This window comes from Erwinia sp. 1181_3 (assembly GCF_052824965.1).
Window position 1 is genome coordinate 1 of the sequence record NZ_VTDE01000012.1, and the last position, 57671, is coordinate 57671.

At 55.9% G+C, this 57671-nt stretch carries 58 protein-coding genes, 1 tRNA gene and 1 pseudogene (1 of these 60 running past the window's edge); 42 read left to right on the top strand and 18 right to left on the bottom strand.

Going from position 1 to position 57671, the window contains the following annotated elements:
- Window positions 1-235 precede the first annotated feature (235 nt).
- Both FY046_RS20260 and FY046_RS20265 read right to left on the bottom strand, forming a co-directional pair.
- Window positions 236-949, bottom strand: a complete 714-nt coding sequence (locus FY046_RS20260; protein WP_227535155.1) for a polyphenol oxidase family protein — start codon at window positions 947-949, stop codon at window positions 236-238.
- Between the two features lie 115 nt (window positions 950-1064).
- The gene (locus tag FY046_RS20265; protein ID WP_446186427.1) at window positions 1065-3062 is read right to left on the bottom strand and encodes an oxidoreductase; all 1998 of its coding nucleotides are present in this window, start codon (window positions 3060-3062) and stop codon (window positions 1065-1067) included.
- Between the two features lie 240 nt (window positions 3063-3302).
- On the opposite strand from FY046_RS20265, the gene idnD reads away from it, so the two are divergent.
- The 6 genes from idnD (at window position 3303) to FY046_RS20295 (ending at window position 10111) form a co-directional block, all read left to right on the top strand.
- Window positions 3303-4334 (top strand): L-idonate 5-dehydrogenase, encoded by a 1032-nt coding sequence (gene idnD, locus FY046_RS20270; RefSeq protein ID WP_133842482.1) that lies wholly within the window; start codon window positions 3303-3305, stop codon window positions 4332-4334.
- A gap of 9 nt (window positions 4335-4343) precedes the next feature.
- Entirely contained in the window at window positions 4344-5108 is a 765-nt protein-coding gene (gene idnO / locus FY046_RS20275; RefSeq protein WP_133842481.1) for a gluconate 5-dehydrogenase, read from the top strand.
- A 60-nt stretch (window positions 5109-5168) separates the two neighbouring features.
- The gene (locus FY046_RS20280) at window positions 5169-6488 is read left to right on the top strand and encodes a gluconate:H+ symporter (RefSeq protein WP_062745501.1); all 1320 of its coding nucleotides are present in this window, start codon (window positions 5169-5171) and stop codon (window positions 6486-6488) included.
- 87 nt (window positions 6489-6575) lie between these two features.
- Window positions 6576-7571: a DNA-binding transcriptional regulator IdnR gene (idnR, locus tag FY046_RS20285; RefSeq protein WP_133842479.1), complete on the top strand. Its 996-nt coding sequence runs from the start codon at window positions 6576-6578 to the stop codon at window positions 7569-7571.
- Window positions 7572-7967: 396 nt separating this feature from the next.
- Window positions 7968-8636, top strand: coding sequence for a carbonic anhydrase (locus FY046_RS20290; protein ID WP_213202145.1), 669 nt, complete (start codon window positions 7968-7970; stop codon window positions 8634-8636).
- Window positions 8633-10111, top strand: a complete 1479-nt coding sequence (locus FY046_RS20295; protein ID WP_446186428.1) for a SulP family inorganic anion transporter — start codon at window positions 8633-8635, stop codon at window positions 10109-10111. Before FY046_RS20290 ends, FY046_RS20295 begins: the two co-directional genes overlap by 4 nt.
- Window positions 10112-10168: 57 nt before the next feature.
- Here the strand turns inward: FY046_RS20295 and FY046_RS20300 are convergent, their stop codons facing one another.
- On the bottom strand, window positions 10169-10777 hold the full coding sequence (locus tag FY046_RS20300; protein WP_159336827.1) for a phage repressor protein CI: 609 nt from the start codon (window positions 10775-10777) through the stop codon (window positions 10169-10171).
- Window positions 10778-11244: 467 nt separating this feature from the next.
- Here FY046_RS20300 and FY046_RS20305 point away from each other — a divergent pair, with 467 nt between their 5' ends.
- The 26 genes from FY046_RS20305 (at window position 11245) to pqqF (ending at window position 30095) form a co-directional block, all read left to right on the top strand.
- On the top strand, window positions 11245-11433 hold the full coding sequence (locus FY046_RS20305; RefSeq protein WP_133842475.1) for a hypothetical protein: 189 nt from the start codon (window positions 11245-11247) through the stop codon (window positions 11431-11433).
- A gap of 334 nt (window positions 11434-11767) precedes the next feature.
- Entirely contained in the window at window positions 11768-11971 is a 204-nt protein-coding gene (locus tag FY046_RS20310; RefSeq protein ID WP_133842474.1) for a tail protein X, read from the top strand.
- Window positions 11972-11974: 3 nt separating this feature from the next.
- Complete coding sequence (locus tag FY046_RS20315; protein ID WP_133842473.1) at window positions 11975-12202, top strand: hypothetical protein; 228 nt, start codon at window positions 11975-11977, stop codon at window positions 12200-12202.
- Window positions 12186-12695, top strand: coding sequence for a lysozyme (locus tag FY046_RS20320; protein ID WP_133842472.1), 510 nt, complete (start codon window positions 12186-12188; stop codon window positions 12693-12695). The genes FY046_RS20315 and FY046_RS20320 overlap by 17 nt, the downstream gene beginning before the upstream one ends.
- Window positions 12696-12968: 273 nt before the next feature.
- Window positions 12969-13283 carry an Rz1-like lysis system protein LysC gene (gene lysC, locus FY046_RS20325; protein WP_133842471.1) on the top strand — a complete coding sequence of 105 codons (315 nt, stop codon included), beginning with the start codon at window positions 12969-12971 and terminating at the stop codon, window positions 13281-13283.
- Window positions 13216-13674: a phage tail protein gene (locus FY046_RS20330; RefSeq protein WP_167863374.1), complete on the top strand. Its 459-nt coding sequence runs from the start codon at window positions 13216-13218 to the stop codon at window positions 13672-13674. The genes lysC and FY046_RS20330 overlap by 68 nt, the downstream gene beginning before the upstream one ends.
- A 19-nt stretch (window positions 13675-13693) precedes the next feature.
- On the top strand, window positions 13694-14284 hold the full coding sequence (locus FY046_RS20335) for a phage baseplate assembly protein V (protein WP_171149264.1): 591 nt from the start codon (window positions 13694-13696) through the stop codon (window positions 14282-14284).
- Entirely contained in the window at window positions 14281-14628 is a 348-nt protein-coding gene (locus FY046_RS20340; RefSeq protein ID WP_259151887.1) for a GPW/gp25 family protein, read from the top strand. Before FY046_RS20335 ends, FY046_RS20340 begins: the two co-directional genes overlap by 4 nt.
- Before the next feature lie 2 nt (window positions 14629-14630).
- A complete protein-coding gene (locus FY046_RS20345; protein ID WP_212813320.1) occupies window positions 14631-15539 on the top strand; it encodes a baseplate assembly protein in 909 nt (302 codons plus the stop codon).
- Window positions 15532-16059, top strand: a complete 528-nt coding sequence (locus FY046_RS20350; protein ID WP_171149263.1) for a phage tail protein I — start codon at window positions 15532-15534, stop codon at window positions 16057-16059. The genes FY046_RS20345 and FY046_RS20350 overlap by 8 nt, the downstream gene beginning before the upstream one ends.
- 10 nt (window positions 16060-16069) lie before the next feature.
- Window positions 16070-17119, top strand: coding sequence for a phage tail-collar fiber domain-containing protein (locus tag FY046_RS20355; protein ID WP_446186429.1), 1050 nt, complete (start codon window positions 16070-16072; stop codon window positions 17117-17119).
- A 240-nt stretch (window positions 17120-17359) separates the two neighbouring features.
- Window positions 17360-18529, top strand: a complete 1170-nt coding sequence (locus tag FY046_RS20360) for a phage tail sheath protein (protein ID WP_159336832.1) — start codon at window positions 17360-17362, stop codon at window positions 18527-18529.
- A gap of 12 nt (window positions 18530-18541) precedes the next feature.
- Complete coding sequence (locus FY046_RS20365; RefSeq protein WP_133842461.1) at window positions 18542-19051, top strand: phage major tail tube protein; 510 nt, start codon at window positions 18542-18544, stop codon at window positions 19049-19051.
- Window positions 19052-19219: 168 nt separating this feature from the next.
- Window positions 19220-19516, top strand: a complete 297-nt coding sequence (locus tag FY046_RS20370) for a phage tail assembly protein (protein WP_133842460.1) — start codon at window positions 19220-19222, stop codon at window positions 19514-19516.
- A 14-nt stretch (window positions 19517-19530) separates the two neighbouring features.
- Window positions 19531-19653: a GpE family phage tail protein gene (locus FY046_RS20375; RefSeq protein ID WP_339456875.1), complete on the top strand. Its 123-nt coding sequence runs from the start codon at window positions 19531-19533 to the stop codon at window positions 19651-19653.
- A gap of 2 nt (window positions 19654-19655) precedes the next feature.
- Complete coding sequence (locus FY046_RS20380) at window positions 19656-21140, top strand: phage tail tape measure protein (protein WP_446186430.1); 1485 nt, start codon at window positions 19656-19658, stop codon at window positions 21138-21140.
- A 6-nt stretch (window positions 21141-21146) separates the two neighbouring features.
- A complete protein-coding gene (locus FY046_RS20385) occupies window positions 21147-21617 on the top strand; it encodes a phage tail protein (RefSeq protein WP_446186431.1) in 471 nt (156 codons plus the stop codon).
- Window positions 21617-22690, top strand: a complete 1074-nt coding sequence (locus tag FY046_RS20390) for a contractile injection system protein, VgrG/Pvc8 family (RefSeq protein WP_446186450.1) — start codon at window positions 21617-21619, stop codon at window positions 22688-22690. Before FY046_RS20385 ends, FY046_RS20390 begins: the two co-directional genes overlap by 1 nt.
- A 102-nt stretch (window positions 22691-22792) precedes the next feature.
- Window positions 22793-23011, top strand: a complete 219-nt coding sequence (locus FY046_RS20395) for an ogr/Delta-like zinc finger family protein (RefSeq protein WP_133842455.1) — start codon at window positions 22793-22795, stop codon at window positions 23009-23011.
- A 99-nt stretch (window positions 23012-23110) separates the two neighbouring features.
- Window positions 23111-24145, top strand: coding sequence for a dipeptidase (locus FY046_RS20400; protein WP_133842454.1), 1035 nt, complete (start codon window positions 23111-23113; stop codon window positions 24143-24145).
- Window positions 24146-24325: 180 nt separating this feature from the next.
- On the top strand, window positions 24326-24397 hold the full coding sequence (gene pqqA, locus FY046_RS20405; protein WP_072166356.1) for a pyrroloquinoline quinone precursor peptide PqqA: 72 nt from the start codon (window positions 24326-24328) through the stop codon (window positions 24395-24397).
- Between the two features lie 233 nt (window positions 24398-24630).
- Window positions 24631-25542: a pyrroloquinoline quinone biosynthesis protein PqqB gene (pqqB, locus tag FY046_RS20410; protein WP_133842453.1), complete on the top strand. Its 912-nt coding sequence runs from the start codon at window positions 24631-24633 to the stop codon at window positions 25540-25542.
- The gene (pqqC, locus tag FY046_RS20415) at window positions 25539-26294 is read left to right on the top strand and encodes a pyrroloquinoline-quinone synthase PqqC (RefSeq protein WP_133842452.1); all 756 of its coding nucleotides are present in this window, start codon (window positions 25539-25541) and stop codon (window positions 26292-26294) included. Before pqqB ends, pqqC begins: the two co-directional genes overlap by 4 nt.
- Window positions 26295-26314: 20 nt before the next feature.
- On the top strand, window positions 26315-26572 hold the full coding sequence (gene pqqD, locus FY046_RS20420; protein WP_238337039.1) for a pyrroloquinoline quinone biosynthesis peptide chaperone PqqD: 258 nt from the start codon (window positions 26315-26317) through the stop codon (window positions 26570-26572).
- Window positions 26559-27707 (top strand): pyrroloquinoline quinone biosynthesis protein PqqE, encoded by a 1149-nt coding sequence (pqqE, locus tag FY046_RS20425; RefSeq protein ID WP_133842450.1) that lies wholly within the window; start codon window positions 26559-26561, stop codon window positions 27705-27707. Before pqqD ends, pqqE begins: the two co-directional genes overlap by 14 nt.
- A 3-nt stretch (window positions 27708-27710) precedes the next feature.
- Window positions 27711-30095, top strand: a complete 2385-nt coding sequence (pqqF, locus tag FY046_RS20430) for a pyrroloquinoline quinone biosynthesis protein PqqF (protein ID WP_171149257.1) — start codon at window positions 27711-27713, stop codon at window positions 30093-30095.
- A gap of 3 nt (window positions 30096-30098) precedes the next feature.
- On the opposite strand, the gene FY046_RS20435 is transcribed toward pqqF, so the two are convergent.
- A complete protein-coding gene (locus FY046_RS20435) occupies window positions 30099-30683 on the bottom strand; it encodes a TetR/AcrR family transcriptional regulator (RefSeq protein WP_446186432.1) in 585 nt (194 codons plus the stop codon).
- An 84-nt stretch (window positions 30684-30767) separates the two neighbouring features.
- Window positions 30768-31808 carry an aldo/keto reductase gene (locus FY046_RS20440; protein WP_133842443.1) on the bottom strand — a complete coding sequence of 347 codons (1041 nt, stop codon included), beginning with the start codon at window positions 31806-31808 and terminating at the stop codon, window positions 30768-30770.
- Window positions 31809-31987: 179 nt separating this feature from the next.
- On the opposite strand from FY046_RS20440, the gene FY046_RS20445 reads away from it, so the two are divergent.
- Window positions 31988-32989: an NADP-dependent oxidoreductase gene (locus FY046_RS20445; RefSeq protein WP_133842442.1), complete on the top strand. Its 1002-nt coding sequence runs from the start codon at window positions 31988-31990 to the stop codon at window positions 32987-32989.
- Between the two features lie 44 nt (window positions 32990-33033).
- On the opposite strand, the gene yjjJ is transcribed toward FY046_RS20445, so the two are convergent.
- Window positions 33034-34338: a type II toxin-antitoxin system HipA family toxin YjjJ gene (gene yjjJ / locus FY046_RS20450; RefSeq protein ID WP_446186433.1), complete on the bottom strand. Its 1305-nt coding sequence runs from the start codon at window positions 34336-34338 to the stop codon at window positions 33034-33036.
- Window positions 34339-34614: 276 nt separating this feature from the next.
- Here yjjJ and FY046_RS20455 point away from each other — a divergent pair, with 276 nt between their 5' ends.
- Together FY046_RS20455 and FY046_RS20460 are read left to right on the top strand one after the other, a co-directional pair.
- Window positions 34615-35613 (top strand): aldo/keto reductase, encoded by a 999-nt coding sequence (locus tag FY046_RS20455; protein WP_133842440.1) that lies wholly within the window; start codon window positions 34615-34617, stop codon window positions 35611-35613.
- Window positions 35614-35944: 331 nt separating this feature from the next.
- A pseudogene (locus FY046_RS20460) lies at window positions 35945-36094 on the top strand (transposase); the annotation flags it as partial.
- Between the two features lie 188 nt (window positions 36095-36282).
- On the opposite strand, the gene FY046_RS20465 reads toward FY046_RS20460, so the two are convergent.
- The 8 genes from FY046_RS20465 to FY046_RS20500 are packed head-to-tail and all read right to left on the bottom strand — an operon-like array spanning window position 36283 to window position 42217.
- Complete coding sequence (locus FY046_RS20465; protein ID WP_421505153.1) at window positions 36283-37467, bottom strand: acetyl-CoA C-acetyltransferase; 1185 nt, start codon at window positions 37465-37467, stop codon at window positions 36283-36285.
- Complete coding sequence (locus FY046_RS20470) at window positions 37464-37877, bottom strand: carboxymuconolactone decarboxylase family protein (protein ID WP_133842438.1); 414 nt, start codon at window positions 37875-37877, stop codon at window positions 37464-37466. The genes FY046_RS20465 and FY046_RS20470 overlap by 4 nt, the downstream gene beginning before the upstream one ends.
- Window positions 37870-39084: an MFS transporter gene (locus FY046_RS20475; RefSeq protein WP_133842437.1), complete on the bottom strand. Its 1215-nt coding sequence runs from the start codon at window positions 39082-39084 to the stop codon at window positions 37870-37872. The genes FY046_RS20470 and FY046_RS20475 overlap by 8 nt, the downstream gene beginning before the upstream one ends.
- 22 nt (window positions 39085-39106) lie before the next feature.
- On the bottom strand, window positions 39107-39757 hold the full coding sequence (locus FY046_RS20480; RefSeq protein ID WP_133842436.1) for an HAD family hydrolase: 651 nt from the start codon (window positions 39755-39757) through the stop codon (window positions 39107-39109).
- Between the two features lie 3 nt (window positions 39758-39760).
- A complete protein-coding gene (locus FY046_RS20485) occupies window positions 39761-39985 on the bottom strand; it encodes a tautomerase family protein (protein ID WP_133842435.1) in 225 nt (74 codons plus the stop codon).
- Window positions 39986-39992: 7 nt separating this feature from the next.
- Entirely contained in the window at window positions 39993-40826 is an 834-nt protein-coding gene (locus FY046_RS20490) for a hypothetical protein (protein ID WP_159336846.1), read from the bottom strand.
- Window positions 40819-41595, bottom strand: coding sequence for an AfsA-related hotdog domain-containing protein (locus FY046_RS20495; protein ID WP_133842433.1), 777 nt, complete (start codon window positions 41593-41595; stop codon window positions 40819-40821). Before FY046_RS20495 ends, FY046_RS20490 begins: the two co-directional genes overlap by 8 nt.
- Window positions 41596-41605: 10 nt before the next feature.
- Complete coding sequence (locus FY046_RS20500; RefSeq protein ID WP_133842432.1) at window positions 41606-42217, bottom strand: hypothetical protein; 612 nt, start codon at window positions 42215-42217, stop codon at window positions 41606-41608.
- Window positions 42218-42408: 191 nt separating this feature from the next.
- Between FY046_RS20500 and FY046_RS20505 the strand changes: the two genes are divergently transcribed.
- Window positions 42409-43335 carry a LysR family transcriptional regulator gene (locus FY046_RS20505; RefSeq protein ID WP_133842431.1) on the top strand — a complete coding sequence of 309 codons (927 nt, stop codon included), beginning with the start codon at window positions 42409-42411 and terminating at the stop codon, window positions 43333-43335.
- Window positions 43336-43743: 408 nt separating this feature from the next.
- Here FY046_RS20505 and FY046_RS20510 read toward each other — a convergent pair.
- A tRNA-Ile gene (locus FY046_RS20510) sits at window positions 43744-43820 on the bottom strand.
- 145 nt (window positions 43821-43965) lie between these two features.
- A complete protein-coding gene (locus FY046_RS20515) occupies window positions 43966-44535 on the bottom strand; it encodes a histidine phosphatase family protein (protein ID WP_446186434.1) in 570 nt (189 codons plus the stop codon).
- 753 nt (window positions 44536-45288) lie between these two features.
- Between FY046_RS20515 and FY046_RS20520 the strand changes: the two genes are divergently transcribed.
- The 3 genes from FY046_RS20520 to FY046_RS20530 all read left to right on the top strand — a co-directional run bounded on the left by FY046_RS20520 (window position 45289) and on the right by FY046_RS20530 (window position 48827).
- On the top strand, window positions 45289-46683 hold the full coding sequence (locus tag FY046_RS20520; protein ID WP_339507294.1) for an MFS transporter: 1395 nt from the start codon (window positions 45289-45291) through the stop codon (window positions 46681-46683).
- Window positions 46684-46811: 128 nt separating this feature from the next.
- Window positions 46812-47828, top strand: a complete 1017-nt coding sequence (locus FY046_RS20525; protein ID WP_446186435.1) for a LacI family DNA-binding transcriptional regulator — start codon at window positions 46812-46814, stop codon at window positions 47826-47828.
- A gap of 12 nt (window positions 47829-47840) precedes the next feature.
- Window positions 47841-48827: a nucleoside hydrolase gene (locus FY046_RS20530; RefSeq protein WP_133842427.1), complete on the top strand. Its 987-nt coding sequence runs from the start codon at window positions 47841-47843 to the stop codon at window positions 48825-48827.
- A 133-nt stretch (window positions 48828-48960) separates the two neighbouring features.
- Here FY046_RS20530 and FY046_RS20535 read toward each other — a convergent pair whose 3' ends face one another.
- Together FY046_RS20535 and FY046_RS20540 are read right to left on the bottom strand one after the other, a co-directional pair.
- Window positions 48961-50388 (bottom strand): PepSY-associated TM helix domain-containing protein, encoded by a 1428-nt coding sequence (locus FY046_RS20535; protein ID WP_200641736.1) that lies wholly within the window; start codon window positions 50386-50388, stop codon window positions 48961-48963.
- Between the two features lie 54 nt (window positions 50389-50442).
- Entirely contained in the window at window positions 50443-50889 is a 447-nt protein-coding gene (locus FY046_RS20540; RefSeq protein ID WP_446186436.1) for a DUF2946 family protein, read from the bottom strand.
- A gap of 410 nt (window positions 50890-51299) precedes the next feature.
- Between FY046_RS20540 and FY046_RS20545 the strand changes: the two genes are divergently transcribed.
- The 3 genes in view from FY046_RS20545 to FY046_RS20555 are tightly spaced (at most 19 nt apart) and all read left to right on the top strand, a layout consistent with a single transcriptional unit that may run on beyond the window.
- Window positions 51300-53003, top strand: a complete 1704-nt coding sequence (locus FY046_RS20545; RefSeq protein ID WP_446186437.1) for a ShlB/FhaC/HecB family hemolysin secretion/activation protein — start codon at window positions 51300-51302, stop codon at window positions 53001-53003.
- 1 nt (window position 53004) lies between these two features.
- Window positions 53005-53523 (top strand): toxin-activating lysine-acyltransferase, encoded by a 519-nt coding sequence (locus FY046_RS20550; RefSeq protein ID WP_446186438.1) that lies wholly within the window; start codon window positions 53005-53007, stop codon window positions 53521-53523.
- Between the two features lie 19 nt (window positions 53524-53542).
- A protein-coding gene (locus FY046_RS20555; protein WP_446186439.1) for a two-partner secretion domain-containing protein crosses the window boundary here: on the top strand, window positions 53543-57671 show its 5' portion. Its footprint extends 3683 nt past the window's final position; the window shows 4129 of its 7812 coding nt (coding positions 1-4129); the start codon lies at window positions 53543-53545; its stop codon lies beyond the right edge, outside the window.

Below are 57671 nucleotides of genomic sequence, written 5' to 3' on the forward strand. Positions count from 1 at the left end.
TCCGTAGGGGCGAGGCACGCCTCGCCCGCGTCCTCAATCCGCGTCGGCCTGCGGGTCGGGCATGCCCGACCCCTACGCACACCATATTCCGTAAACTGTACTCCGTAGGGGTGAGGCACGCCTCGCCTGCGCCCTCAATCCGCGTCGGCCTGCGTGTCGGGCATGCCCGACCCCTACGCACACCGCATTCCGTAAACTGTACTCCGTAGGGGTGAGGCATGCCTCGCCCGCGCCTTCATCGTCTGGCAATCCACGAAAATCGCTGCTGATAACCGTGCTGAACATGGCTGTTGCGGCGATAGCTGGCCTGCTCCTCCGCCATGCAGTAGGTGCATATCTGCGACAGCTCAATCTGTTCTTCCGGCACACCCGCACGCAACGCAATACGTTTTGCCAGCAACGGTAGGTCAAACCACACGCCTGCGGTGGTTCCCTGCGCCTGTGGACGTACCGATGCCGGATTAGGCCAGGGGTGGGCAGACCAGGACATCAGTGCGGCCAGCTGATGCGGATCATCTTGTTCTGCCCGGTCTATCACATCCTGTCCCAGCTCATAACAGCAGGGACCAATCGCCGGGCCGATGGCAATAAACAGACTGTCCGGCGTTGCTCCGCGTTCACACAGATGCGTTATTGCGTTAATCAGTACCCCGCCCAGAATCCCTTTTAAACCACCGTGTACCGCTGCAACCTGCTGCTGACGGCTATCGGCTAACAGGATCGGCAGGCAGTCAGCGGTGTAAATCGCCACGGCATCCTGACCCGTCCCAATCAGTCCATCCGCGTCCTGGCTTTTTACCGGCAGGGCATCCACATCGAGGATGACCCGGGCGCTGTGGCGCTGCTGATTGTAACGCGTGCCTGCCGCAGGGCGTTCGCCTGCAGCCATAAAGGCGTGATCAAGCCAGTCAAAGCGCGAGAGTAGCGGAGAGAAATAGGGGGATGACATCAAGAGCTCCTGGTCAGTCAGTGTGGCGTCATTGATGCTAGCGCGAAAACGGTATTTAGACCATGGATGTCATCCTGGGGGCGGACCGCTTTTCTGGTCCGCCCGGCAGCGTCGTTTAAATCGCCAGCCCCAGCGCCGTCCCCTGAGCAATCGCCCGGCGTGCATCCAACTCGCGGGCGACATCCGCACCGCCAATAATATGCGGCACTTTCCCCCGCGCTGACAGCGCATCAGCCAGTGAACGGTCCGGCTCTTGCCCGGCGCAAATCACCACGTTATCCACGGCCAGCAGGTGCGCTTCACCATTGACCCGCAGGTGCAGGCCTTCATCATCAATCCGCTGATACTCAACGCCTCCCCACATCTGCACGCCGTGCATTTGCAGGCTGGTGCGATGGATCCATCCAGTGGTTTTTGCCAGCCCGGCGCCCGGTTTGCCCGGTGTGCGCTGTAACAGCCAGACCTGGCGCTCGCTCACCGGACGCTCTGGCGGCACCAGCCCCCCCGGTTGGGTGAGGGTGCGATCAATGCCCCATTCCCGACAGAATGCAGTGAGATCCTGCCCGTGAGCGACCAGATATTCGGCGGTATCAAACCCGATGCCGCCTGCACCGATAATCGCCACGCGCTTGCCGACGGGTTTCTTATCGCGGATCACCTCCAGATAGCTCAGTACAGACGGGTGGTCGATGCCTGGAATCGGCGGAGTGCGCGGTAAAATACCCGTTGCCAGCACCACTTCATCAAACGCGGTGAGATCGTCTGCGCTGGCGCGATGATCCAGCCGCAGCGTGACGTGATGCAGCTCAAGCTGGCGTCTGAAGTAGCGCAGCGTTTCACTGAACTCCTCTTTACCGGGGATCTGGCGGGCAATATTGAACTGTCCGCCCACCTCAGGCCGTGCATCAAACAGCGTCACCCGGTGACCGCGTTGGGCGGCATTGACTGCAAAGGCCAGTCCGGCAGGGCCGGCACCGACCACCGCCAGCGTCTTCACCTGTGCGGCGGGCGTCAGCGTCATTTCGGTTTCATGGCAGGCGCGCGGATTGACCAGGCAGGAAGTGAGCTTGCCCACGAAAATTTGATCGAGGCAGGCCTGATTGCAGCCGATGCAGGTATTGATTTCATCGCAGCGATCCTGCTGCGCTTTCAGCACAAACTCGGCATCGGCGAGGAACGGGCGGGCCATTGACACCATATCGGCGCAGCCTTCATCCAGTACGCGCTGGGCCACATCCGGATGGTTAATCCGGTTGGTGGCAATCAGCGGAATGCTGACGTGTTTTTTTAGCGCCTGCGTGACCCAGGAAAAAGCAGCGCGTGGCACCGCCGTCGCGATGGTAGGGATGCGGGCTTCATGCCAGCCGATGCCGGTATTGATCAGCGTGGCTCCGGCCTGTTCGACCGCCTGCGCCAGACGAATGGTCTGCTCAAGCGTGCTGCCCTGTTCCACCAGGTCGAGCATCGACAGGCGAAAAATAATAATAAACTCGTGGCCCACCGCTTCACGCACTGCCCGCAGAATGGCAAGGGCAAAGCGCTGGCGATGCGCCTCACTGCCGCCCCACTCATCGCTGCGCTGGTTGGTGTGCGCCACCAGGAACTGATTAATCAGATAGCCTTCAGAGGCCATAATCTCAACGCCATCGTAGCCTGCCTGCTGTGCCAGACGGGCGCAGTGCGCGTAGTCGGCAATCAGTTGCAGGATCTCGTCATGCGACAGTTCGCGGGGGCAGAAGGGATTGATCGGCGCCTGAATGGCCGAGGGCGCTACCAGTGCGGGCTGGTAGCTGTAGCGGCCCGCGTGCAGGATCTGCATGGCAATTTTTCCACCCGCCTGGTGGACGGCATCCGTCACCTGACGATGATGCGCCAGCTGTGATGCATCATTCAGCACCGAGGCCCCCTGGCTCACCACACCTTCCGGTGAAGGGGCAATGCCGCCGGTGACAATCAGCGCCACCCCGGCGCGTGCCCGCTCGGCATAAAACGCCGCCAGCCGGGCCGCACCATCCGGATGCTCTTCCAGCCCGGTATGCATGGAACCCATCAGAAAACGATTTTTAAGTTGGGTAAAACCCAGGTCCAGCGGGGTGAACAGTGACAGGCTCATCGCAAGCGATCTCTGAAGTGGTCGGATGAGTCAACTGTAGCGATCAAATGACCGCGATGAAAGTGCAGTTAATCGCTTTGTGATGAATGCCACTGAATACGTCGGGGAGAAAGGGCAACGTGGTTCACGTTATGCGTAACATTGATTTAGTAACATGAATTTTAGTGATCTGATTCACAGTTTTGCATGTTAAACATCGATTTGATAGGCGCCATGAACTGACACGTACTGGAGAACACCATGAGCACCACCACGCAGTCCTGCATGATTAACGGCAAAGAGCAGGTTGAAGTCATCAGCCAGCAGGTCAATTACCAGGGCGAAGGCACGCTGGTACGCATTACGCGCGGCGGTATCTGCGGTTCGGATCTGCACTACTATCAGCACGGTAAAGTGGGCAGCTTTGCGGTAAAAATGCCGATGATCCTCGGTCATGAAGTGATCGGTCATGTGGTGAAAAGCGACAACCCAGCGCTTAAAGAGAACCAGAAGGTGGCGGTTAACCCGTCAAAACCCTGTGGCCACTGCAAATACTGCCTGGCGGATGAAGAGAACCAGTGCACCACCATGCGTTTCTTCGGCAGCGCGATGTATTACCCGCATGTGGACGGCGGTTTCACCCAGTACAAAGTGGTGGATAGCAGCCAGTGCATTCCTTTCGACAATGCCGCTGACGATAAAGTGATGGTCTTTGCTGAACCTCTGGCGGTCTGCATTCATGCGGCTAACCAGGGCGGCGATTTGCAGGGCAAAAAAGTCTTTATCTCTGGCGTGGGCCCAATCGGTTGCCTGATTGCGGCGGCAGCCATAGCGAAAGGCGCAGCAGAAGTGGTCTGTGCGGATGTCAGTGAGCGTTCGCTGGCGATGGCAACGGCGATGGGCGCCACCCACACGATCCACGCGGCCAACGGTGATTTCACCCCGTATCTGGCCGACAAAGGTTACTTCGACGTGGCGTTTGAAGCCTCCGGTCATCCGTCTTCACTGACGCGCTGCCTGGAAGTGACCCGTGCAAAAGGCACGCTGGTGCAGGTGGGCATGGGCGGCGATGTTCCGGGTTTCCCGATCATGATGCTGATTGCTAAAGAGATCAAACTGGTCGGATCGTTCCGCTTCACCTTCGAGTTCAACACCGCCGTGGAGTGGCTGGGCAACGGCACCGTCAACCCGCTGCCGCTGTTCAGCGGGGAATACGACTATCAGAACATTGACGCTGCGCTGCAATTTGCCGGTGACAAAACCCAGGCCGCCAAAGTGCAACTGACATTTTAAGGGATGACCATGACGACGCTTTTCTCGCTCGATAACAAACGTGTACTGATCACCGGCTCTGGCCGCGGCATTGGTTTCCTGATGGCGAAAGGGCTGGCACAGGCCGGTGCTGAAGTGATCATCAACGCCACCACCCAGGAAGGGGCTGAAAAAGCCGCAGCAGACCTGCAACAGCAGGGGTTTAAGGCCCATGCCGTGGCCTTTAACGTCACGCAGTCAGCGGAGGTGAATGCCGCCGTTGAGAAGATTGAACGTGAAATCGGTCCTATCGATGTGCTGGTCAATAACGCCGGTATTCAGCGTCGCCGCCCGTTCCTGGAGTTCCCGGAGCAGGACTGGAACGATGTGATCGCCGTCAATCAGACAGCGGTGTTCCTCGTCTCTCAGGCGGTGGCCCGCCAGATGGTGACGCGCCAGAAAGGCAAAATCATCAATATCGGTTCGATGCAGAGCGAGCTGGGGCGCGACACCATTACTCCTTACGCCGCCTCAAAAGGCGCAGTGACGATGCTGACGCGCGGCATGTGTGTGGAGCTGGCTCGCCATAATATTCAGGTCAACGGCATTGCGCCGGGCTATTTCAAAACCGAAATGACCCAGGCACTGGCCGATGATGAAGCCTTCACCTCCTGGTTATGCAAGCGCACCCCTGCGGCACGCTGGGGTAACCCGGAGGAGTTGATCGGGGCGGCGGTGTTCCTGGCCTCTAAAGCCTCTGATTTTGTGAACGGGCACTTACTTTTTGTAGATGGTGGGATGCGCGTCGCGGTCTAAACAGCTATACCCTTAGTCATTAACAACACCTGTACCTCTACTTTTTAAAGGAAGTGCTTTATGCCCATTACAATAATAGCTATTGGCGTAATCCTGCTGCTGGTGCTGATGATCGTCTTCAAGGTCAACGGCTTTATCGCCTTAATTTTTGTTTCTGCCGTGGTCGGGGTTGCCGAAGGGATGACGCCGCTGGCGGTTATCGCATCGATTCAGAAAGGCGTGGGCGGCACGCTCGGCAGCCTGGCGCTGATCCTGGGCTTCGGGGCGATGCTCGGGAAGCTGGTTTCTGACACCGGGGCGGCACAGCGCGTGGCAACCACGTTGATTGCCTCCTTTGGTAAACAGCGCGTGCAGTGGGCGCTGATGGTCACCGGACTGATCGTTGGTCTGGCGATGTTCTACGAGATTGGCTTCGTGCTGCTGCTGCCGCTGGTGTTTACCGTGGTGGCTGCTTCAGGGATGCCGATGCTGTATGTCGGTCTGCCGATGGTGGCCGCACTGTCGGTTACCCACTGCTTCCTGCCGCCGCATCCGGGACCGACCGCCATTGCGACGATCTTTGGTGCAAACCTCGGGACTACGCTGCTGTACGGCATGATCATCACCATTCCAACGGTGATTATCGCCGGTCCGATTTTCTCGAAATTCCTGAAAGGTTTTGAAAAATCGCCACCGGAAGGGCTGTATAACCCGAAAATCTTTGAAGATCATGAAATGCCAGGCTTCTGGACCAGTATCTTCGCGGCGGTTATCCCGGTGATCCTGATGGCGGTGGCAGCCGTGTTTGAGCTGACCACGCCAAAAGAGAATGTGCTGCGCCAGTTCTTCGAATTTGTCGGTAACCCGGCGGTCGCGCTGTTTATCTCTGTGGTGATTGCGGTGTTCACGCTGGGCCTGCGCAACGGGCGTAAAATGGAAGAAGTGATGGAGATGTGCAGCTCCTCCATTGCGGCTATCGCCATGATCGTCTTTATCATTGCCGGTGGCGGTGCCTTCAAGCAGGTGCTGGTGGACAGCGGCGTGGGTGACTACATCGCTAACATGATGAAAGGCTCATCGCTTTCTCCGTTGCTGATGTGCTGGACGGTAGCGGCCATGCTGCGTATCGCGCTCGGCTCTGCGACCGTCGCGGCGATTACCACTGCCGGGATCGTGACGCCAATCATCGCCATTACCCACGCCGATCCGGCGCTGATGGTGCTGGCGGTAGGTTCCGGCAGCGTGATCGCTTCCCACGTCAATGACCCAGGCTTCTGGCTGTTTAAAGGTTACTTCAACCTGAGCGTGATTGAGACGCTGAAAACCTGGACGGTGATGGAAACGCTGATCTCCTTCCTCGGCCTGGCTGGTGTGTTGATCCTGAACGCCATAATTCATTAATATCAGGCCGGGTATATCCGGCCACTCCGTTACCCTTATCAGGGGCCAGGCTTGCCTGGCCCTTTTCACGTTTAAATGGAACCCCCAATGCGCGCGCACCGTATCTCGCTCCAGGACATCGCCACGCTGGCTGGCGTCACGAAAATGACGGTCAGCCGTTATCTGCGTACGCCCGATCGCGTGTCGCCGGAAACCGGGGCGAAAATCGCGCAAATTATCGAAGAGATTAACTACATTCCCAACCGTGCGCCGGAGATGCTCCTCAGCTCGAAGAGCTACACGCTCGGTGTACTGATCCCCTCGTTTAAAAACCAGATTTTTGCCGATCTCCTCAGCGGGATAGAGGCTGCCACCAAAGAAGGGCGTTACCAGACGCTGATCGCCAACTACAACTACGACAAACAGACCGAAGAGGAGCAGATCATCAACCTGCTCTCGTACAACATTGACGGCATTATCCTCAGTGAAAAGGACCATACCCTGCGTGCGGTGAAGTACCTGCGGGCGGCGCAGATCCCGATTGTCGAAGTGATGGATACCCAGGGCAGTTGCCTGGATATGCAGGTGGGGTTTAATAACTTCAGTGCAGGCTACGACATGACACGCACGCTGCTCGATCAGGGGCGTAAACGGGTGATCTACTTCGGTTCCCAGGACGATCGGCGTGATGAGTTTCGCTATCGCGGCTACTGTCAGGCGATGGAGGAGCGTGGTGGCTGCGGGAATCGGGTCAACCCGAAGGCTATCTCATCGCAGAAACTGGGCGCGGCGATGCTGGCCAGCGCGCTGGAGCAGTTCCCTGACCTCGATGCGATTTTCTGTACTAACGACGACCTTTCACTCGGTGCATTACTGCACTGCCAGCGCCACGGCATCGCCGTTCCGGGCCGCATTGCGATTGCCGGATTCCACGGGCTGGATATCAGCCGCGAAATGTACCCGACAATGGCCAGTGTGATTACCCCGCGTTACGCCATTGGGTATACCGCGGCCGAGCTGCTGTTGAAAAAGATTGGCGACAGCCGCTTTTCGGCCGACTCGGTGGACCTGAGTTACCAGATATTTATGGGTGAAACGATCTGAAGTGTAAATCTGATTAAATAAAATAAACTTTGCTGACAGTAATTGATAAATCACGTCACTAATTAATAAATCGAGCAGAAGCAGGGAGATAATTATTCCTTCTTCTTCTCTTCTGAGTTAGTGTTGCTTTTATTAGTTACATAAAGAGATTTACGTTTTTAAAATAGACGCGTGTTTCCTGTTTTATTTTATTTGTCTCTTTTGTGTGTGATTGTATATGCATGATAAATAGTGGTATTTTTTAATTTTTATCAGTGAGTTTATTCATCAATAAGTTTATCTTATTTTATTCCCATGCCTGTTTAACCCAATTTAATAAAGCACATTTAAATAACATTACATTTCGGTTATTTATTATCACTTAAGATTAATCTTAATCACTTCCGGTTAACTAAGATGTTAGAACTTATTTCACATTTTCCCCGGAAGAGAGATTCTATTTTGACGACCCTCAAACCCCTGTTAGCTAAAAACCGCAGTTGGGCTTTACAGCGACGCCAACGTGATCCGCACTATTTCCGGCAAAATGTGGACGGGCAGCAGCCTCACTCTTTGTGGATCGGCTGCTCTGACAGTCGTGTACCGGCGGAGGTGCTGACCGGCGCCCACCCGGGCGAGCTTTTCGTCCATCGCAACATTGCCAATATGGTGGTCAGCAATGACGACAACTTTATGAGCGTATTGCAGTATGCGATTGAATATCTTAAAGTTTCACACATTGTTCTCTGTGGTCATTACGGCTGCGGCGGCGTGCAGGCGGCGCTGACGCTGCCGGATATTCCGCTGGGGGATGAAAACTCAGCGCTGGCGCGGCGCATCACTCAGCTGCGCCACGGCATCGCCTCCGAACTTGCGCCGCTGAGTACAGAAGAACTGCCGGGGGATCATCTGAACCGGCTGGTGGAAGCCAATGTTCTGACACAGTTCAGCCAGTTAGTAAAAACCGCCCCGGTGCTGAAAGCCTGGCGTGACGGCGTGGCGCTGGATGTGTTCGGCTGTGTGTACGATCTGCACAGCGGGCATTTGAAGGAACTAATCCAGCAGGCAGAAGAGGGCAGCGTATGAATCTGAATACCTTACGTCAGGATATTCCAGCGGGGCTAGTGGTCTTCCTCGTGGCGCTACCGCTGTGCCTCGGGATTGCTCAGGCCAGCGGATTGCCACCCTTCGTCGGGCTGCTGACGGGCGTCATCGGTGGCCTGGTGGTCACCACCTTCAGCCCGTCGAAATTTGCGGTCAGTGGCCCTGCGGCGGGCCTGGTGACCATTGTGACGGGGGCTATCGAGACCCTGGGATCGTTCTCCGCACTGCTGCTGGCATTGATGATCGCTGGCGTATTGCAGTTTTTGCTGGGCGCATTGCGTGCCGGGCGTTTTATCTCGCTGGTGCCGGGAAGCGTGATCAAAGGGATGCTGGCCGCGATTGGTATCCTGCTGATTATTCAGCAAATACCGGTGGCGCTGGGTGCTGCGGGTGAAGAGGGCTGGTCATCACTGCTGCATGAGGGGGCAATCAATGTGTCACTTCCTGCGGTAGCGGTAGCATTTGCCGGGCTACTGGTGCTCGGGCTGTGGACCACGCCTGCTATCAAGCGGAATCGTTGGCTGGGATGGATGCCCGGCCCGCTGGTGGCGGTGCTGCTCGGCTGTCTGGCGACGGTGCTTGGAGGGCGTTTTTTCCCGGATATCGCCAGCCATCTGCCGCGCATCTCGCTGCCCGCTTTTGACAGTATTGCCACGTTAACCGGGGAGCTGGAGCGGCCGGACTGGCTGGCGTGGCAGAACCCGGCGGTCTATATCGTTGCCGCCACGTTGGCGATTGTCGCCAGCCTGGAAACCCTGCTTAGTCAGGAAGCGCTGAAGAAACTGCGTACGCAAATCCCGGCCCCCTCTCCTGATAAGGAGATGCGCGCTCAGGGTATCGGTAACCTGCTGTCCGGCTTTATGGGGGGGCTGCCGATCACTGCCGTTATCGTGCGCAGTTCGGTCAACGTCAGCGCGGGCGCTCGCAGTAAACTTTCTATATTGATCCACGGTGTGCTGCTGCTGGTGTGCGGCTTGTGGTTCAGCGGATTGCTGAATGCGATCCCGCTGGCGAGCCTTGCGGCGGTGCTGCTGTATACAGGCTATAAGCTGGCTACGCCGGGGCTGTTTGTGTCACAAATCCGCCAGGGAGCGCCGCAGTGGGTGCCGTTTATGGCGACCATCGGCGGTATTCTGATTTTCGGAATGCTGGCGGGGATTGGCATTGGTCTGGCGACGCAGATCCTGTTCAGCATCTATAAAAGCCATCGTAATGCGATGTTGCTGACGCGCTATGACGATCATTATGTGCTGCGTTTTCAGCAGAACCTGACCTTTATGCATAATCCGCGCCTCAAAGGCCTGCTGGCGCAGATCCCGGAGAACAGCGTGGTGATTGTGGACCACGATAATGCCGAATACATCGATCCTGATGTGGAAGCGATATTACAGGACTTCGGCGAGGGGGCGAAAAAACGGGGGATTCAGCTGAATCAGTGGCCGGTGAAACTGGCGTAATCCGCGTCACTTAGCTGACAAGGCCACAGGAGGTGGCCTTTTTTGCGGCTGGCCTGCTTACAACGGGGTGCAGGCAATCACGATACGGGCCAGCGGGACCAGCTCATTCAGGGCGCATTCAAACTGCTGCTGACCGTTAGCAACGCGCACGCGTCCGGGAGGAATACGCGTCAGGCTGCGAATACTCACCTGGCCTTCCAGCGACACCAGCCAGTCACCATCCAGGACCTCACTGAATGCCTGCTCAGCAATAAACTGCTGGTTGCCTTCAACAATCACCAGCGGCTGTTCAATGGCGCTGGGCCAGGCCTCAAAGAACGCCGCGTCGACGGCAATGCTGGTGAGCGTTGTCAGCTTTCCGGCGTCCAGGCGTTGACGGGCAAGCGTCTGGGTATTTCCGTTTTGCGAGGGCGGCGTGCGGTTTTCTGCCGGGCCTGGCTGCTCACCCTCTCCGGTTGCCAGCCACTGCAATGAGGCCTGCGTATCGGCCATGCAGCGGATGACGATATCTGAGGGGAAATAACCGCGCGAATAGCGATTCGCCAGGCTGCTGCTGGCAATCCCTAAATGCTCAGCCAGCGCCAGTTTCGTGGTAAAGCCGTAGGCCTGGAGCACGCGATCCAGCACCTCTTTTGCACCGCTTTGAAAATCGATTTTTAGGCTCACGCTCAAACTCCTGGTTTATTTCATTTTTTGGGGAGTGTGCAATTTGAATTGTAGCTTTATGGGCACATCAGGACGGCGAGCACATCAATTATCAAAGATTTTGCCCGATGATGGGTGTTTTTACAACCTGTAAACCCGCTGTCTTTGTCAGTACGGCTCTCACATTCATCTTTAGTGAATAGGCGAGTTCATCCGGGAATGAACAGCCAGTTCGCCCCCGTATAACGTGAGCAACGCTAATTTATTTCGCCCGTATCAACCTCATTTTCATACGCTGAAACCCCCATGGCGGGCGTGCAGGCCTGAAATAAATACGGCAGGCGATGGTATGTTTCTTCTTTAGAGCAATAGTAATAATTTGATAATTATCATGATGATAAAGATTGTCTGTGGTACAAGCAAAAAACTTTTCTTATTGTTAAGCGCTATGATACTGTATGTATGTACAGTGATATGGAGGGGGAGTTGTGGACAAAGAATTAGCTGAACGCGTCATTCTGGAACGCGTAGAACTGATAGCAAGATTAACCTCTGAAGGCACCTGCCGGGAGCGTGACCGCGAGATAGCACTGCATTTGATTGCCGATATTGCCCGTGGCGTCGAGCTCAAAAACACGCAGTTTTCGGTCGTCTTTTCTCCACCGCCTGAGTGCTAACGCCTTCCTGACAGCCTGGCGGGTACACATTGTTCCCCGCGGGTGCAGGCCCTCGCGTACCCGGAACGGATCCCACCCCCTCTGCGCGATGTTCTGCTGATGCCCCCGTTTGGGGGTTTTTTTTGCCTTTTTTTCGCCGTTCAGAGGCGACTCATCTCATCTGTCTGATGCCCTTGCGTTGTCACACCCTCCCTACAACAGCCCCGGATTGAGCCGCGATCGTCGAAAACGCACACTGATTGTGCTTACCCGGCAGAGTGAGATTGCGGTGAGGTGACCGTTCCCACGCTTTGCCGTTTCTATTATCGCAATACCCGTTACGGGGGAGTGAAACATGAAAATTTATGCCCTGCAGGACGACAGCGTCGATGAGATCTGTTTTCGCCACTATGGCCGTACGCGGCAGGTCGTGGAACAGGTTTACGCTGCCAACCCCGGGCTGGCTGAACGGGGGGCACTGCTGCCTCATGGCTATCCGGTAGAACTTCCAACGCTTTCACTGTCAGCCACGCATGAAACGCTGAATCTGTGGAGCTGACTGATGGAAAAAAACAGCTCCCTGATTGGGTACCTGGTCAGCGCGATCATGATGTGGTCAGGGCGCCACACGGTGCAGGACATCGCTTTTATGGTGGGCGCGCTGGTGGCGGTCATCACGCTGGGCATCAACATCGCGAATTTCTTTATCAACTGGCATTACCGCCGTAAGGCCTGGCGGCTGATGCAACAGCGGCAAACGGGCAGGAATGTGGATGAATTCAACAGCTAAAAAGTGTGCGGTGCTGGTGGTGATGGCACTGGCGATCTCACTGCCTTCCTTTTCCACGCTAACCATCTCCAGCGAAGGATTGCTGCTGCTGGCCAACGCCGAAGGTTGCCGTACCTCGCCGTATCAGTGCAGCGCCGGCGTCTGGACTAACGGGATTGGACATACCCGGGGCGTTATACCGACCACGGAGGTGAATGAACGGCAGATCGCGGTAAATCTGATTGATGACGTACAGCGAGTGGAAAGCGGTATTGCACGCTGTATGCCCGTTGCCATGCCGCAGGGGGTGTATGACGCCACGGTTTCTTTCGCGTTTAACGTCGGAGTGGGTGCCGTTTGCCGCTCGACTTACGCCCGGCTGATCAATCAACAACAGTGGGCGGCGGCCTGCGATCAACTGATGCGCTGGGTCTATGTGAAGGGGGTGCGCAATAAGGGGATTGAGACGCGGCGAACGGCAGAGCGCGCCCTGTGCCTGAAGGGGGCGCAATGAATCGCCTGTGGATTGTTTTGCTCCTGCTACTGATGGGGATGCTGGGCGGCGCAGCCCTTTATATGGCGCACCTGCACAGCGAGCAGATTGCGCTGCAACGGACGAATGCGCAGCTCACCACCGGAATGATCCAACGCGATGAGGTGATCACACAGCTACAGGGCGAGATCGCCCGCCAGGCCGAGGCAGAACGCACGCTGCGTCAGTCACTCCTGAGCGCACGCGATCTCACAATGAAACAACAACTTAACGATCAAAGGATCATACGCAGCAATGAAGCACTTCAACGCTGGAGCGATGCTGCTTTGCCTGACGGCATTATCCGGTTGCAGCAGCACCCCGCTTTCGCCACCCCCAACGATTATCTGGCGTGGTTGTCCGATCGTCAGCAGCTGTTCGATCCCGGCCAGTCAGCCGGAAACACAGGGGGATCTGCTGAACACGATCCGCCAGCTGGAGCAGGCACTGCTGACGTGCGGCCTGCAAGTCGAAACCCTTAAACAGTGTCAGGAGCAACATGATGTTAAAGCCCAACCAGCTACGCGAGGCGTTACTGGCCCGCGTACCGCAACTCAAGGATCACCCTGAACGGCTGACAATCGCGCTGGAACAGGGCGTGGTGGCCTGCACGCCCGCCGCCTCACTGAGTTTTGAATATCAGTACCGGTTACGCATCACCCTCAGCGAGTCCGGTGGTGACATCGACCCTCTGGTGGTAGCCCTGCTGCTGTGGCTGCGGGAGAACCAGCCTGACCTGATGACCACCCCTGCGAGGCGCGAGAACGGCATGGTGTTCAGCAGCACTACCAACGGCGATTTCACCGTGGTGATCCTGCTGACCGAGCGGGTGCTGGTCAGCGAAGACGACGGGGCGCTGCACGTCACGCACGTCCCGGAACCGCTGCCGCCGGAAGCCGTTTCCCGCCCCTGGAAACTTTATATCAACCAACAACTGGTCAGTGAATGGCCCGCTATCTGAGATGACGGAGGAGAGCGTTATGAATGAATTTGTCAGTGAAACCCGGCGCCAGCTGCACAACCTGCTGCGCATTGGCACCGTCAGCGAGGTGGATACCGTCCGGGCACGCTGTCGGGTGCAAAGTGAAGGCAACCTCACCACCTGGCTGCCCTGGTTAAGCGGGAGTGCAGGGCAGGTCCGCAGCTGGCATGCCCCCTCTCCAGGGGAGCAGGTACTTCTGCTCGCTCTGGGGGGAGAGTTGAACACCGCCTTTGTGCTGGCGGGCATTTTTTCGGATGCCTTTCCGGCCCCTTCGGCCTCACAGAATGCGGTGCATTGGACGTTTCCCGATGGCGCGCAACTGGCCTATGAACCGGAAAGCGGGGCACTGACGGCCAGTGGCATTCAGTCTGCGCGTATCACGGCGGCGGTCAGCATCACCCTTGATGCGCCGCTGGTGCAGTGCACGCAGCAGCTGAAAGCCGCGACGTTTGAACTGACCGGGGGAGGCACCCTGAAGGGCAATATCAGCCACAGCGGGGGCAGCCTGTCTTCTAACGGCATTGTCGTTCACAGTCACGTCCACGCGGGTGTGGAAAGTGGCGGCAGCAAAACAGCGGGGCCGCAATGAGTACAGAAAACTATCTCGGTATGCAACGTGACAGCGGTCTGGCCCTGACGGATCGGGATCATATCCGTCAGTCGGTACGCGACATTTTGCTCACGCCTCAGGGCAGCAGGGTGATGCGCCGCAACTATGGATCGTTGTTGTCGATGTTGATCGACCAGCCACAAAACGAGGCACTGCGCCTGCAAATTATGTCGGCCTGCTATGTGGCGTTATTGCAGTGGGAGCCGCGCATTGCGCTGGACAGCATCAGCTACCAGCCCGGATTCGACGGCAGCATGGTGGTGGCGCTGCAGGGCAGCCTCAGCCAGTTCCCTTTTTCTCTTTCCATTCCAGTGAGTGAATGATTATGGCCACGATTGATTTGAGTCAGCTACCTGCGCCGAACGTTGTTGAGGCGCTCGATTTTGAAACGTTGTTGCAGGCGCGCAAGGCCGCGCTGGTGGCGCTTTATCCGGCCGACCAGCAGGCGGCGATAACCCGGACCCTTGAGCTTGAGTCAGAGCCCATCGTCAAGCTGTTGCAGGAGAACACCTACCGCGAGCTGATCCTGCGACAGCGCATCAATGAAGCCGCCAAAGCCACGATGGTGGCCTGGGCTACCGGAGGCGATCTCGATCAGCTGGGAATGAACAACGGCGTGACCCGCCTGGTGCTGAGCCCGGCTGACAGCAGCACGCTGCCGCCGACTGCTGCGGTGATGGAAAAGGATGAGGACTTCCGTCTGCGCATTGCTCAGGCCTTTGAAGGGCTGAGCGTGGCGGGGCCGGCGGGGGCTTATGAATACCATGCCCGCAGTGCTGATGGCCGTATTGCTGACGTGAGCGCCACCAGCCCGGCTCCGGCGGAAGTGCTGATCACCGTGCTGTCGCGTGAAGGGCGTGGGGAGGCCAGTGCCGCGCTGCTGTCCGCGGTCAATATTGCTCTTAACGATGAAAATGTGCGCCCGGTGGCCGATCGCGTCAGCGTGCAGTCCGCCAACATCGTTGAGTACAGCGTTGATGCCACGCTGTTCCTCTACCCCGGCCCGGAGGCCGAGCCGATCCGCGCCGCAGCGGAAGCACGGCTGGCGGCCTTTGTCACCGCACAAAGCCGGCTGGGACGTGATATCCGCCGCTCAGCCCTGTTCGCCGCCCTGCATGTGGAAGGGGTGCAGCGCGTGGAACTGGCCCAGCCTGCGCAGGATGTGGTGCTGGATAAAACCCAGGCGGGCTGGTGCACCGGGCGTGCGATCAGCGTGGGAGGTTCCGATGAGTGATCGCCTGCTGCCTGTCGGGTCGTCTGCGCTGGAAGTCGCGGCCGCAGAAGCCTGCGCCAGCCTCCAGCAGCTGCAGGTGCCGCTGCGCACGTTGTGGAATCCGCAAACCTGCCCGGTCGCGCTGTTGCCCTACCTGGCCTGGGCCTGGTCAGTTGATCGCTGGGATCAAACCTGGCCGGAGGAGACGAAGCGCGCGGTGGTTGCCTCCTCGCAGTTCGTTCACCGCCGTAAAGGCACTATTGCCGCGATCCGACGCGTGGTGGAACCGCTGGGGTATGTGATCAATGTGCATGAATGGTGGCAAACCAGTGAGCCACCTGGCACGTTTCGCCTGGATATCGGCGTGCTGGATTCCGGCATTGATGAAGCCATGTTTAACGAGATGGAACGACTGATCGCAGATGCAAAAGCAGTCAGCCGTCACTTAACCGCCCTGACGATCACCCAGGATATTCAGGGCATCGTCTGGACAGGCGCCGTTCAGTATGACGCTGAAACGGTCACTATTTTTCCCGCTTGAGAGGTTTTAAATGGCTGTAAAATATAAGTCTGTCGTAACAACGGCAGGGCAGGCACGCATCGCCGCTGCGATGCAGGGCGGTACTCAGGTTGATATCAAAACCATGGTCGTGGGGGATGGCAACGGCCAGCCCACCACACCGAGCTCCAGCCAGACGACGCTGGTCCATGAGGTATATCGCAAGGCGGTTAACTCGGTCAAAGTCGATAAGACGCACAAAAATTGGCTGGTGACGGAGGTGATCATCCCTGCCAGCGCAGGTGGTTTCTGGATGCGTGAGCTGGGGCTGCTGGCGGGAGACGGTACGCTGCTGGCGGTGTGTAATATGGCGGAAACCTATAAGCCTGCGCTGGAAGAGGGGTCTGGCCGTACGCAAACTCTGCGCATGGTGATCGCCGTTAGCGGGAGCGAGGCGATAGCGCTGACGCTGGATGACAGCCTGGTGTTCGCGACAGAAGAGTATGTGAATCAGCAGGTTGCTGCACGAAATGTTGTTGATGAGATTTATCCTGTCGGCATCGTCACCTGGTTTGCGCAGAATAAAAACCCGAACACCCTGTTCCCCAATACGACCTGGAACTCTATCGGTGAGAATAAAACTATCCGGTTAGCGAAAGCGGACGGCAGTGATGTTTTCACCAGCGGTGGGGCGGATGCGGTCAGTCTTTCTGTGGCAAATTTACCTGCGCATGGTCATACGTTTTCGGGAAATACCAGTACGTTTGATTATGGTAGTAAAACCACCAGTAATTATGATTATGGGACAAAATCAACTAACTCTACAGGTGCGCACAGTCATAGTATTTCAGGTAAGCATGGAAGCTACGTTGGCCCTAACAACTATGTTATGGATGGTGCTCGAGGGGGTGATTATTCGGTTAATACTTCGACAACTGGGGAGCATCTCCATACCGTCGCGATTGGTGCTCACGTGCACACCGTCGCTATTGGCGCACATACCCACACCGTTTCCGGCACCACTGCAAATACCGGATCTGGTACGGCCATGGATATTACTAACAGTTTTATTAAACTGATGGGCTGGTATCGCAGCGCGTAATCTCTTACCTAAAACGTGTTATTTCAATACGGCTCCCCTGCTGGCAACTCAGGGGAGCCTTTTTATTGGTTCCATGCGTGTAAAAGCAGATCTTTATTTATTTTCTTATCCATATAACTTTATGTTTTTAAATGACTTTTAAATTCCACGTTGTCCCTTACTCCCCACAACGCCCATCGCATGCCTGCATATTAAATTCTTGTCATCATGACCTCACCCCAACAACGGAGTGCAATAAAGATGGCTAATTATCACCACGGCGTCCGCGTCGTAGAAGTGAATGACGGAACCCGCAGTATCTCAACGGTTTCCACTTCCATTGTCGGCATGATCTGTACCGCAGAAGATGCCGATGCCACCACCTTCCCGCTGAATACCGCGGTGTTGATCACCGATGTACTGGCCGCCGTGGGCAAAGCCGGTACCAAAGGTACGCTGGCACAGTCGCTGCGTGCCATTGCTGACCAGAGCAAACCGGTCACCGTGGTCGTTCGTGTCGCGGAAGGTCAAGACGCTGCCGAAACCACCAGCAATATCATCGGCGGCAGCGATGCCAACGGCCGCTATACCGGTATGAAAGCCCTGCTCAGTGCGCAGACCGATCTCGGCGTTAAGCCGCGCATCCTCGGTGTACCGGGCCATGACTCTCTTGAGGTGTCTACCGCACTGGCAGCGGTTTGCCAGCAGCTGCGCGCCTTCGGCTATATCTCGGCGTATGGCTGCAAAACCATTACCGAGGCGATCGCTTACCGCGAGAACTTCAGCCAGCGTGAGCTGATGGTGATATGGCCGGACTTTGTGGCCTGGAACACCACGACCAGCGCGGCAGATACCGCTTATGCCACCGCACGTGCGCTGGGCCTGCGCGCCAAAATCGACAACGACACCGGCTGGCATAAAACCCTGTCCAACGTTGGCGTTAACGGCGTAACGGGCGTCTCCGCCTCGGTATTCTGGGACCTGCAACAGGAAGGGACCGATGCCGATCTGCTGAACGAAGCCTGCGTCACCACGCTCATCCGCAAAGACGGTTTCCGCTTCTGGGGCAACCGCACCTGTAGCGATGACCCGCTGTTTGCCTTTGAAAACTACACCCGCTCGGCGCAGGTGATTGCTGACACGATGGCCGATGCGCACATGTGGGCCAACGATAAACCGCTGTCACCGACGCTGGTGCGCGACATTATCGCCGGTATCAATGCCAAATTCCGCGAGCTGATTAACGCCGGGTATTTACTGGGCGCCAACTGCTGGTACGACGAAAGCGCCAACACCCAGGAAACCCTGAAGGCGGGCAAACTGTTTATCGACTACGACTACACCCCGGTGCCGCCGCTGGAAGATATGACGCTGCGCCAGCGCATTACTGACAGCTATCTGGCGAACTTTGCCGCTTCCGTCAACAGCTAAGGAGACACTCTTATGGCACTGCCAAAAAAACTGAAATACCTGAATTTGTTTAACGATGCCAACAGCTACCAGGGTGTGGTGACCTCGCTGACGCTGCCAAAACTGGCACGCAAACTCGACCCGTATCGCGGCGGCGGTATGAACGGCGTGGCGCACATTGATAACGGTCTGGAAGACGATGCGCTGGATCTGGAATGGACCATTGCCGGGCTGGATGACCGCATTCTCAGCCAGTGGGGGGGAGCAACGGTGCCGCTGCGTTTTATGGGCTCTTATCAGCGTGACGACACCGATGAGACGGTGGCGGTTGAAGTAGAGCTGCGCGGTAAGCACCAGCAGTTCGACTTCGGTGAGAGCAAGCAGGGTGAAGAGAGTGAAACCAAAATCACCACCAAATGCACTTACTACAAGCTGACCTGGAACGGTAAGGCGCTGATCGAAATTGACACCATCAACATGGTTGAGATCGTGAACGGCGTCGATCGTCTGGCGCAGCACCGTCAGAACATCGGTCTGGCGTAATCCGCAGGGGTCGGGCATGCCCGACCCGCATTGGCCAACCCACAGGGGTCGGGCATACCCGCTCCACATTGGTTAACCCGCAGGGGGTGGGCCTGCCCGCCCCACATCGGCAATTCGTAGGGGTTGGGCATGCCCGACCCGCATTCTCTCTAAACGTAAGGAAAGTCCATGCAACAGCAAGACAACCTGGTCACCCTGGTGACCCCCATTGCCCGTGGTGAAACCCTGATTACCAGCGTAGAGGTGACCAAACCCAACGCCGGTGCACTGCGCGGAACCCGGCTGGTGGATCTGGCCGGATCGGACGTTGAGGCACTGATCACCGTGCTGCCACGCATCACCCTGCCGAACCTGACCAAATCAGAATGCCTGAATCTGGACCCGGTTGATCTGATCGAACTCGGTGGCAGGGTGATCGGTTTTTTATCCGCGAAGCCGGACACGTCCGCTGGCCCGACGACCTGACGGTGGATGATCTGATGGCCGACATTGCGACCATTTTTCACTGGCCGCCATCAGAAATGAACCCCATGTCGCTGGCGGAACTGATCGACTGGCGGCATAAGGCGATCGTGCGCAGCGGCATGCAGAGTGGAGAATAGCGATGAGTATTAATCTTGGTCTGGATGGCCTGCGTAAAGCGGTGATCCGGTCGAATTTGTTCCTCAATGACCTGCCGGGGGAGACCAAATCCCTCGGTAATGCGATGTTTCAGCAGCGTATAGCCCTGAAGGCGGCCACGTTAAGTGATGAGGTCAACCAGCGCCATCGTAAAGAGGGGCTGAAGCTGAGTGAGGAGCGGTTGCAGCAGATCGCCCGTCAGCGGACAGACGAACGGCGTCAGCAGGCCAGCGAGCGGCGGCAGACGCTAAGTCAGGGTATGGATAATGTCGGCCAGCGCTATCAGGCCGGGCAGGCAGTAGTGGACAAAGTCAGCAGCGTCAGCAGCCGGGCAATGGGCGTTGCCTCCTTTGGTGCAAAGCTGCTGAAACCGGGCTATGAGCAGGCGACTGCCGGTACTGCAGCGGTGAGTGCAGCGTCAGGAGCCGCTGTAGCACCACAGGCTGATAATCTGGCAGGGGATATCGGCCAGCTTAATGCGGTGATCGACAGCATCAGCCTGACAGTGTTTACCCAACTGGACGGTACGCTGCGTTCCCTGACGCAGACCGCCACCGGGCTGTTAACCGGCGTTGATCAATGGATCCAGGACAACCCTACGCTGGCAGGCGGGATCACCCAACTGGTGGCGGGGGGCGGGCTGCTGATTGCCGCACTCGGCGGGATCGGTTCCGTGGTGGTGCCGGTACTCAGTGGCCTGAATCTGTTGATGGCGGGTACCGGGATCCTGAGTGGCGTGTTTACCTTTGCTGGTGGGGCGATTGTTGCTGCGCTGGGGGCGATCACTGCGCCGATAGGGATTGTGATTGCTGCGATTGCTGGTGCAGCGATGGCGGTTTATTACTATTGGGAGCCGATCAGTGCCTTCTTTGCTGGCCTGGTGAAAGGGATGAGTGAGACCCTGGGTCCCATCACTGAGATGTTTACCCCGGTCGGACCGCTCTTTGACAACGTCAGCAGCCTACTTAAAGGAATGTACGATGCTTTCTGGAAGCTCCTGGAGCCGGTTACTCTGACAGGGGAGACTCTGAACAAAGTCGGATTCGTCGGCGAAGTGGTGGGGAAGGTGCTGGCGTCTGCTTTCATTCTGCCGACAAAAATCCTTAACTCGCTAACCAGTGGCGTGGTGTGGATGCTGGAAAAACTCGGGGTCATCGATAAAAAATCGTCCGATGCCAAAGTCTCGCTGAATGACGATCCGTCTGCACAACGTCCCTCGGTCGCTCTGGGGGGCGCAGACTTTGCTGCGCCGGATACTCCCGCACCTGTCGCCTTTGGCGGTGCCCGCTATCAACCCCTCACGGTGGCCAGCACCAGTAACAGCCAGCAGAGCACCTTTAACAGCAGCTATGTGATCAACACCCATGACGGCATGAGCCAGGCTGATGTGCTGGCGATTATGGAAAAAAACAGACAGCAGGAACAGTTTAACGCCGACTTGAAACAGCGCAGCAGCGTGTGGAGGTAATAAACCATGATGATGATTTTAGGCATGATGGTCTTTGAACGGCGAACACTGCCCTATCAGACAATGAAGCAAACCAGTGATTATCGCTGGGCCAGCGGCAGCCGCATTGGCACGCGTCAGTCACAGCAGTTTCTCGGCGTGGGGGATGAGACGATTACGCTGTCAGGTGAATTGCGTCCGGAAATCACCGGAGGAGTGGCTTCACTCTTCGCGTTGAATATCATGGCAACGCAAGGACGTGCCTGGCCTTTATTGAGTGGCAACGGCATCCCCTACGGGATGTTTGTGATTACCAGTGTGAACGGCACGCACAGCGATCTCCTTCAGAACGGTACTGCACGTAAAATTAGCTTCGATATCACGCTTAAGCGCGTGGACCCATCGCTGTTAGAGATGTTCGGTGACCTGAAACAGCAGGCGGAAGATGTGATCAATAAGGTGGGTAATAACGCCTCTAAACTGCTGGAGAGCCTGTGATGGATGCCATAAATATTGGTGCACAGATGGGGCCCGATTATCAGATAAAACTCGATGATATTGATATCACCAGCAACTTCCGATCCCGTTTAATGGGCATGACAATCACGGATAAACGCGGCATGGAGCTGGATACTTTCACAATGGAGCTTGATGACAGCGATGGAAAAATCATCCTGCCGCAGCGGGGGAGTATATTGCAGATCTCTATCGGCTGGCAGGGGATGGCGCTTTTTGATAAAGGGAAATTCATTATTCAAACAGTCACTCATACAGGCTCCCCTGACAAGCTTGCCTTGAGCGGGTTTAGTGCTGACTTGAGCGATGTCCTGAAAGAGAACCGATCGGAATCCTATGACCGGATGACGCTGGGCGAGATTGTAAAGCGTATCGCCGAACGCAATAAGCTGGGAGCGTCATTGCCCAACAATTTGGCGACACCCCATATCGAACATCTCGATCAGACCAATGAAAACGATCTCCAGTTTCTTGCCCGGCTGGCGGTGTCTTACGGCGCGGTGGCGACAATCAAAAATGGCAAAGTCTTGTTGCTGATACCGGGTAAGGGAACAACGGCGAAAGGTGACCCTTTACCCGAAGCCACTATTCGTCGCCGCGATGGAGATGCGCATTCATTCTCATATACAGGGGATATGAACAATATCGGAGTGAAGGCGCGTTGGTTGCGTCTGGACAAAGCCAACTCTGGACGGGTATTAGTCAGGGCAGAGTTAGACCCGCCAGGTACTATTTTTGAGACAGCCGGATCGCGTTACCTTGAGCTGGGAACCTTGTTTACCACCGAAGAGGAGGCAGTAAATGCGGCAACAGCGGAATGGAAAAAGAATCAGAGAATGAGTGCGACGCTAAGTTTTGGGCTGGCAATGGGGAGACCAGAGTTGACCCCGGAAATGCTGATAGAGGTTTCCGGGTTCAAGGAATTGATTGATAAGCACAAATGGATTATATCCACTGTGGCTCATACGATTAATTCTGGAGGAGGGTTTACGTCAAAAGTAGAACTCGAGATTGTGTTGAAGGACTCTGTGGTGGCGAAAAAGGAACTGGATTAATTCTCAAAAAGTGAAAAAACCACTTTATGATTCACTTAAAGTGAATATAATTAGTTTTATTCACACAATGTGAGTTTAACTAATGACCATTGGAGGTCAACCATGATGCCATGCCCGATTTGCCAACATAACAGCCATGCCCGTTCCAGCCGTATTCTCAGCAGCGAAACCAAGGAGCGTTATCACCAGTGCCAGAACCTCAACTGTAGCTGCACCTTCAAATCGATGGAGAGTATCACCGGGATTGTTGCCCGCCCGCTGGAGGCCACGCCGCCGCCTGTGGCGCCGGTGAAAACCCGCACCAGCCGTCTTGGAAGTTAACCGCCAGCGGCGGGTTCGCGCCCGCCCTGGTTTTGCATTCCCCTGTTCCGCCTAATCTGCGCTATCATCATCTGTCTTCCTGACATCGCTGGCGCCCCCATGACACACACTTCTCCGACTCCCATCTTTGACGGCCATAACGATCTACTGCTGCACCTGTGGCTGCATCATCCTGAAAACCCGGTTGCGGCGTTTCTGCATCAGCGTCTGAGCGGGCATCTCGACCTGGCGCGGATGCGTGAGGGCGGTTTTGCGGGTGGGCTGTTTGCCGTCTTTGTGCCACCCGCTGACTACGTGGCGAAATTTCCCACGCGCCAGGCGGAGGTGCATGATCCGCTGGCGATCACCGAACAGCAGATGGCGATTTTGCAGCAGCTGGAAGCACAGTCGGCAGGCCAGGCAAAAATCTGCCGCAGCGTCAGCGAGATTGAACACTGTATCGCCAGCGGCGTGCTGGCGATGGTGATGCATATTGAAGGGGCGGAAGCGCTGGATGATGACTTAAGCCAGTTGGATCGCTGGCAGCAGGCCGGATTGCGCAGCATCGGGCCGTTCTGGAATCTGCCTAACCGTTTTGGCGTGGGCATTAACGGCAGCTTCCCTGGCTCGCCGGATACCGGAGCAGGGCTGACTGACGCCGGAGAGCGGTTGATCCGGGCCTGCAACCAGCGTGGGCTGATGATCGATCTGTCGCATATGAACGAAAAAGCCTTCTGGCAAACGGCGCGGCTGAGTACAGCACCGCTGGTCGCCAGCCATTCTAACGTGCACGCCTTATGCCCTCAGCCACGTAATCTGACGGATGCTCAGCTGGGCGCGATTGCCGACAGCGACGGACTGGTCGGGCTGAATTTCGGTACCTCTTTTCTGCGTAGCGATGGCAAACGTGACGGCGATATGCCGCTCAGCGTCATGGTGCAGCATCTGGATTACCTGCTGGAGAAACTGGGGGAAGATCGTGTTGCCTTCGGTTCTGATTTCGACGGTATCAACCTGGCCGATGATCTGGGTGACGTTACCGGGCTGCCCCGTCTGCTGGCCGCACTGCGTCAGTCGGGCTATGACGATGCGCTGCTGAACAAGCTGTGTCGCGCTAACTGGCTGCGGGTCTTGCGAAAAACCTGGAAAGAATAACGCCTGATTTTTGAACCAAATAGTTCAAAACAGCATAAACCGTGCAGATTTTAGGGTTGATATCGATTTATCATAGGCGCAACATCTGTGCCGCCAAATTCCTGTAATTTGACAACATGCCGATTACTCTACGAAACTGGAGTATATCGCCTGTTTTTTAAACACCTTGAGGATATTACTATGTGGACTAAACCGACCTTTATCGATATGCGTCTGGGCTTAGAAGTTACCTTATACATCTCAAACCGCTAATTAGCCGTCATACTTCAAGCTGCAACTGCGTTGGCTGCGTGTGCTCACCCCGGTCACTTACCTGAGTAAGCTCCCGAGGATTCTCACACTTGCCGCCTTGCTGCAACTCGAATTATTTAGGCTAATGCCTGGTCATCATACTTTGAGCTGCAACTGTAACTCGAACGATTCAGGCAAGTAATGTGGATGCCTGCGCTGTAGCAGGCATTTTTATTCCTTCTCCCGGTTTACCCATGAAAATCAAAGTCCTCGGCTCTGCGGCAGGCGGCGGTTTCCCGCAGTGGAACTGTCATTGTCCCAACTGCCAGGGTGTCCGTGACGGTAGCGTTCCGGCCACCGCACGTACCCAATCCTCGATTGCGGTCAGTGATAACGGCACCGACTGGGTGCTGTGTAATGCCTCGCCTGATATCTGCCACCAGATTGCGGCCAACCCTGAGCTGCATAAACAGGGCGTATTGCGCGGTACGGCGATCGGCTCGATTATCCTTACCGACAGCCAGATCGATCACTGCACCGGCTTGCTGAACCTGCGTGAAGGCTGCCCGCATTCCGTGTGGTGTACCCCGGAAGTGCATGCGGATCTGACCAGTGGCTTTCCGATCTTTACCATGCTGAAGCACTGGAACGGTGGATTAGTGCATCACGCCATCCAGCCCGCGGAACCCTTTTCCGTGGCCGTCTGCCCGGCACTGCGTTTTACCGCGATTCCGATCCTCAGCAATGCGCCGCCGTATTCGCCGTATCGCGGACGACCGCTGCCCGGCCACAATATTGCGCTGATGATTGAAAACACCACCACTGGCAGCAAACTGCTGTATGCGCCAGGCCTGGGTGAACCGGATGCTGCGCTGCTGGCGTTGATGGCGCAGGCCGACTGCCTGCTGATCGACGGCACGCTGTGGCAGGACAACGAGCTGGCCACCACCGGCGTCGGGCGTAATACCGGCCGTGATATGGGCCATCTGGCGCTGGGCGAAGAGCAGGGGCTGATGGCGGTACTCAGCGAGCTGCCTGCGCAGCGTAAAATCCTGATCCATATTAACAACACCAACCCGATCCTTGATGAGTCCTCCGCTGAGCGCCAGGCGCTGACCCGGCGAGGCATTGAGGTCAGTTATGACGGCATGAGTATTGAACTATGACCAATCCGACGTTGATGACCCCGCAACAGTTTGAGCAGGCGCTGCGCGATCGCGGCGCTTATTACCATATCCATCACCCGTTCCATATCGCCATGCATAACGGTGAAGCAACGCGTGAGCAGATCCAGGGCTGGGTAGCGAACCGCTTTTACTACCAGACCAGCATTCCGCTGAAAGATGCGGCGATTATGGCGAACTGCCCGGACCCGCTGACCCGCCGTAAATGGGTGCAGCGCATCCTCGATCATGATGGTCAGGGTGACAGCGATGGCGGCATCGAAGCCTGGCTGCGTCTCGGTGAGGCGGTCGGTCTTGATCGCGATGTACTGCTGTCTGAGCAGATGGTGTTGCCGGGCGTGCGCTTTGCCGTGGATGCCTACGTCAGCTTTGCCCGCCGTGCAGTGTGGCAGGAAGCCGCCTGTAGCTCACTGACCGAACTCTTTGCCCCACAGATCCACCAGTCGCGCCTGGATAGCTGGCCGCAGCACTACACCTGGATTGAAGAAGAGGGTTACGGTTATTTCCGTGGTCGTCTCAGCCAGGCACGCCGCGACGTGGAGCATGGTCTGCAACTGGCGCTGGAATACTGCGACACCGTGGAAAAACAGCAACGTATGCTGGAAATCCTGCAGTTCAAACTCGATATTCTGTGGAGCATGCTGGACGCCATGACCATGGCTTACGCCCTTAACCGCCCGCCATACCACACGGTGACGGATCAGCCGGTCTGGCATAAAGGAAAACTGCTGTGATTAATGAACAAACGACCCCGATGTTCCGCCGTGGTTACCGCCTGCAGTGGGAAGAAGTGCAGGGCTGCCATGTGATCCTCTACCCGGAAGGCATGGCAAAACTGAACGACAGCGCCACGATGATCCTCGAGCTGGTGGATGGGCAACGTACGCTGGCAGAGATTATCCAGGCGCTGAACACCCGTTTCCCGGAAGCGGGCGGCGTGGATGATGATGTGAAAGATTTCTTCGCCGCCGCGCGTGAACAGAAGTGGATTATTTTCCGTGAACCCGCTTAATCCTGCTGTAAAACCGCCGCTGTGGCTGCTGGCCGAGCTGACCTATCGCTGCCCGTTGCAGTGCCCGTACTGCTCTAACCCGCTGGACTTTGCGCAGCAGGAAAAAGAGCTGAGTACCGCGCAGTGGATCGAGGTATTTAAACAGGCACGGGCGATGGGCGCAGTGCAGATCGGCTTCTCCGGCGGGGAACCGCTGGTGCGTAAAGATCTGCCCGAGTTGATCAAAGCCGCCCGCGATCTGGGTTTTTACACCAACCTGATCACCTCCGGGATTGGCCTGACGCAGAAGAAGATCGATGCCTTTGCCGAAGCCGGGCTGGATCATATTCAGATCAGCTTCCAGGCCAGCGATGAAGTGCTGAATGCGGCGCTGGCCGGATCGAAGAAAGCCTTCCAGCAGAAGCTGGAGATGGCGCGTGCGGTGAAAGCGCACGGCTATCCGATGGTGCTGAACTTTGTGCTGCATCGCCACAATATTGACCAGATCGACCGGATTATCGAACTCTGCATCGAGCTGGAAGCGGATGACGTAGAACTGGCAACTTGTCAGTTCTACGGCTGGGCGCAGCTCAACCGTGAAGGGCTGCTGCCCACGCGTGACCAGATTGAGCGGGCGGAAGCCGTGGTGCACCGCTATCGCGAGAAAATGGCCGCCAGCGATAACCTCGCGAACCTGCTGTTCGTCACGCCTGATTATTACGAAGAACGTCCAAAAGGCTGCATGGGCGGCTGGGGAGCGATCTTCCTCAGTGTGACGCCAGAAGGCATGGCGTTGCCGTGCCACAGTGCGCGTCAGCTGCCGGTTCAGTTCCCGTCGGTGCTGGAGCAGAGCCTTGAGGATATCTGGTTTAACTCGTTTGGTTTTAACCGCTATCGCGGCTTTGACTGGATGCCGGAACCCTGCCGCTCCTGCTCGGAAAAAGAGAAGGACTTTGGTGGATGCCGCTGCCAGGCGTTTATGTTGACGGGCGATGCGGATAATGCCGACCCGGTGTGCAGCAAATCAGCGCATCACCATATGATCCTGGAAGCGCGTGAACAGGCCAACTGCACCAATATTCAGGTCAGCCAGCTGCAGTTCCGCAACCGCGCTAACTCTGAGCGGGTGAATGCTCAGCTGATCTTCAAGGTCTGACGCATGCAGCATCAACAGCGGCGCTTGCACAACGGTTTACGGGTTGAGTTGATCTCAGACCCGCAAGCCACGCGTGCCGCCGCGTTGATGCAGGTGGATGTGGGAAGCCATCATGAACCGGATGCCTGGCCGGGGTTGGCACATCTGCTTGAGCATCTGCTGTTTGCCGGCAGCCAGAGGTTTCAGGATGACCAAAGGTTAATGGCCTGGCTGCCCGCCCGAGGAGGGCGGCTGAATGCCACCACGCTCGGCAGCAGCACCGCGTACTTTTTCGAGTGCGGCCCCGAACAACTGGCCGATGCGCTGCCCCGCCTGACGGATATGCTGGTGGCACCGCTGTTGTCTGCCACCGCCATCCGCCAGGAAGTCGCGACCATTGATGCCGAATGCCGCCTGCTGGCTGACCATCAGGACACCTTGTGTGATGCGGCGCTGAGTGCCGCCTTTGCTGCCCATCAGTGGCAGCGCTTCCAGACGGGCAATGCGGCGGTTTTTGGTAACGACACAACCGAGTTGCGTGCGGCGCTGCAACAGTTCCATCAGCGCTATTACCATGCGGATACCGTGACGCTGTGGCTGCAGGGACCGCAGCCGATAGAAGCGCTGTTGCAGTTGGCCCAACAGGCCGCCGACGCTTTCCCGGTGGGCGCAGTCATGCCGCCCGAACTGCCCGCGTTAGTGCCTGCTGCTCAGCACGATATTGCCCTGCAACTGAACGGTGCACCGCGGCTGCGCCTCTCTTTTCTGCTTGATCAGCGGATCGACGGCGGGCTGGTGTTGCTGCGCCAGCTTCTGCTGGATGAAGCGCCGGGCAGTCTGATGGCCATGCTGCGTGAGCAGGCGCTGTGCGACGGTGCCCGCCTGCTGCTGCCGTATCGCAGCGCACAGCAGACGGTGATCACCCTTGAACTGCTACTGGTGGAGGCCGGGGATGCCGACCGGGCTGAAGCGCGGGTGCATCACTGGCTGGCACAGCTGACTCGACTGACGCCAACGCAGCGTGCTCATTATGCGCAGTTGTCCAGCCGCCATTTTGCACAGTTGTCCGTGATGGATCAGCTGCGTGAAAGTGCCTTTGGTTTTGCCCCGGCCCGCACCGGGGGCGACGACGGCGCAGCACTGTTCGCACGGCTTTCCGCCGCGCCCTTATCGCGGCTATCGATTACTGATAGCGCCCCATTGGCACAGCGCGATGTGCAGGGGTGGACGCTGGCCTGCCAGCCGGGAAGGCGTCCGGCGGTGCAGCCGGATGCAGCGGGTGAGGCGTTCGTGTTCTTTCCACAGCCACAGGCGTCTGCCTCCCCCGCGCTGCCTGCACGTCAGGTGTCGCTGCCCCATCATCGCCGTGATGAAACGCCCGCCGTGCTGCTACTCAGCCCTGAAGGCGACCTGCCTGCACACTGGGGGCTGGTCATGCAGGCCCGTCTGCGGGCGCTGGCGGCGGGCTGCGTTCATCGCGGGGGCGAGCTGGCGATCACTTGTCCGCAGGGGCGCTGGCTGATCCAGTTACAGGGAGAATCTGCGCTGATGGTCAACACGCTGGCATCGCTCAACGCACTGCTGGCGGATATCCCGCCTGCGGCGGTCGCACGCGGTGAGCGTGAGTTTCTGCGCCAGCGGCAGGCGCTGCACGATGATATTGCCGTGCGGGCGCTATTGGGTGCACTGCCGGAACGGTTGCAGATGCTGCACGCCCCCGCAGGCGATCGGACGCCGCTCAATCTCCCCTGGCGGGCGCTGCTGGAGGGCGGCGACCGCGAGCTGCATCAACAGCTGGCCTGCCTGCTGAGTGCCTTTCCGGCGCTGATCAATCCTGCGGTGAGTGCGCTGCCGCAACCCTTGCCCCCTCAGTCCGAATACCGGGTGGCGACCCGCAGCCCGGAGGCCGCACTGCTGCGCTTCTGCCCGCTGGTGGAAGAGAGTACGGCGTGCCTGGCCGCCTGGCAGCTGCTGGCGATGATTTATCAGCCGCTGTTTTTCCAGCGCCTGCGCGTGGAACAGAACATTGGCTATGTGGTGAGTTGTCGTTTCTATCAGGCAGCGGGGCAGGCAGGCATCCTGTTTGCGCTGCAATCCCCGTATCTCACCAAGGCAGAGCTGGCGGCGCGCATTGACCACTTCCTGGTGCAGATGAATAGCGAGCTGGCAGCGCTCAGCGCAGAGGCGCTGTGGGAAACCTGCCAGATAGTGCTGGCGGAACAGCAGCAGGTGCCCGCCGGGCTGCTTGAGGCCAGCCGCTATCGCTGGCTGCGGGCGCAGCAGATCACGCCTCAGCCTGATATCAATGACCTGCGGGCGCTGACGCCTGACAGCGTACTGGCGTTCCATCAGCGCCTGCTGGCCGACGGTCAGCAGGCCTTGTATCTGGTTAACCATTCCCTTTTCTGATCGCTATTCCTTCTCTGCCAGCAACGCTGTTTTTGCGGCCGTCAGGAATTCATCGGACAGGCTGTCCCCGGACGTGGCGCGTGCCAGCGTCAGTGCGCCGATAAGCAGGGAAAACTGCATCAGCGCATGCTGACGGCGCTGCGCGTCATCTTCCACATCCGAAAGCGACTCCAGCATTTCCAGCATCCCTTTCACGCCGTCGAGATACACTTCGCGCACAGGTTTATCCGCGCTTTCCCTGGCGACATCACTGGCTAATGCCGTAATGGCACAGCCATCCTGTACGCCATCCCGATGAGCGGGAGAGAGATAGTGCTCGACCAGCGTATGCAGCATCTGTTGGCTGGATTGCTGACCGATCGCCTGCCAGCGCGCCCCGGAATCGTCAAACGCTTTGCGGCTGGCGATGGCGGCCAGCTCATCTTTGGAATCAAAGTGGCCGTAAAAACCGCCGTGCGTTAACCCGGCGGCGGCCATCAAATCATTGACGCTGACGCCGTTTAATCCCCGCTCACGGAAGAGCTGCGAAGAGACCTTGATAATCTCCTCGCGGTTACGCTCCATCTGCTGTTTAGATACACGGGCCATCGTCTGCTCCTGTTGTTTGAGGGCATCATCTTAGGGGATGTGTCTCGCACCATCAATAGATGATGCCCTTCATCAATAACTCACTCAGGCCCGCGGCCAGGCTTTGACAAACTCACCGCCGCCTTGTGCTCTCGGCAGGGTGCTGGCAATCTGATCGTGTGGCGTGCCTGCTGAAATGGCGCTGACGGCATCCAGTCGGGCAATCTGAGCGTTATCTAACCTCACTTCCAGCGCCTGTAATGTGTCGTTTAACTGCGCCAGATTACGGGAACCGAGGATGGGGATCAGGCTGGTACTGGAACGCGCGGCTTTGTCTTGCAGCCACGCGATGGCCACTTGAAGTGGCAGGACATTCAGCTCCCCGGCGACGGCAAAAACGGTATCCAGCAGCGTGGTGTCCTGTTCGGTATGCACCAGCCGCCCGCCGAATCCGGTGAGGCGTCCTTCGTTACTTTGACGGTATTTTCCTGTGAGCAGACCGCCGCCAAGGGGTGACCAGAGTGTCGCTGCCAGCCCAAGTGCTTCAGCCATTGGCAGCAGCTCTCGCTCGGCGGTGCGCTGCACCAGGCTGTATTCCACCTGAATGCCGGCAATGCGCGACCAGCCGCGCAGTTCAGCGATTGTGTCTGCCCGGGCAATGCGCCAGGCGGGGAAATTGGACAATCCGGCGTACTGGATCTTACCTGCGCGCACCAGATCGTCGAACGCACGCACGATCTCCTCGAGTGGGGTGAGCTGGTCGTCAAAATGTGCCCACAGCAGATCAATACGATCTGTTTTCAGTCGCTTAAGGCTGTTTTCGACCGACTGGATCATATTTTTACGACTGTTGCCGGTACGCGAGATGCCCGGCTCTGGTGAGGCGCTTAAGCTGTATTTTGTGGCGACAACGAAGCGGTCGCGCTCTGCGGCGATAAACTCCCCGACTATCTCCTCAGACTGCCCAAACTGGTAAGCGTCTGCGGTATCAATAAAGTTTCCACCGGCTTCGACGTAGCGGTCAAAGACCTGTTTTGCTTCTTCTCTTTCTGAACCGTAACCCCAGCCAGTGCCGAAGTTTCCGGTGCCCAGTGCCAGTGCAGAAACGCGTAAACCGCTGTTACGACCAAACGTGGTGTAGTTCATGCTATTGCCCTCGTGGGTTTTAAATGTTGTTTGACATTTATTATATATGTCATACATCATCTAAAAACACAATGATGATAACCATCATCTATAAAACCCACAAAAGAGAGCAAACGATGAACACGATCTCCGTCGTTCTGATCACGGTTGCCCCATTCGACATCGAGGTCTGAACAGTGATGAAAGCCTTTATTATTGAGGGTTACGGCAGCAAAAACGGCGGGCGCATCGCTGATAGACCTGAACCCGAATTGCGGGCGGATGACGTGCTGATCCGGGTGCAGGCAACCAGTGTGAATCTGCTGGATGCCAAAATTCGCAAAGGCGAGTTCAGGCTGATCCTGCCGTATAAACTGCCATTGATTTTGGGTAACGACGTGGCGGGCGTGGTGGTGAGTGTCGGGCCTGAGGTGACCCGATTTCGTTCTGGCGACCCGGTTTATGCGCGGCCTGCCCAGCAGCGAATTGGTACCTTTGCGCAGTATATTGCGGTTAACGAGCACGATCTGGCGTTAATACCTGGCAATCTCAGCATGGAAGAAGCGGCCTCCCTCCCGCTGGTCAGCCTGACGGCCTGGCAGGTGCTGGTGGAGACCGCAAAACTGAAAAAAGGGCAGAAGGTGTTGATTCATGCCGGTTCCGGCGGCGTGGGCACCATTGCCATCCAGCTTGCCAAACATCTTGGCGCTTTCGTTGCCACCACCACCAGCACAGCCAATGTGGCATGGGTGAAAGCGCTGGGGGCTGATGTGGTTATCGACTATAAAACGCAGGATTTTGCCACCCTTCTTCATGACTACGATGTGGTGCTGAACAGCCTGGGCGGTGATGTGCTGGCAAAATCGCTGCAGGTGCTGAAACCTGGCGGCCAGCTGATTTCCATCTCCGGCCCGCCAACCCCGGCATTTGCCACGGAACAGGGGCTCTCCTGGGGGCTGAAGCAGGTGATGCGCCTGCTGAGTTTCCGCATCCGGAAGCAGGCTAAACGGCGCGGCATCCGCTATTCGTTTGTCTTTATGCGCGCCAGCGGGGCGCAACTCAGTGAGATTAGCGCACTGGTGGAGGCCGGGGTGATTAAGCCAGTGGTGGACCGGGTATTTCCCTTCGCCGAGATCAAAGAGGCGCTGGCCTATGTTGAGACCGGGCGAGCGAAAGGGAAGGTGGTGGTGCGGGTGGAGTAGGTTGATCGGAAAAATGAACCGCCCAATAACGTTGAACCCGCCTCTTATCCCAGGCGGGCGATACGCGATCTGGCCTCGTCAAGATGATTGCGTAATGATTCAAGGCAGGGGGTGAAACTGGCAGAAAAGCGATGGCAGCTGCTGGCTATAGCAAAAAAGTTCTCCGCCAGATCCAGTGCTTCCCGCCAGATATCTCCGCTAATCACTTCCGATAGTGACGCGGGTCGGAGCTCGTTCACGATTGCGCCACTCGCTTTGGGTGCGAACCCCATAGGCAGAACGTCATAGGCTGGTGCGAGGTGATATGGGCGACCATGGTGACTGATGAACGACAGGTTTCCGTGGTGCATATCGGTATTGCCAATCAGGACCCCGAATGCCCAAAGCCGTGCGGTGTCAACGGCGGCATCAGCATGGACATGGCCTTCCGTAATCAGGCTATTGACCAGCGCTGGCCATGAAGCCCTGGCATTACCGACAAACTCTGCATCCAGTGCCCGCAGCGAGAAGACGCCGACACGGCCCATTTGGCCAATGCGATCGAATCGGGGGATCTCGAGGAAGCGCTGTCCAGCAAAATCAAATACCTCTGTTTTAACACCCAGCACCTTTAGCGCCAGGTGTTCGGCCAGCAGGAGGTCGCGCCAGCGTTCGCTAACCGGGTTGTCATCCGGGGCCGAGAATTTCACTAACACATGGCCACGTTCTGTATAGGTGCAGAATTTCGGCTGTTCACCACCCGCAGATGATCCTGGCGCCTCACCCGCAGCCGCCGCCACGGCCAGCTCGGGGTAGGTTGTGTCGCGATCAACGGGGTGGGGTTCTGGCATCTCCAGGAAACGCTCCCGTGCCTGCTCCCCTATCAGCAGGTTGCCGATCGCATCATGACCCTGTGCGAGCAACGCCCTGACCACATCCGCGTCTGACCATTGCTCTGGGTTCGCCGCCAGGCCCAGCCCGACCGCGTGCGTCGATGCCCAGGCTCGCCCGAGATATCCTTGCGGTCGCATGTCAAACAGCCACCACGGCAGCCCGTCGCTATGGAGGCTCACATTGTCGGTTTGCACCATGACAAACCCGTCAGGGCGAACCGGAATCAGCTCGCCAAGAGGCTGAACGCGCCCTTCATCGGTGATGCGGTAAACAGGTGCAGACCTGAATCTGCGCCAGGTATCGCGCAGGGCATATTGAATAGAGGGACCCGCCCCGAATCGAACAAGATCGTCACCAAGCTGCCTCAATGCACGGGACAGTGTTGGCTGGCTAATTTTCATTTTTTCAATCAGTTGCCGTGCTTGCATTGGCCCCTGACTGAGCAACTGGCGTATCGTGTCGAAGCGATCAGGCATAATGTTGAATCACTGAGTGAATAGATAAGTGAATAGATAAATGAATAGGTATCCTATCAATTAATATGTCACTCGTCACCTCCCCGTTGGGGGAGTGGGCTGAGTACGTCAACGCCCCACGTATCGTTCTCGGACAGCGTCATACCGGTAATATATATATTGAAGCCATGCCAACTATCTAAACACTCAGTCCGATACTTTTTTTGCATAACGAAAATGACAATTCATCAATTGGAATAGAGATGAAACAATCAGATAGCTTAAAAAGGAGAACTTATGCATACCCGAAATCTATCTCAAAACCTCTCTGTCAGTTCTGTTGGCTATGGTGCCATGGGGCTGAGCGAATTTTATGGTCAGACTGACGATCAGGCCTCCCTGAAGCTCTTACATAAACTCGTTGACCTCGATATCACCTTTATTGACACCGCAAACCTGTATGGCCGTGGCCACAATGAACGTCTGATCGGCCATTTTCTTGCCGGTCTGGACAAGACGACTCGTGAGCAGTTCAAAATCGCCACCAAGTGTGGCATCGATCGCTCGCCTGATGAATCCTACGCCCGCACCATCAACAACCAGCCTGACTACATCACCCGCTGCTGTAATGAATCTCTCAAAAGACTGGGCGTTGAACGTATTGATCTTTTTTATCTGCACCGGGTCAGTCAGGCGACGCCCATCGAAGAGAGCATGGAATGCCTGAGCCGCCTTGTTAAAGAAGGCAAGATTAACCACATCGGTCTTTGTGAAGTCTCTGCGGCTACCCTGCACAGGGCACATGCCGTACACCCGCTGGCAGCCCTGCAGACCGAATATTCACTCTGGACGCGCGATATTGAACAGGAAATCCTGCCGGCTGTGAAAGCGTTGGGCATTGGTCTGGTTCCCTACTCTCCTCTGGGCAGAGGTTTCCTGACCGGTAAGTATCGTAATAATAGTGATTTTGCAGAAGGTGACTTCCGCAAAAACAATGAGCGGTTCATCCAGTCGAGTCTTGATCACAATGCTCAGTTGCTTGATGTTATGGGCCCGCTCGCGAAAAAATATGGCTGCACTACGGGTCAGATTGCGCTGGCCTGGTTGCTTGCACAGTATGACAAGCTGGTGCCTATCCCAGGAACCAAGCACATCAGTTACCTGACCGAGAATGCGCAGGCGGCCAATATTGTTCTGGAAGCAACCGATATCACCCTGCTGAACAACATTCATCAGCGCGTTGAGATCAAAGGCGGCCGCTACTCTGAGGAGGGCATGAAAGGCGTTAACGCCTGAGTACTGAGCTCATAAAAAAACCGGGCAATGCCCTAATGCCGATCCGGTGGCTGGTATAAAAAGGGTTCATGTTCATCATGGACCCTTTTTAAATGGAACTTTCATAAGCCCTCGGCATTATCAATGCCACCTTCCCAGAGTACGCCCGTAGCCTCTCAGACCTCATTCCTGCTGAATTCATTCAGAAAGCGTTAACGTTGACTGACACTGTCACGCTCCGCAAACTTCCTCTTGAATCCATGGATGGTGTTGTCTGGCGCACGGCAGACACGCCGGAAAACAGCGCTGCCTTCAGCCGCTGAAAACACACACACAATATCAAGTCGTGCGTACAGACCAGAATCGCTATCCGGGCAATAATATCAGTGACTTATATCGACACAGATGGAAAATCGAACGGGGTTATCGGGAAGTGAAACAGGGAATGTTGGACAGTCGCTGGACGTTACGCAGCAAGTTGCCAGAACTGGTGCGGCAGGAGTGGCGAGCTAACAACGTTGTATGAGAAAGAAAATGGCGGGTATTACCGGGGGAGAAGAGAGCGAAGTTACCCTCGGAAACGAAGAGTAAATGCACAGAAATATTCGGCGAGAAAAACGGCTGATCACCTTAAGTGACCAGCATTAGGGCATTGCCCGGTTTTTAATTTCTGGATACGACGGCTGACTGTTAGCTTTTCTGCCGGTAAACGCTCAGCGCGACACCTTCGCCACCGCCAACACACAGTGCAGCCATACCGCGTTGGCTGTTGGTTCGTATCAGGCCGTGTACAAGCGTGACCAGTATACGGCACCCCGACGATCCAATAGCATGACCAAGCGCGATAGCACCACCGTAAGGGTTGATGCGCTCTTGTGAAATGCCTGTCTGAGCGATAACTGCGAGAGCCTGCGCCGCAAACGCCTCATTTGATTCGAGATGTTCAATGTCTTCTGGCTTCCAGCCTGAACGGGTAAGGCAGTCTGTGATTGCCTGTATCGGAGCGGCACCCATTAGTGCCGGCTTGATACCTGAGTTGGTGAACTCTCCCAGAGAAGCCAGCACCGGCAATCCCTGTGCCTCAGCCGTACGCCGGGTGCACAGAAGAACAGCGGCGGCACCGTCGTTAAGTGAGGAGGCATTACCAGCAGTTACTGTGCCCCCCTTTCTGAATACAGGTTTGAGCTTATAGAGCTTTTCAATGCTGGTCTGACGCGGACCTTCATCAGTATCAACCCTCTGCGTTTCACCCTTTCTGTTCTGCCACTCTACAGGAACAATTTCGCGTTCAAAGAGGTGCTGCTCCTGCGCCCTGATTGCCTTCATGTGGGATAAAAGCGCGAATTCGTCCTGCATTTCACGAGTGATACCAAACTCATCCGCCACGTTTTCAGCAGTAACGCCCATGTGGGTATCATCAAAAGCATCCCACAGCCCATCAGATACCAGACTGTCTTTTATCTCGCTGTTTCCGAGACGTGTCCCGGTACGCGACGATGTCAGGATATGCGGTGCACTGGACATGCTTTCCTGACCACCAGCAATCACAAACGTTGCCTCTCCGGTGAGCAGTGCCTGCATACCCAGATGAACCGATTTCAGGCCCGAACCGCAGACTTTGTTGATGGTCATACACTGTGTTTCGACAGGCAGCCCGGCTTTCAGTGCGGACTGGCGTGCGGGGTTCTGACCGCAGCCGGCGGTCAGAACCTGTCCCATAATGACCTGTGAAATCTCACTGGCTTTGACGCCGGACTCTTCAAGAAGCGCGCGTATAACATGACTTCCCAGCGCGACGGCCGAGTGCCCGGACAGTACACCCATAAATGCACCGGTTGCCGTGCGTCTTGCAGAAACAATCACTACTTCATTCATGCACTTTTTCCTTTCAGACCGGGTAATGTATGCCCGGTTGCCGCCATTGCGGCACGATAGGCAGTCAGGCCATTCATACAAGCCGGGACGCCTGCATAAACCGCCATCTGAATCACGATTTCAAGCAACTCCTCGGGCGTGACGCCGGTATTGAGCGCCGCTCTCATATGCAGCTCCAGCTGCGGCATCGCATTACCCAGCGTGACAAGTGATGCCACTGTCAGCATTTCACGGGTCTTGAGGTCCAGTCCGGGGCGTCCCACCACTGCACCAAATGCGTAGTCGGTGATCAGGGCCGGTAATGAAGGATCAAGTTCAGCCAGTCGTCCGGTGACTTTATCGGCAAGACCGGGTTCAAGGCGGTCCATGATGTCTTTGCCATAACGGGTCAGATCGCTAGCTTCACTCATAAGATTTCTCCAGAACGTTTTGTGCAGACGCCACGCGCGTCGGGATAGCCGCCACCAGCAGTACAGAGAGCCCGATGGCCACGCCGGCTACGACGTAGAGCATCGGAACTGAAAATGCGGATACCATCCACGCACCGGCAGAGGCACCGATACCGATAGCAGTGTTGAAAAATGAAACGTAAACCGCAGAGGCAGGAAAGGTTTTATCTTCAGCCAGGCGCAGGACCCACGTCTGGAAGCCCACAAAGATTCCGGATACTGCCACGCCCCAGATAACCATAGCGGTGAATACAGCAGTGCCTGAAAGCGCTGAACCGGAAGTTCCCAGGAATACCAGTACCGCACAAATGAGCAGTACTGAAATGGATACTGTCGCCTTGAGATATTTATCAATCATCATGCCGGTCAGGAAATTGCCGGCAAGTCCCGCAATACCGTATACAAACAGCACAGCCGGAATAACCGATGTGGCCAGTGAATGCTGCGTGTGCAGCCAGGGTTCAATGTACGTAAAGGCAGCAAAGTGCGCGGTGACAGCGAGCAGCGTAGCAGAATAGATTTTCCACAGTGCAGATGATTTCAGTACGCTTTTGAGCGCCTCAAAGCCAATTGCGCTTTTGCTGGTGATCTGTGGGATCAGCACGCTGATACCGGCAAATGCCACCACGCTGAGTATCGCCATCAGCCAGAACGCCTGCCGCCAGCCGAAGTGAATGCCGATATAGTTTGAAACCGGCACGCCAAACACACTGGCTGCAGATACGCCACCAAATACGATTGAGGTAGCGGCACCAATATATCTTGTCGGCACAATGGAGACGGCCGTTGCCCCAATCATTGCCCAGAATGCACCGTGTGCCAGCGCTCCCAGCACACGTGCAGCCAGTAGTACCGTGTAAGTGCTCACCGTCGCGGCCAGTACGTTAGACAGGAAAAGGATCACGGTGAGCGTAAGCAGCAGCCGCTTCTTGGCCACATTGCCCAGAAACACTGATGCAAAAAGTGCGCTCAGTGCACCTACCCATGCATACAGTGAGACCGTCATACCCACGGCTGATTCAGACGCATGCAGGCCGTTTGCGATTGGCGTCAGCAGGCCAACAGGTGCCAGCTCTGTGGTGACGATCGTAAACGTTGAGAGAGCCAGAATAAAAAGAGCAAGCCACGACCTTAAGGTCATATCCTGCGGAGTGCTTTCTACGTTCATAATTTTTTACCTCTGGAATGATTTAAATAACGGGCCAGTGTTGGTGAATCGCATGACTGGAAAGCGATGACTTCTTTCCTACGCAAATCGGATGGCCGACGGATTCAAGCATGGGAATATCGGAGAGATCGTCTCCATAGGCATAGCAATCCGCAGGACTGATTTCTTTTCCACGACAGAACGCAATAAGCGCCTCCCGTTTGCCACTGCCAATGGTCTGCGGCGTGCCTATTTCACCTGTCAGTGTTCCTGCCTCAGTGAGTTCCAGTGGGGCACAGAGAATCTCCGTGACACCCAGATATCGGGCAACCGGTGCAAGTACAGGACGCATCGATCCTGAAACAAAGATAGTCAGTCTGTTTTCCGCCTGATGCTGCTTAAGGGCTGCGACGGCACTGTTAATAAAGAGAGTTTTGACACACTGTGATCGGAACCATTTTTCACCCACCTCTTCCAGTTTTTTATAACTGACCCCTGAGAACTGTCGGTAATACTCTCTGTTCAGATACTCGCGACTCGTTCCTTTTTTAACGTTTTCCTTAAACTGCGTCATATAGCATTCAAGCGTGTTCATTTCATTATTTTCACGACACCAGAATGCGTAAAAATCAAACATGCTTTTAATTGTTATAAGGGTCTCGTCGACATCAAAAAATGCGGCTGATTTCTGCAAAGCTTATTCCTCGTAACTCTTTCTTCGGCTTTTTACCGGGAAATCTTTATGATCCCCGGGAATACCTGCATCAGACCAGCGTGAGGGCTGTATTTCAGAAATCACTACAGAGATTTTATCCAGCGGTGCTCCGGTGTTTTTATGCACGGCATAGGTAATGTCCTCATGCAGCCTGAGCATGTCGCCTTCGTCTTTAGCAGGCCAGGTCGTGATATGTACAAATGGCATTTTTAACTCACTTTACGGTAATTAATTCATCGAATGAGCGGCTTTTCAGTTTCAGATGTGCATGGATATCACCACCCAGCCCATACAGCCCAATTGCGCCCCCGTAGCTCTGGCGGGAACTCATATAAAGGACAACCACGTTAATTACCCGATTATCATTGCGTTCATGTGCCGGGAACGGATCGGGTAACTCCGCCCAGTAATCCGCATTGCCATCGTGGTCGGTAATAAATACGTTAGGGATACCCAGCGGTCCCGGCCGGCTTGGATTTTCAGTTGCCAGATCCTGCTCACGCAGGCTCATTACGGTATAAACACTGTCGGGAACCAGGTTGCGAAATGAGAACCTGAACAGCGCGCGCCGGCTGTCTCCTGACAGAAACACCTCAAGACTGCCTTCAGCGCGTAACCAGTCTGCCAGCGTGACAGGCGGGATCTGACGTTTACCGTCACTGCTGCGGTAATCTGCGATGTAGCCTTCATGCAAAGGCAGGCTAGGCCGGCTTTCGGTATTAGCCTGTGGCCGCTGCTCTGGCGCGAACAGCATCCCGTAATTATTCAGCGGTACCGGCAGCGGAAGGGTATGCAGGATCACGTCCTTCAGTTCTGCCTGTGACATGTCATCGATATCACGCAATATTTTGTAGGGTGCCGTTTCTCCAAAGCCCGGAAGCGGGCTGTCTGCCGCCACAATCATGCTGCGCCATGCCAGGCCGTTGTCTCCTGGCACCATACCCACCACGACAAAGTTACCATCCTGATCCATTACCTCCGCAGGGGGATAAAGCGGCCCCTGCGTGGTAGCAGTCAGACGGTATTTCTGACTGCTTATTTCAGGCATGCGCTACCTCAAAGGTCGCACCCTGATGTTCTACTATCGCTGCCTGCATAGCCGCCTCAGCCAGGGATTTCTCTTTCTCAGAAATCAGCCCTGAAGGGTATACGGTGAATGAGACGTCCATGCTGGCGCAAAGCATCTGATGCTGCGTTACGCGCACCTGGGCTTTGAAACGGCCACGGCGGTCATTAACGTCCTTCTCAAGGTACTCAAAATGAACCAGCGCAGGTAAAGGAAACAGAAAACTCGAAAAGTTTATCGCCATGCTGTTAATGACGTAGTAACGCCCCGTTTCCTGCTTGTAGATAAATTCTTCAGTAATGGCGATAAACGCCTGACGGCTTGCCTCTACCAGGAGCATTCCCTGAATATGCTGACCGGTCTGATGATCGGCCATCAGCTCACAGCGCTCATCGATCAACAGCGGCATAGCAAAAAGATTACTGTTGTGCTCAGTCTGTTCTGCAGGACCTATCAGGACATTCTGTTCCAGCCGTTTATGGCAGTGTTCATTCTTTTTATCGTTAACAAGCTTTTCAAGAGAACACATTTTTAGTTTATTGCCGTGAATGGTATTTCTCGCCTGATTTGAAAGCACTTTCCCGGCAAAATCCTTACGCACACCCTGCCCGATAATAATTTCATGTTCTTTATCGATGATATTTGCAGGGATTTGCGTTAACAGCTCCAGCTGAGAAATAGTCAGGACATCTTTTCCATTTGCGAATTCATTGAATTTATCGCCGACAACAACCAGTTTCTTACAATTCATGAATCATTCCTCAGCAACAACAAGCGCGATAGATACGGGTATAGAGGCCTTCATTTCCTCCGGTAATATAGTTATCACCTGCCTGCTGAATGATTTCCTGGTAGCGTGCATTGGTAAAGGCTTCTTTATACGTTTCTTTATCGCCATTGAACGCAGAAATGAACATCACACCTGGCACGCCACTGATGAGCGAGTGAAAAGCTTCAAAGCTTTCGATCTTGTCTTTATTATCTCTTACAACGTTGAAGATCGTTTCGTCGCGCCACTGGCGATACTGCTCATAATTGTGTGCAGGAACTTCAACATGGCGCAGCTGAATATATTTTGTCTCAGGGAGATCTCTCTTGCTGTCGATAGGTGACTCGACAAACTTCAGAAGTTCTCTGCGAATATCCGCGGAAAGAACGTCAGCAAACTGATGGAACATAGATTCCATCTCTTCTTCCACCCATGATACTTCTTTAATGTCGTTAAACGAACGAAGTTCCAGTAATTCATTTACACCCTGTTCTTCACAAAAATAATAGCGCGTGCTCTCAGTGTTTTTTAATGACGAGAAAGTATCAGCAGAAACAGTATTTTTTAATGGGAATCGAGACACCAGCACATAGTTAGATGACATTATTATCTCCGAAAGGATATGGGATTAGATTTCGAGTGTAATTTATCAATCTGTGACGCAGGTGGAATTGTTAAATGTGTAATATAAATTTTGTATTACTGTAAAAGAGCCTTTTTCTGAAATGAAATTCCGTGTTATATCTTTACGTATAAATAAGATAGAATAATTTTTCTATTTGAAGGATGGAATCTATGGCAATTGCAGAACATTTAATCAGTAGCAACCTCCCCAGCGTTAAGCAGCTTCAGTGCTTTCTCGCTGTCGCACATGAGCTGAACTTCCGCAGAGCCGCAGAACGTCTCAGGATGACCCAACCTCCTCTGACCCGTCAGATAAAGTGCCTGGAAGCTGTGCTGGAGATACAGCTGTTCAGCCGCAGCACGCACGAGGTCAGTCTGACAGAGGCTGGTCGCGAACTGGTTATCAGGGCAGAGAAGCTCCTTCAGCAGCTCAGCGAAATGAAAACGGCTTCACCTTCCTCAAAGAAGAATCTGCGTATCGGTCTCACCCGTACGCTGAATTTTGAGCTGATAGAGCCTATCAACAAACAGCTCAATAAACTGGATGCCGGCGATGATGTTGAAACTCCCAATCTGACATCGGCGCAGCTGCTTCAATGTCTGTCAAAAAACACGCTTGATCTTGTGCTGACCGGCGAGAAAGGCACCGGTCATGAAGACATCGTCCAGTACCGTTGGGTCTACCGCGAGCCGCTGTTAATGGCAATGCCGGCTATGCATCCTGCAAGCCTGAAAGAAAAAGTCTCGCTGGAAGACATCTGTGATTTACCGCTCTTCTGGTTTGCAAGAAGCGCCAATCCCACCTTCTACGATAAGTGCGAAAGCTACTTCGATCGGCTCAGGTTTCCGCTTAAGCGGATCAAAGAGCCAGATGACTCACTGGTTATGCTCACCCACATCGCCCGGGGTAAAGGGTTTGCCCTGATGCCGCAGTCAAAGTGCACGTTCAATCAGGAGGGGCTATGCTACCGGGAGCTGTCCGATCACGAATCGTCAAAGCTGAATATCGATGTCTACGCGGCTACCCGACTCAATGAAAAGCGAGAAGACATCCTGAATGCGCAGGACGTGTTATGTTGTAACAATCTGTCAGAGTAGATTGGGGTATATAGTCAAAACTTTCTTCACGCCAGGCTTCGCCCCACTAATGATGAAAATCAGGGCACACAACAGCGAAGCACAGACCACAGATGCCCACCCGTTGCATAACGAAGATAAGTATTGCCCGTTTCTAATTAACGTTGATAAGCGCGGCAAGATCTTGCCATGACGCTGATGACCTGACAGATTTCATACTACAAGCAAATTTTTTTTAAGGCTGACGAAGCCGGCTTCTTTGTCACACCGCTCACTCACTTTCTTGTCGAGTCTGTCAAACAGGCTCCTATGTTCTGTGTGCTGATAGCAGGTGATGCAGCATGTGGATGACATCACCCACTACCTCACCTGTAACGCCATAAAACAAAAAGGACTCAGCCAGTTTCCTGTCTAAGTCCTTGATAAATTTGGTGGCCCCAGCTGGACTTGAACCAGCGACCAAGCGATTATGAGTCGCGTGCTCTAACCAACTGAGCTATGGGGCCTGAGGCGCAGGATTATAATGTAACTCTGCGGCACGATCCAGCGCTTAACATGTGTATGATGCATTTCCAGGCAAAAATACGATATCGCGAACTGGTTGAATCATAACCATTATCTCTCCAGACCTGCTCTCATGCGCCTTTAGCGCTAAATCACCGGTGGATGATAAATCGCACTGCTCCAGTAGCGGCTGCTGGCGTGTTTCTCTCCCAGCCAGCCAAGATGACGTAAGCGGCGTGCAATCAGCTTATTCATAATGCCGTGACCCACCAGCAGTACATTGCCTTCGGCAGACAGGGCGATCAGGCGATCGGCGGCGAGCACCGCACGCTGTTTTGCCTCAGCGTAAGACTCTACCTGTCCGGCGTAGCCCAGCAGCCACATCACCCGCAGCAGCGGCAGCCACAGCAGCGGCAGCCACAGCAGCGGCGATAAAGCCGGGAAGGCCAGCGGCATAACGGGCAGTGCCACTTCACGATAGACTGCATCGACCCGGTTGGCCTGCCTGCCGAGTTTTGCCAGCGACGAAATGGCACGCGGTAATGTGCTGGTGACAATCCAATCCGCCTCTGCGGCCAGCCTCAGGCTGCGTTCTGGCGGCAGGTCACAGATCTCGGCCAGATCGTAGGCCTCGCACCATTCCGCCATCGCCAGTGACGAGCGGCGGCCTGGCAGAGAGTGATCGGGCTTGCCGTGGCGCATTAATGTAATCGTCATTATTTCCCGCCTGATAAGAGCCTATCCCATTAGGCTATTTTATTTGCCATTAATGTACGCCTACTGGGCCAGGCTCTAAGTGTGTTTTTCAGCTTAACCATCCCCCCCGACAAACACAAACCTGAAGCTAATGTGCAGATTGTCATCTCTTCGCAATACTCGGGGGCTAAAACGTCAGTGTTGAAAGCGTGTTCAGCTTCGTTTGCCTTAAGTTTGCGCACGGTTTCAATAGTGAAAAAAAATCGCATGTTTTTTGGACGATTTATTTCATTGATTTTATTGATTTTCTAAGCAATCAGTTGTGTTGAATGTCAAGAAAATCTAACGATTTCCGTTTCGTTACCTTGATTTATCTACACGCGTAGATACAATAGCTGCGTAGTGAAAATTCACGGTGCTTGATGGTTAGCAGCTACGTGAAGGTCAAATTTGTTTCGCGTTACTTATACGATTGGTCAATTTTAGACCGTCGGCGCAAAGCGAATATAGCGTTCCAACACCAGGGAACCTTTTTACCCGTCATACTTCAAGTTGCATGTGCGTTGGCTGCAGTCGTTCACCCGAATCACTTACTTCAGTAAGCTCATCGGGGTTCGCTCCTTTGCCGCCTTCCTGCAGCTCGAATTATTTAGGGTAAACGACCTTTCGTCATGGCTTTATAACACGGCCTGTTCACTGGCGAATTTTCCTCCGACGGAGGAGTGCGTGCCAGGGATGGCGCCGAATAAAACTCCTCACATCAGGGAATTTTTCATGTCTACACCTCAAAGCGTTGCACAGGATACTGCAATGTCGGCCAACTCGGCGGCAGATGAACGTTTAGCCACCCCGGAAGGGCGTAAGGATTTTTGGCGGGCAACATTCTCGTGCTGGCTTGGCACAGCAATGGAATATGCCGACTTCGCTTTATATGGGCTGGCCGCCGGGATTATCTTCGGTGATGTCTTCTTCCCCGAAGCAACGCCAGAAATGGCACTCCTCTCTACCTTCGCGACCTGGTCGGTTGGCTTTATTGCCCGCCCGATTGGCGCACTGTTCTTTGGCTGGCTCGGCGATCGTAAAGGTCGAAAAGTCGTCATGGTTTCCACCATCATCCTGATGGGTGCCTCCACCACACTGATTGGTCTTATCCCCAGCTATGCCTCTATTGGCCTTTGGGCACCGGCGTGTCTGGTGCTGCTACGCTTTAGTCAGGGCTTTGGTGCGGGTGCAGAGCTGTCCGGCGGTACGGTAATGCTGGGTGAATACGCACCCGCGCAGCGTCGCGGTCTGGTCTCTTCCATCATTGCGCTCGGTTCTAACAGCGGCACGCTGCTGGCATCGTTGGTCTGGCTGGCGGTGGTGCAGATGGACCAACAATCACTGCAAGAGTGGGGCTGGCGTATTCCGTTCCTGTGCAGTTCGCTGATTGCGCTGGTGGCGTTATGGATCCGTCGTCACTTACGTGAAACCCCGGTATTTGAACGCAAAAAAGCAGAGCTGGAAGCCGAACGTGAGCAGGTGCTGGCCGCCGTGCCCGTCGTAGAAGATACCCGTGGATTCTGGCGCCGTAGCCGTGCCTTCCTGACCATGGTTGGTCTGCGTATCGGTGAGAACGGTCCATCCTATCTGGCGCAGGGCTTTATTATCGGTTATGTGGTGAAAGTGCTGGCAGTGGATAAATCGGTGGCGACCACGGCGGTGTTTATTGCTTCGCTGCTGGGCTTCCTGATTATCCCGCTGGCGGGCTGGTTGTCGGACCGCTTTGGTCGCCGTATTACCTATCGCTGCTTCTGCCTGCTGCTGATCCTCTACGCGTTCCCGGCCTTTATGCTGCTGGACTCGCGTGAACCGGCCATTGTCATCAGTACGATCGTCGTCGGGATGGGATTGGCATCGCTGGGGATCTTCGGCGTACAGGCGGCCTGGGGCGTGGAGATGTTTGGCGTTCATCATCGTTATACCAAAATGGCCACTGCTAAAGAGCTGGGGTCGATTCTTTCAGGCGGTACGGCACCGCTGGTGGCGTCGGCACTGCTGGCCTGGACGGGTCACTGGTGGCCGATTGCCACTTATTTTGCGGTGATGGCAGGTATCGGTTTCCTGACCACGTTTGTGGCACCGGAAACACGCGGTCGCGACCTTAACGCACCGGAAGATGCGATTTAATCACGGATGAAAGCGGAAAAGAGTGTGGGTTTTCCCCCGCTCTTTTTCCCTTAATTGCATTATCTAAGGGACTCACGGGCCGGATTTTTATCCGGCCCGACGCTGTTTATTTGTGAGGAAGACTGCCTGTGGCAAAACAGATTCATCATCGTGCTACCCGTGCTGATGTAGCAAAAGTAGCCGGAACTTCCGTTGCCGTAGTGAGTTACGTCGTGAATAACGGACCGCGACCGGTTGCGCCTGCGACACGTGAACGCGTGCTGGCGGCGATTAAAAGCACCGGTTACCGCCCGAACAGTGTGGCGCGTGCGCTGGCTTCCGGCACCACCAGAACCTATGGGCTGGTGGTGCCGAATATTGGCAATGCGTTTATTGCTTCGCTGGCCCATGAGCTGCAACAGCAGGCGCTGGCGAACGATATGGTGATGCTGCTGGGCGATGCCGGCGACAGCCGAAAACGCGAGTTGCAGCTGATCAACAATCTCCTGAGTCAGCAGGTCAATGGCCTGTTTTACATCAGCGTCGACCGCAACCCCTATATTGATCTTCTGCACTCCAGCGGCACCCCGTTTGTGATGCTCGACCGGGTTGATCCCAGCTTGCAGGTGAATGTCATCCGCGTAGATGAACGCGAGGCGTCACGTCAGGTGACGGCCCATCTGTTAAGCCACGGCTATCAGCATGTCGGCATTATTTGCGGCCCGCCGGAGATGCTGAATACGCAGGATCGTCTGCAAGGCTGGCGCGATGCGCTGGCGGATTATGGCGTGGAAGAACGCCCGGAGTGGATATTCCATACCCCCTATACCCGCGAGGGCGGCTATCAGGCTGCACAGCGCATGATGCAGGGCGAGACGCGCCCGCGTGCGCTGTTTACATCCAACGAAGCGCAGGCGATTGGTTGTATTCGTGCTTTATCTGAACACCATATCCGCGTGCCGGATCAGCTGGCGCTGGTCTGTTTTAACGGCACCGATCAATCTTCCTATCATGTGCCTTCGCTGACGACTGTTCGTCAGCCCGTGGGCGAAATGGCAAAAACCGCTATCAACATGCTGGCAGCGTGGAAAGGGGAGAGCATGCTGAGTGAGTTCTCCCATCATCTTGAACTTGGCGAGTCCTGTGGCTGCAAGCTGGCCCGATAATAAGATAACGATATGAAACGATTAATTATTGATTGTGATCCGGGGAATGGTATTACGGGGGCCAACGTCGATGACGGGTTGGCTATTGCACTGGCGCTGGCTGCACCGGAAATTTCGCTGGAGCTGATCACCACCGTGGCGGGAAATACCCCAAGCCAGGTGGGATACAGCGTGGTGAAAGATCTGATGGAGCGTATCGGGCAGTCGGTAGCGGTGGTGAAAGGGGCCGATGCGGCCTTATGCGAGCCGACGCAACCGTGGCGCGAAGCGTTAGATCAGCGGGTGCACAGCAACCAGCTGGCGCATCTGTGGCGCGGGGTGCGTCAGCCGCAGTCGTTTACCGCCCCGGCTCTGGAAGCCGCGGATGCGATGGGCCAGCTGATTTGCGCGAATCCGGGAAAAATCACTCTGGTAGCGATTGGTCCGCTGACCAATGTGGCGCTGGCGTTAGAACGCTATCCGGAGATGGCCGATGCGGTGCAGGAGATCGCCATTATGGGCGGTGTGTTTGCGCTGGATGATTTTATTAAAGACACCAACTTTGGCATTGACCCTGAGGCCGCACATAAGGTGCTGACCAGCGGCGCGAATATCACACTGGTGCCGATGGATGTGACCAGTCAAACGCTGATGACGCATCAGGATCTGAACCGTATTGCACAGATTGATACACCGCTGGCGCGTTTTGTCACCGAGACGCTGCGCCCGTGGATTGATTACTCGATTCAGACCCGTCATCTGCCGGGCTGCTGGATCCACGATGCGCTGGTAGTGGCCTGGTTGCTGAACCAGCGAGTGAGCACGGCGGCGGATTATTTTGTCGACGTGGAGCTGCGCGAGGGGATGACGCGCGGTAAGTCATGGCGTTTCCGTCAACCGCTGCGTGTGGATGTGGGCATCGGTGAGCCGCAGGGTGGCCAGGTGCATGTGTTACAGACGGTGGATAACCAGTTGTTGCTGGCGATGCTGGAGCATTATCTGGCGAAGCCGTTAGCGTAAAACCTGCCCGTGGATTTTGCCGATCCGGCGTGCTTAAACTGGCCTCAGACCTGAAGCCAAACTGTCAGCCACAAAAAATGAGTGGGGATCCCTCAGGGGGCGACCCTTTTTTCCGGTCACCCCGTATTGATGATCAGGCGTGCACTGCACGCCGCCAGCGCCACACATCCACGCCCAGTAATACCAGCAAACTCACGCCCATCACTGGCAAACAGACCGCCGTAATCAACGTGATCACCAGCAGCAGAAAACGTGCGCTAATCGACAACGGTTGCCAGCAGCCCAGTAGCGTATCCAGTGGAGAAACCTGCCCACCCTGCGGACGGCGCAGCCACCACATGCGATAGCCAATCACAATCATCACGCACAGCCCGGCACCAAACAGTGCCAGGACCAGCTGATTCACCACCCCGAACAACACGCCCATATGGGCATCCACGCCCCAGCGCGTCAGTTTGGCCAGCAGGCCAAAGTTGGCGAACTCCACCTTATCAATCACCGCGTTGCTTTGCGGATCGACCGCCACGCTGTCAACCTGCGTTGGCCAGCGGCGGTCAATCTCATTCACCGTCCAGGCTTTATCAGCCCGGTATGATGGACGGATCTCCAGTTTGGCCGCATCAATCCCCGCCGCACGCGCTGCGTTCAGCACGCCATCGAACTGCGCCGGATTGACCGTAGCCGGAGCGGCATCCTGCGTCATCATCATGTGGCCTTTATGCTCCGCATGCTCATCCATTGGCATATCCATCATCATCGCGGATTCAGAATGCAGCACGGTATTCACCGAGGGCGTCATCCAGCCAAAATGATTGCGCATCAGGGAGATATTATCCCCGGCCCAGCGTGACCAGGTCAGGCCGGTGGCGGAGAAGAACACCAGCCCGAGCAGCAATGCCAGACCCAGCGTCGTGTGCCAGTGGCGTTGCCCCGCCAGACGCTGGGCGCGTGTTGGGCGAGATCGCAAGGGTTTGCGGCGCGGCGTGCGGTTGGTGGCCCAGAGCAGGGCACCCCCCAGTGCGGCAATCCACAGCCAGCTCGCCGCCAGTTCGCTGTAATTGCGGCCCACGTCACCCAGCAGCAGATTACGGTGCAGATAATCCAGCCAGGTGCGGAAGGGCAGAATGCCGCTGGTGCCGTAAACCGTCATCACGCCACGGATTTCCAGCGTCTTTGGATCAACAAACACCGCCCGGGTTTCCGATGGGCCGAGATCGGCACTGGCAAACATCACGCGCGTGGTTTCACCGGGATGGGGTGCCGGGCGCACGGCGGCGATTTTCGACTTCGGCCCCATCAGGGCACTGGCGGTGGCGATCTGGGCTGAGATTGGCTGGTCGGGTCCGGTTGATGAGGTAAACAGCTGTGACTGATACAGCACATTTTCCAGCTGAGGCGTCAGCACATACAGCGTGCCGGTCAGGGCCGCGACAAAGATAAAGGGGGCGATAAACAGCCCGATATAGAAATGCAGGCGACGCAGCAGCGGGATCAGCGTGCTGCTGCTGCGGGTGGCGTGCGTGGTCGCACGTCGGATATTTTCTGACATTGTCTTTTCCATCAGCCTGTTTTACAGGCATTCGCAGGGGCTGTGGGGGATCCCACAGATCAATCGTTAATTGAAGCGTGCGGTGAGGACGAGCGGCGGGGCGCGGGGATGGAAGAAGCGAGGAACAAAACGCGCCACCACGGGCTGAAACAGGGGAACATCCGGCTGGGTGGCGGCCTGTAATGTCGACCACAGCAGTGGCAGCGTCATCAGGTCGAGCGGCAGCTGCACCAGCAGTACGCAATAACCGCAGGCGCTGTCATCCATCATCGACATCGGATGATGTGCCTGTTTGGCCCCACCAGTGGGCGTGGCGGCCATATCATGATGCATGTCTGGCATCTCAGACATGTCCATCGCCATCCCATGATGCATCATCATCATGCTGCTACTGCCATGCGCCTGCGCCAGTGATTTTGAAATCACCGGAGCAATAAACAGCAGCAGTATTGCCAGCAGGCCAAGCCAGGCGGCAAGGCGGTTGCGGGGGGCATAAAATGAGATCGGTGACACGCCTTTTCTTTCAGCAGGAATACCGTCAGAAGTGTACTTGAATTTAGTGGAACAGGGGAAAGGTAATCTCTTTTTCTGTTTTTAATATCGACAATTTAAGGGCCAGCTGGCGCTGGATGATTGAGGAATAATCTTAACCATTTCCAGTTGTTTCTGGTTAGTTTTCTGAGGTGAATTTGACTTATGTGTATTTTTGTATTTTTTCTTATGAATTGATTATGTTAATGATAAATAGCGTTTTTTATATCGCATTATGTGTCAAATATTAAGAATTTCCTTATGTTGTCGTTGTTTTAATTGTCACTCAATTGTAAGCGTTATGTAAGTTTAGGAACAATCCTGGATGAGAAATCGTTAAAGTACCTGGCATCAACATCGTATAAATAATAAACCTTGCTCAGGGCATTACTATGCTACGGATTGCGTCTGGAAAAGACGGGATAACCCCTGCTTGTCTCAGTAGTTTGGCCGTTATTATCAGTCTCTTTCATGTCACGAATGTGGCCGCTGCCACGATCGGCGATCAGCAGTTAATTAATCAGCAGGAACGTCAGCGCGCGACTGAACGTCAGCTGGCGCCACCTGCGCCGGACGTCCGTTTACAGGCGCCGGGCAGCTTTTTCAGCCGCATTCAGTTTCCTGCCGAACAGCCGTGCTTTGCCCTGCAACATATTGAGTTACAGGGGCGAGAGGCGTTCCCGCATTGGATGCCGTTGCAAAAGCTGGCCGATCAGGCGCAGGGGCAGTGCCTTGGCGGTAAGGGTATTAACCTGCTGATGAGTGCCTTGCAGAACCGTCTGGTGGATCACGGCTACGTCACCGCCCGCGTGCTGGCCCCACCCCAGGATATTAACAGCGGCACCCTGAAGCTATTGCTGGTACCGGGCAAGGTGCGCAATGTCCGCCTGACGCCAGACAGCGATCGTTACGTTCAGCTCTGGAGCGCCATGCCGGCCCACGCCGGGAATTTGTTGGATCTGCGTGATATTGAACAGGGGCTGGAAAACTTACAGCGCCTGCCCACCGTGCAGGCCGATATGCAGATTGTTCCCGGTGAGCAGCCGGGCGAAAGTGATATCAACGTCAGCTGGAAGCAGTCGCGCCACTGGCGACTCGGTGCCACGCTGGATGACTCCGGTAGCAAAAGTACCGGGCGCTATCAGGGCGGCCTGACGCTCTACCTCGATAATCCTCTGTCACTCAGCGATATGTTCTACGTATCCGCAGGTAAGGATTTAGAGCAGGGCGGCGACAAAGGCAGCAAAAATACCCTGATCCACTACTCAGTGCCGTTTGGTTACTGGACGACGGGCGTCACTTTCAGCGACTACGACTACCACCAGTCGGGTCTGGGCAGTGGTTTTGACTACCAATACAAGGGTAAGAGCAAAAGCATGAACTTCCAGCTCGGGCGCGTACTGCACCGCAGCGGCAGCCAGAAAACCTCGTTCAGCTATGAAGTGATGACGCGCCAGTCGCGCAACTACATCGAAGATACCGAGATTGAGCAGCAGCGTCGTCAGACCGCCGCCTGGCGTCTCGGTTTGCAGCATCGTCACTATATCGGCCAGGCCACGCTGGATACCGGCGTGAGCTATCAGCGCGGGACGCGCTGGTTTGGCGCGGAACCGGCACCGGAAGAGAGCTATGGCGAAGGCACCGGGCTGGCGAAGATTATTCAGCTTTCCGTGCAGCTGAATGCGCCGTTCCAGCTGTGGGGGCAATCCTTCCGTTATAACGGGCAGTTCCAGCGTCAGATGACCCATTCTCCGCTGACACCGCAGGATCAGATGTCCATTGGTAACCGCTGGACGGTTCGCGGCTTTGATGGCGAATACACCCTGAACGGTGACGAAGGCTGGTTTGTACGTAACGACATCGCCTGGCAAACCCCGCTGCCGAATCAGGAACTCTACCTCGGCGCTGACTATGGCGAAGTGAAAGGCGGTATTGATTATCAGGTCGGTCACCATCTGGCAGGCGGGGTCATCGGCCTGCGCGGTAACGTACTGAATACCGGTTACGACCTGTTTGCAGGTGTGCCGTTCTCCAAACCGGATGGTTTCAGCACCAGCCCGGTCTCCCTCGGTTTCAATCTGAGCTGGGAATACTGATATGACGATCCCCGTTAATGGTTTTCAGGTGATTTCCCCGCTGTTGAGCAGCGGGTTCAGCGAGTCTGAAGTGCTGGGTGCCAGCGTCTGGTTATGGATGCATTCGGCACAGCACCGCGACATTCCCCTCAGTGCGCTCTCCACGCTGCTGCTGCCCGCGATCAAGCATCAGCAGTTTGCGCTGGCGATGCGTGACGATAAGCCGGTGTTTTTCCTCAGCTGGGCCTGGCTGGATGATGAAGCCGAGCAGCGTTATCTCACGCAGCCCGGCATTCACGTTCAGGAGCGGGACTGGAACAGCGGTGACCGTCTGTGGATCCGCGACTGGATTGCGCCGTTTGGCGATCAGCAGGCGCTGCGTCGCCTGGTCGGCGGCACGTTATTTCCGCATCACTGCGTACGTTCGCTGTATCACAAAGGTGAGGAGCGCGGTCTGCGCGTTATGAATTTCCGTGGTGATGCGGTAACGCATCAGGATTTCGCACGCTGGCAGCGCGACACCCCGCTGGCAAGCCATTAACTGGAAGGGATGAACCCAGGTGAATAAGAATCTGTATCGCGTAATTTTCAACAAGGCGCGTGGCCTGTTGATGGTGGTGGCCGAAAATGGCCGTGGTCATGGTAAAGGTCCGGCGGTGAGCGGCGAAGGGCATACGCTCAGCCAGCTGATTGGCCAGCTCTCCCCGCTGGCATTCTTCACGCTGGGGGCGCTGGGCATGGTGGCGCTGATGCCACAGGCGCAGGCCGCAGGGATTGTCGCCGATGGCAGTGCGCCTTCGGGCCAGCAGCCGATGATCGGCAAAACAGCCAACGGCACGCCGCAGGTGAATATTCAGGCTCCGAGCGCGGGTGGCGTATCACGCAATACCTATAGCCAGTTCGACGTTGATAAAAAGGGCGTGATCCTCAATAACTCCCACCGCAATACGCAGACGCAGCAGGGCGGCTGGGTGGCGGCGAACCCTTATCTGGCACGCGGAGAAGCGAAAGTGATCCTCAACGAGGTGAACTCGCGCGACCCCAGCAAGCTGAATGGTTATATCGAAGTCGCAGGTAAAAGGGCGCAGGTGGTGATCGCTAACCCTGCCGGGATCACCTGTGACGGCTGCGGTTTTATCAATGCGAACCGTTCCACGCTGACCACGGGTAAAGCGATTATGCAGAACGGCCAGTTGACCGGTTATCAGGTCAATGGCGGGGAGATTGTGGTGCAGGGGGCGGGAATGGACAGCAGCCGCCAGGACTATACCGACCTGATTGCGCACACGGTGAAAGTGAACAGTGGTATCTGGGCCAGCGATCTAAAAGTGACGACCGGTAAAAACCGCGTCAGCGCCGACGGTGCCAGCGTCAGCAAAAATACGGACAGTGATAACGATGTGAAGCCAGCGCTGGCGCTGGATGTGGCCAACCTTGGCGGCATGTACGCCGGGAAAATCCAGCTGATTGGCACAGAAAGCGGTGTTGGCGTGCGTAACGCCGGAACGCTGGGCGCGCAGGCCGGTAGCGTCACCCTCAGCGCCGACGGGCATATCGAAAACAGCGGTACGATCAACGCCAGTGAAGATATTCAGGTGAGCGGCCGTGCGCTGAACAACAGCGGTACGCTGTATGCCGGACGCGATACGCGTGCCAGCGTGAGCGGTCAGTTGAACAACGATGGCATGGTGGTCGCGGCGCGTCATACCAGCGCCCGTGCAGGTGAAATCAACAGTAGCAAAAATGCCGTCTTTGGCGGCGGGGTGAAAACCGATGGCCGCCTGGGAGAAAGCGGCGATCTGGCGCTCACCAGCACCGGTAAGCTGGCCAGCCACGGGCAGAACATGGCGGCCGGGAAACTGACCGTGCAGGCGGCCGATATTGACCTCAGCGACAGCCAGACCAGCGCAGCGGAGGTGGCATTGACCACCCAGGGCACGCTGAATAACGATCGCGGAACGGTCTCTGCGCACAGCGGCGATCTGACCCTGACCAGCGCTCAGTTAAGCAACAGCGGGGGGACGTTGTATGCCGGACGTGATATGCATACCAGCGTCAGCGGACAGCTGAACAATGACGGGCTGATCGCTGCCGGACGCGATACCCTTGCCAGCGCCGGTGAGCTGAACAGCAGTAAAAATTCGGTGTTCGGCGCCGGGATTAATGCGGATGGCAGCGTTGGAAAGAGCGGCAATCTGACGCTGACCAGTAACGGGAAACTGGCGAGTAACGGGCAGAATCTGGCCGCCGGAAAACTCACGGTGCAGGCGGCAGAGATCGACCTGAGCGACAGCCGCAGCGCGGGATCGGACGTCACCCTGACCTCAGGCGGCGCGCTGAATACCGATCGCGGGATGGTCTCCGCACTGAGCGGCGATCTCTCCCTGACCAGCGCACAGCTCGACAATAACGGCGGGCGTCTGGAGTCGGCGGGCAAGGTGCAGGTGCGCAGCGCGGGCATTAACAACGTTGGCGGAACCATGGTCGGCCAGCAGTTGACGCTGGACAGCGCTGGCCAGGCACTCAACAACCAGAATGGCGGCATTGCGGCGACGGAGGGTGTCACGCTTACGGCCGGTGCGCTGAATAATGAGGGCGGCAAGGTGATTGCCGGGAAAAACCTCAACGCCGGCGTTCAGTCGGTGAGCGGCAACGGCCAGTTGCTCTCACTCGGTGACATGCAGCTGGCGGTCAACGGTGACTTCAGTAACGTGGGCAGCACGCTGGCGAACGGCAATCTCGACCTTAACGTGCAGGGCGCGCTGGATAACGCCGGGCAGCTCAATGCCGGCAAGCAGTTAGCGGTGACGGCCGCCAGCCTGAACAACCAGCAGAGTGGCGATATCAGTGGGCAGATCACCCACGTGGATGCCGGTAGCAGCCTGACCAACCGTGGCATTATCGACGGTGTGGAAACGGTGCTGCGTGCCGGAACGCTGAACAATATCGGCAGCGGTCGTATTTATGGCGATCATCTGGCGATTCAGGCCGGGGAGTTGAATAACCTGGCGGAAGGTGAGAGTGCGGCGACCATTGCAGCCCGCCAGCGCCTGGACCTCGGTGTTGGTACGCTGAACAACAGCGCCCACAGCCTGATCTACAGCGATGGGGATATGTCGATTGGTGGTCAGCTGGATGAGAACAATGCTGCCAGCGGGCGGGCAACGACGATCAACAACCACAGCGCGACGATCGAATCTATCGGCAATATGCTGATCAATACCGCCACCCTGAACAATATTAACGACCACTTTGCTACCGAGATGGTGCATCTCTCGGACGAGCAAAAAGAAGAATATATGGTGGTCGGGCTGAATAACGGCGTGCATTACGGCACCAGCGACTACAACATCAGCTTCTCTCACAACGAAGTACAGCACATCTGCATTGAAGGTGTGGTGTGTAATCAGGATCACTACTACCAGTATGCTTATACCCAGAGCACCTGGCAGGAACAGATCACGGAAAGCGATCCGGCGCAGATCATCGCGGGCGGCAGTCTGGCGATCAATGCTGACAATACCCTCAACGATAAGAGCCGCATTATTGCCGGGGGCGATCTGCTGGTCAGCAATGCCAATCTGAACAACGTGGAACTGGCCGGGACGCTGCTGGTGCAGAAAGTGGGGCAGGTGATCGAGTGGGATCGCATCCACAAGAAAGGCCATGATAAGCAGAAACATAGTGCCTCCGCTTATACGCCACCGGATGAGATCCAGTCGATTGCCCTGTCACCGAGCGTGGCGAAAGGCAACACGAAGGTGGACAGCAGTTCGCCAGCGCTCAGCGGTTTCAGCCTCGGTTTACTGAACAGTGAAGATTTGGCTTCACTGCCTGGCGGTCAGCGCATTGAGATCGCGGGCAGCACCGATTCCACGGTGATCCGCTCACAGGTGCCGGACACCACGCTGCCGGAGAACAGCCTGTTTAACCCGCTGCCATCCTCTTCCAGCAATTACCTGATCGAAACCGATCCGCGTTACACCAACCAGAAAAACTGGCTCAGCTCTGACTATATGCTTTCACAGCTGCGTTCCGATCCTGATATCACTCAGAAACGCCTGGGCGATGGCTTCTACGAGCAGCGCCTGGTGCGCGAACAGCTGGTGGAACTGACCGGCGAGCGCTATCTGGCGGGCTATCAGAGCGATGAGGATCAGTACAAGGCCCTGATGGAAGCCGGGGTCGCTTTCGGGAAAAACTTTAATCTGGTGCCGGGCGTGGCGTTGACCGCCAGCCAGATGGCAAACATCACCAGCGATATGGTGTGGCTGGTGGCGCGTGATGTCACGCTGGCCGATGGCAGCCGCCAGAGTGTGCTGGTGCCGCAGGTTTATGCCCAGGTGAAACAGGGCGATATTGATGGCAGCGGGGCGCTGCTGTCCGGGCGTAATATCGCGGTGGGTGTCAGTGGCAATATGCTGAACTCGGGCCGCGTAAATGCCACCCAGCTGCTGAGCATCAGCGGCGATAGCATTACCAACGTGGGGGGGATCATCAGCGGCGGCAACGTGCAGCTGCTGGCGAACAATGATCTGACCAACAATGGCGGCATCATCCAGGCGCAGACCTCGCTGGTGGCCAGCGCGGGACGCGACCTCAACCTTGTGTCGCAAACCACCCATACGGAAAGCACCAACGGCAGCAACACCTTTAGCCGCGATACGGTGTCGCGCGTGGCAGGCATGT

Bases quoted from the DNA above. Each gene is read 5' to 3' on its own strand.
- FY046_RS20260 (WP_227535155.1), bottom strand. From the start codon at position 949: ATGTCATCCCCCTATTTCTCTCCGCTACTCTCGCGCTTTGACTGGCTT.
- FY046_RS20265 (WP_446186427.1), bottom strand. From the start codon at position 3,062: ATGAGCCTGTCACTGTTCACCCCGCTGGACCTGGGTTTTACCCAACTT.
- idnD (WP_133842482.1), top strand. From the start codon at position 3,303: ATGAGCACCACCACGCAGTCCTGCATGATTAACGGCAAAGAGCAGGTT.
- idnO (WP_133842481.1), top strand. From the start codon at position 4,344: ATGACGACGCTTTTCTCGCTCGATAACAAACGTGTACTGATCACCGGC.
- FY046_RS20280 (WP_062745501.1), top strand. From the start codon at position 5,169: ATGCCCATTACAATAATAGCTATTGGCGTAATCCTGCTGCTGGTGCTG.
- idnR (WP_133842479.1), top strand. From the start codon at position 6,576: ATGCGCGCGCACCGTATCTCGCTCCAGGACATCGCCACGCTGGCTGGC.
- FY046_RS20290 (WP_213202145.1), top strand. From the start codon at position 7,968: ATGTTAGAACTTATTTCACATTTTCCCCGGAAGAGAGATTCTATTTTG.
- FY046_RS20295 (WP_446186428.1), top strand. From the start codon at position 8,633: ATGAATCTGAATACCTTACGTCAGGATATTCCAGCGGGGCTAGTGGTC.
- FY046_RS20310 (WP_133842474.1), top strand. From the start codon at position 11,768: ATGAAAATTTATGCCCTGCAGGACGACAGCGTCGATGAGATCTGTTTT.
- FY046_RS20315 (WP_133842473.1), top strand. From the start codon at position 11,975: ATGGAAAAAAACAGCTCCCTGATTGGGTACCTGGTCAGCGCGATCATG.
- FY046_RS20320 (WP_133842472.1), top strand. From the start codon at position 12,186: ATGAATTCAACAGCTAAAAAGTGTGCGGTGCTGGTGGTGATGGCACTG.
- lysC (WP_133842471.1), top strand. From the start codon at position 12,969: ATGAAGCACTTCAACGCTGGAGCGATGCTGCTTTGCCTGACGGCATTA.
- FY046_RS20330 (WP_167863374.1), top strand. From the start codon at position 13,216: ATGTTAAAGCCCAACCAGCTACGCGAGGCGTTACTGGCCCGCGTACCG.
- FY046_RS20335 (WP_171149264.1), top strand. From the start codon at position 13,694: ATGAATGAATTTGTCAGTGAAACCCGGCGCCAGCTGCACAACCTGCTG.
- FY046_RS20340 (WP_259151887.1), top strand. From the start codon at position 14,281: ATGAGTACAGAAAACTATCTCGGTATGCAACGTGACAGCGGTCTGGCC.
- FY046_RS20345 (WP_212813320.1), top strand. From the start codon at position 14,631: ATGGCCACGATTGATTTGAGTCAGCTACCTGCGCCGAACGTTGTTGAG.
- FY046_RS20350 (WP_171149263.1), top strand. From the start codon at position 15,532: ATGAGTGATCGCCTGCTGCCTGTCGGGTCGTCTGCGCTGGAAGTCGCG.
- FY046_RS20355 (WP_446186429.1), top strand. From the start codon at position 16,070: ATGGCTGTAAAATATAAGTCTGTCGTAACAACGGCAGGGCAGGCACGC.
- FY046_RS20360 (WP_159336832.1), top strand. From the start codon at position 17,360: ATGGCTAATTATCACCACGGCGTCCGCGTCGTAGAAGTGAATGACGGA.
- FY046_RS20365 (WP_133842461.1), top strand. From the start codon at position 18,542: ATGGCACTGCCAAAAAAACTGAAATACCTGAATTTGTTTAACGATGCC.
- FY046_RS20370 (WP_133842460.1), top strand. From the start codon at position 19,220: ATGCAACAGCAAGACAACCTGGTCACCCTGGTGACCCCCATTGCCCGT.
- FY046_RS20375 (WP_339456875.1), top strand. From the start codon at position 19,531: ATGGCCGACATTGCGACCATTTTTCACTGGCCGCCATCAGAAATGAAC.
- FY046_RS20380 (WP_446186430.1), top strand. From the start codon at position 19,656: ATGAGTATTAATCTTGGTCTGGATGGCCTGCGTAAAGCGGTGATCCGG.
- FY046_RS20385 (WP_446186431.1), top strand. From the start codon at position 21,147: ATGATGATGATTTTAGGCATGATGGTCTTTGAACGGCGAACACTGCCC.
- FY046_RS20390 (WP_446186450.1), top strand. From the start codon at position 21,617: ATGGATGCCATAAATATTGGTGCACAGATGGGGCCCGATTATCAGATA.
- FY046_RS20395 (WP_133842455.1), top strand. From the start codon at position 22,793: ATGATGCCATGCCCGATTTGCCAACATAACAGCCATGCCCGTTCCAGC.
- FY046_RS20400 (WP_133842454.1), top strand. From the start codon at position 23,111: ATGACACACACTTCTCCGACTCCCATCTTTGACGGCCATAACGATCTA.
- pqqB (WP_133842453.1), top strand. From the start codon at position 24,631: ATGAAAATCAAAGTCCTCGGCTCTGCGGCAGGCGGCGGTTTCCCGCAG.
- pqqC (WP_133842452.1), top strand. From the start codon at position 25,539: ATGACCAATCCGACGTTGATGACCCCGCAACAGTTTGAGCAGGCGCTG.
- pqqD (WP_238337039.1), top strand. From the start codon at position 26,315: ATGTTCCGCCGTGGTTACCGCCTGCAGTGGGAAGAAGTGCAGGGCTGC.
- pqqF (WP_171149257.1), top strand. From the start codon at position 27,711: ATGCAGCATCAACAGCGGCGCTTGCACAACGGTTTACGGGTTGAGTTG.
- FY046_RS20435 (WP_446186432.1), bottom strand. From the start codon at position 30,683: ATGGCCCGTGTATCTAAACAGCAGATGGAGCGTAACCGCGAGGAGATT.
- FY046_RS20440 (WP_133842443.1), bottom strand. From the start codon at position 31,808: ATGAACTACACCACGTTTGGTCGTAACAGCGGTTTACGCGTTTCTGCA.
- FY046_RS20445 (WP_133842442.1), top strand. From the start codon at position 31,988: ATGAAAGCCTTTATTATTGAGGGTTACGGCAGCAAAAACGGCGGGCGC.
- yjjJ (WP_446186433.1), bottom strand. From the start codon at position 34,338: ATGCCTGATCGCTTCGACACGATACGCCAGTTGCTCAGTCAGGGGCCA.
- FY046_RS20455 (WP_133842440.1), top strand. From the start codon at position 34,615: ATGCATACCCGAAATCTATCTCAAAACCTCTCTGTCAGTTCTGTTGGC.
- FY046_RS20465 (WP_421505153.1), bottom strand. From the start codon at position 37,467: ATGAATGAAGTAGTGATTGTTTCTGCAAGACGCACGGCAACCGGTGCA.
- FY046_RS20470 (WP_133842438.1), bottom strand. From the start codon at position 37,877: ATGAGTGAAGCTAGCGATCTGACCCGTTATGGCAAAGACATCATGGAC.
- FY046_RS20475 (WP_133842437.1), bottom strand. From the start codon at position 39,084: ATGAACGTAGAAAGCACTCCGCAGGATATGACCTTAAGGTCGTGGCTT.
- FY046_RS20485 (WP_133842435.1), bottom strand. From the start codon at position 39,985: ATGCCATTTGTACATATCACGACCTGGCCTGCTAAAGACGAAGGCGAC.
- FY046_RS20490 (WP_159336846.1), bottom strand. From the start codon at position 40,826: ATGCCTGAAATAAGCAGTCAGAAATACCGTCTGACTGCTACCACGCAG.
- FY046_RS20495 (WP_133842433.1), bottom strand. From the start codon at position 41,595: ATGAATTGTAAGAAACTGGTTGTTGTCGGCGATAAATTCAATGAATTC.
- FY046_RS20500 (WP_133842432.1), bottom strand. From the start codon at position 42,217: ATGTCATCTAACTATGTGCTGGTGTCTCGATTCCCATTAAAAAATACT.
- FY046_RS20505 (WP_133842431.1), top strand. From the start codon at position 42,409: ATGGCAATTGCAGAACATTTAATCAGTAGCAACCTCCCCAGCGTTAAG.
- FY046_RS20515 (WP_446186434.1), bottom strand. From the start codon at position 44,535: ATGACGATTACATTAATGCGCCACGGCAAGCCCGATCACTCTCTGCCA.
- FY046_RS20520 (WP_339507294.1), top strand. From the start codon at position 45,289: ATGTCTACACCTCAAAGCGTTGCACAGGATACTGCAATGTCGGCCAAC.
- FY046_RS20530 (WP_133842427.1), top strand. From the start codon at position 47,841: ATGAAACGATTAATTATTGATTGTGATCCGGGGAATGGTATTACGGGG.
- FY046_RS20535 (WP_200641736.1), bottom strand. From the start codon at position 50,388: ATGGAAAAGACAATGTCAGAAAATATCCGACGTGCGACCACGCACGCC.
- FY046_RS20545 (WP_446186437.1), top strand. From the start codon at position 51,300: ATGCTACGGATTGCGTCTGGAAAAGACGGGATAACCCCTGCTTGTCTC.
- FY046_RS20550 (WP_446186438.1), top strand. From the start codon at position 53,005: ATGACGATCCCCGTTAATGGTTTTCAGGTGATTTCCCCGCTGTTGAGC.